We start from the raw sequence: 56,013 nt of genomic DNA on the forward strand, positions 1-56,013 counted from the left end.
GGCACGAAGCAGAACCACCGTGACACGCTGCGGACCCTCGGTCTCAAGCGCGTCAACGACGTGGTCGTCAAGGCGGACCGCCCCGAGGTGCGCGGCATGGTGCACACCGTGCGTCACCTCGTGACGGTTGAGGAGGTCGACTGAGATGGCGGAAGAGAAGCCGCTGAAGGTCCACAACCTCCGTCCGGCCCCGGGCGCCAAGACCACCAAGACCCGCGTCGGTCGTGGTGAGGCGTCGAAGGGTAAGACGGCTGGTCGTGGTACCAAGGGCACGAAGGCCCGTTACCAGGTTCCCGAGCGCTTCGAGGGTGGGCAGATGCCGCTGCACATGCGGCTGCCCAAGCTCAAGGGCTTCAAGAACCCGTTCCGCACCGAGTACCAGGTCGTCAACCTGGACAGGCTCGCCGCCCTCTACCCCGAGGGTGGCGAGGTCACCGTGGCCGACCTGGTCGCCAAGGGTGCCGTGCGCAAGAACAGCCTCGTCAAGGTGCTCGGCACCGGCGAGATCTCCGTCGCGCTGACGGTGACCGTGGACAAGGTCTCCGGCTCCGCCAAGGAGAAGATCACCGCCGCCGGCGGCACCGTCACCGAGCTCGTCTGAGCATGATGACGTAACACCAACCGGGGATGCCCAGCAACGGGCATCCCCGGTTGGTCGTTCGGTCGTTCCGTGGGCGGGCTTCTCGCCGGTAAGGTGAGCGGCACTGCCCGCTGGACGCAGCCACCCGTTGCAACCGGGCGCAGTAACACCGTCGTATCTGTCAATACCCAGACCGTCACCTCTCGCGCAGGACAGCGCGGGAGCCCGCAGGAGGTACCGTGCTCAGCGCGTTCACCCGGGCTTTCAAGACGCCCGACCTGCGCAAGAAGCTGCTGTTCACGCTGGGCATCGTGGTGCTCTACCGGCTGGGGGCACAGATCCCCGTCCCCGGGATCAGCTATCAGAACGTCCAGATCTGTCTGGACAACCGGGAGAACGGCGACGCCGGTCTGCTCGGCCTGGTGAACATGTTCAGCGGTGGCGCACTGTTGCAGGTGACCATCTTCGCCCTCGGGATCATGCCCTACATCACGGCGAGCATCATCCTGCAGTTGCTCGTCGTCGTGATCCCGCGCCTGGAGGCCCTGAAGAAGGAAGGCCAGGCCGGGCAGGCGAAGATCACCCAGTACACCCGCTATCTGACTGTCGCGCTGGCGGTGCTGCAGGCCACCGGTCTGGTGGCGACGGCGCGCAGCGGCACCCTCTTCCAGGGCTGCCCCGTGGGCGACCAGATCGTCCCGGACGACTCGGTGTTCGTGACCGTCACCATGGTCGTCACCATGACGGCCGGTACCGCCCTCATCATGTGGCTCGGCGAGCTCGTCACCGACCGCGGCATCGGCAACGGCATGTCGATCCTCATGTTCGTCTCCATCGCGGCCGGCTTCCCCGGCGCGCTGTGGGCCATCAAGACCCAGGGCGAGCTGGCCGACGGCTGGATCGAGTTCGGTGCCGTGGTGATCTGCGGCCTGGCGATGGTCGCGCTCGTCGTCTTCGTCGAGCAGGCGCAGCGCCGCATCCCGGTGCAGTACGCGAAGCGGATGATCGGCCGCCGTTCGTACGGTGGAACGTCCACTTACATCCCTTTGAAGGTGAACCAGGCGGGTGTGATTCCCGTCATCTTCGCCTCGTCGCTGCTCTACATTCCCGCCTTGATCGTTCAGTTCAGCGGGTCCACTGCGGGCTGGGCAGACTGGATTTCGAAGAATTTCCAGAGCCAGGATGCCCCGATTTACGTCCTTACGTACTTTGTGCTCATCGTCTTCTTCGCCTTCTTCTACGTCGCCATCTCCTTCAACCCCGAAGAAGTTGCAGACAACATGAAGAAGTATGGTGGCTTCATCCCGGGTATCCGGGCCGGTCGCCCCACGGCGGAGTATCTGAGCTACGTGCTGAACCGCATCACGTGGCCCGGGTCGATCTACCTCGGTTTGATCGCCCTGGTGCCCACGATCGCGCTGATCGCCTTCAATGCGCAGGCGAACTTCCCGTTCGGCGGAACCAGCATCCTCATCATCGTGGGTGTCGGCCTGGAGACCGTGAAGCAGATCGAGAGCCAGCTCCAGCAGCGCAACTACGAAGGGTTCCTCCGCTAATGCGTATCGTCCTCGTCGGGCCGCCTGGTGCGGGCAAGGGCACGCAGGCCGCGTTGCTCGCCAAGAATCTCGGCATCCCCCACATCTCCACCGGCGACCTGTTCCGCGCCAACATCAGCCAGGGCACGGAACTGGGCCGCCGCGCGCAGGAGTACATGCGTGCGGGTGAGCTGGTGCCGGACGAGGTCACCGTGAACATGGCCAAGGACCGGATGGAGCAGGAAGACGCCGTCGGCGGCTTCCTCCTCGACGGTTTCCCGCGCAACCTCGCGCAGGCCGAGGCGCTGGACGGCATCCTGCGGGACGCCGAGCTGGCCCTGGACGCGGTGCTGGACCTCGAGGTCCCCGAGGACGAGGTCGTCCGGCGCATCGCCGGTCGTCGCATGTGCCGCAACGACAGCAGCCACATCTTCCACGTCGACTACACGCCCCCGAAGGAGGCGGGTGTGTGCGACGCGTGCGGTGGCGAGCTGTACCAGCGCGACGACGACCGCGAGGACACCGTGCGCAAGCGGCTGGAGGTCTACCACACCGAGACCGAGCCGATCATCGACTACTACAAGGCGCAGGGGCTCGTGACCACGCTCTCCGCGCTGGGCGCCGTCGCCGACGTCACGCAGCGTGCGATGTCGGCGCTGCCGGCGAAGGCGTAACCACCGCGTCGTCTTCAGCGAAGGCCGCCGCCCCGGACCGGGGCGGCGGCCTTCGCGCTTCCCGGGGGCTGTTCCCCGCCCGTCGGCCGTCTCCGCCCGTCGGCCGTCTCCGTCAGCCGGGCAGCTCGGTGCGGGTCAGTGCGCGGACCGGCGTCTCGCCGGTGCGGCGGGCGTGGGCCAGCCGTTCGCGGACCTCGCGCAGCGTGCGCGGACGATAGCCGGGACCGCCGCAGCAGCTCTTGTGGAACCGGACACCGGCGTGGAGGAGGACCGCGAGGACGCGCCAGCCTTCGGTGTCCCGGCGCTTGGGCGGCGCGAAGGCCGAGCCCACGTGGACGAGGGGCCGGGCGCACCGGGGGCAGGGCCGCTCCCGCTCCGGTCCGAAGGGCTGCTTGTACGACGCCCGGCAGGGCAGGCAGGCCCAGGACGTCTTCCCGTGTGGCATGCGCGACAGCGTAGGTCCGCCTCGCGCGGGGGTTCGAGCGGATTTCGCAGGCCTTATGGTGGAGGGGGCGCCAGGAGGCGCCCCCTTTGTTCGGACGCAGAAAGGCGCCAGCCGTCATGGTGGAGATCAAGACCCCGGAGCAGATCGCCAAGATGCGGGCGGCGGGGCTGGTGGTCGCCGCCATGCACCGCGCCTGCGCCGAGGCCGCGGTGCCCGGCGCCACGACGAAGGACCTCGACGAGGCCGCCGCGAAGGTGCTCGCCGAGCACGGTGCCAAGCCGAACTTCCTCGGGTACGGCGGCTTCCCCGGCAACATCTGCACCTCGGTGAACGAGGTCGTCGTCCACGGCATCCCGGACCGGGAGACGGTCCTGAAGTCCGGCGACATCCTCTCCATCGACGCCGGCGCCATCGTGGACGGCTGGCACGGCGACGCCGCGATCACCGTCTTCGTCGGCGAGGGGCACGCGCCGGAGCTGCACGAGCTCAGCCGGGTGACCCACGAGTCGCTCTGGGCCGGCATCGCGGCCTTCCGCAAGGGCTCGCGGCTGATCGAGATCTCCCGCGCGGTCGAGAGCTACGTCAAGCGGCAGCCCCGCCCGTCGAGCGGCCGGTACGGGATCATCGAGGACTACGGCGGCCACGGCATCGGCAGCCAGATGCACATGGACCCCCACCTGCTGAACTACGTGGACCGTCGGCGGCTCGTCGGCCGGCACAACCCGAAGCTGGTGCCCGGCATGTGCCTCGCGATCGAGCCGATGCTCTCGCTGGGCACGCCGCGCACGCACGTCCTCGAGGACGAGTGGACCGTCAAGACGGACGACGGCTCCTGGTCGAGCCACTGGGAGCACTCGGTGGCGCTGACGGAGCAGGGCCCCATGGTGCTGACCGCGGTGGACGGGGGCAAGGCGAAGCTCGCCGAGTACGGCGTCACCGCCGCGCCCGACCCGCTGGGCTGAGCCCTGGCCCTGGCTCGGCTCTGGCCCGGCCCCGGCCGCCGGTCGCCCCGGTTGGCTTCGCGCCCGCCCGGTCGGGGGCTCCGCCCGAGGGCCTCGGGGTGCGGTCCGGTTGCCGCCGTGGGGGTGCTTCCCCTGACCCGCCCCTTCCCGAAACTCGGGGCTCCGCCTCCGAGGCCCCAGGAGGCGGGGCGCCCGGCGCCGGGGGCTGCGCTTTCCAGCCCTGCGCCTTCGCGCAGACCTCCCAGGCGCGGGGATTGAGCCGGGGCCTCGCCGGGCAGACTGGGGGAGTCGGGGGCGATTTCGCCTTGCCGGGGAGCGTGGCGTAGACTGATGCGTCGGTCCCCGTGTGCGCCTGTGCCCGGGGCCGGTCCAGGTAGCCGATCCCGGAAGGTGAAAGCCTCAAGCATGGCCAAAAAACAAGGGGCCATCGAAATCGAGGGCACCGTTGTCGAGTCTCTGCCGAACGCGATGTTCAAGGTGGAGCTGCAGAACGGTCACCAGGTCCTCGCGCACATCAGCGGCAAGATGCGGATGCACTACATCCGTATCCTTCCCGACGACCGGGTCGTGGTGGAGCTGTCTCCCTACGACCTGACGCGTGGACGGATCGTCTACCGCTACAAGTAGATCGAGCCCTCGCCTCGCTCCCGTGAGGTGATGGCGTGACCCGGAGAACCTCAATCCCATGAAGGTCAAGCCGAGCGTCAAGAAGATCTGCGACAAGTGCAAGGTGATCCGCCGTCACGGCCGGGTCATGGTCATCTGCGACAACCTGCGCCACAAGCAGCGCCAGGGCTGACGCAGCTCTCGACCCGCACTCGCACCTCTTCGCGCGACGCGAGCAAGACAAGTAGATACGCAGTCACCCGACCCCCCACGTCACGTGTGGGGACGACACCCCCGGTCCGGAGGCCGGGGACCCGGCTCGTAGGCCTCTCGTGAGCCTTACGGGAACGGTGCTGCGGAAGACCTCCGTGAACACTCAGGAGCCACATCCATGGCACGCCTCGAAGGCGTTGACCTCCCGCGCGACAAGCGTGTGGAGGTTGCCCTCACCTATGTCTTCGGTATCGGTCGCACCCGGTCCCAGGAGACCCTCGCCGCCACCGGCGTGAACCCCGACACCCGCGTTCGTGATCTGGCCGAGGACGAGCTGATCAGGATCCGCGAGTACGTCGAGGCCAACATCCAGACCGAGGGTGACCTCCGTCGCGAGATCCAGGCCGACATCCGCCGCAAGGTCGAGATCGGCAACTACCAGGGTCTGCGTCACCGCCGGGGCCTCCCGGTCCGCGGTCAGCGCACCAAGACCAACGCCCGCACCCGCAAGGGCCCGCGTCGCGCGATCGCTGGCAAGAAGAAGCCGGGCAAGAAGTAGTCCGCACCGGACGCTCCAAGCGGTCCGAGTAGCAGGACCGACCACCTCCACGGGAGTAAATCTTTATGCCTCCGAAGGGCCGTACGGCCGGCGCCAAGAAGGTGCGCCGCAAGGAGAAGAAGAACGTCGCCCACGGGCACGCTCACATCAAGAGCACGTTCAACAACACCATCGTTTCCATCACCGACCCCACCGGCAACGTGATCTCCTGGGCTTCGGCCGGGCACGTGGGCTTCAAGGGTTCGCGCAAGTCGACGCCGTTCGCCGCGCAGATGGCCGCCGAGTCGGCCGCCCGTCGCGCGCAGGAGCACGGCATGCGGAAGGTGGACGTCTTCGTGAAGGGTCCCGGCTCCGGCCGTGAGACCGCGATCCGCTCGCTCCAGGCCACCGGCCTGGAGGTCGGCTCGATCCAGGACGTCACCCCCACCCCGCACAACGGCTGCCGCCCGCCGAAGCGTCGCCGCGTCTGACCAGCGAAGTAGGAGATTAGAGACTATGGCGCGTTACACCGGGGCCGACTGCAAGCGTTGCCGTCGGGAGAAGCAGAAGCTCTTCCTCAAGGGAGCTAAGTGCGAGAGCGCGAAGTGCCCGATCGAGATCCGTCCTTACCCCCCGGGTGAGCACGGACGCGGGCGCACCAAGGACAGCGAGTACCTGCTGCAGAAGCGTGAGAAGCAGAAGTGCGCGCGGATCTACGGTGTCCTCGAGAAGCAGTTCCGGGGCTACTACAACGAGGCCAACAGGAAGTCCGGCAAGACCGGTGAGAACCTCCTGCGCATCCTCGAGACCCGGCTGGACAACGTGGTGTACCGGGCCGGCTTCGCCAAGTCCCGCGACCACGCCCGTCAGCTCGTCCGCCACGGCCACATCCTCGTGAACGGCCGCAAGACGGACATCCCGTCGGCTCGGGTCAGCCCGAACGACATCATCGAGGTCCGCGCGTCCTCCCGGAACATGACCCCGTTCCAGGTGGCCCAGGCCGAGGCGGGCGACAAGACCGTCCCGGCGTGGCTGGAGGTCATTCCCTCCCGGCTGCGGATCCTCGTGCACAGCCTGCCCGAGCGCCAGGTGATCGACACCCAGGTGCAGGAGCAGCTGATCGTCGAGCTGTACTCGAAGTAACAGCTCGGGTGACACGGGCGGCCCGGCGCGCAATCGCAGGGCCGCCCGTACCCTTGCAGTAGAGCCGTGCGGCCCGCAGGCCGTGCGGTAGTCCGGCATCAAATAGCGGTTGCCGAAGACTGGAGGCCCATCCTCATGCTGATCGCTCAGCGCCCTTCCCTGACCGAAGAGGTCGTCGACGAGTTCCGCTCCCGGTTCGTGATCGAGCCGCTGGAGCCGGGTTTCGGCTACACCCTCGGTAACTCCCTGCGTCGTACGCTCCTCTCCTCGATCCCCGGTGCGGCTGTCACGAGCATCCGGATCGACGGCGTCCTGCACGAGTTCACCACCGTGCCGGGCGTCAAGGAGGACGTCACCGACCTGATCCTCAACATCAAGCAGCTCGTCGTCTCCTCCGAGCACGACGAGCCGGTCGTGATGTACCTGCGCAAGCAGGGCCCGGGTCTGGTCACCGCCGCCGACATCGCGCCCCCGGCCGGCGTCGAGGTGCACAACCCCGACCTCGTCCTCGCCACGCTGAACGGCAAGGGCAAGCTGGAGATGGAGCTGACGGTCGAGCGCGGCCGCGGCTACGTCTCCGCCGTGCAGAACAAGCAGGCGGGCCAGGAGATCGGCCGCATCCCGGTCGACTCCATCTACAGCCCGGTGCTCAAGGTCACCTACAAGGTCGAGGCGACCCGTGTCGAGCAGCGCACCGACTTCGACAAGCTGATCGTCGACGTCGAGACCAAGGAGTCGATGCGTCCGCGTGACGCCGTCGCCTCCGCCGGCAAGACGCTGGTCGAGCTGTTCGGCCTGGCCCGCGAGCTCAACGTCGACGCCGAGGGCATCGACATGGGCCCGTCCCCGACCGACGCCGCCCTGGCCGCCGACCTGGCGCTGCCGATCGAGGAGCTGGAGCTGACCGTCCGCTCCTACAACTGCCTCAAGCGCGAGGGCATCCACTCGGTGGGCGAGCTGGTGGCCCGCTCCGAGGCGGACCTGCTGGACATCCGCAACTTCGGTGCGAAGTCCATCGACGAGGTCAAGGCCAAGCTGCACGGCATGGGCCTGGCGCTCAAGGACAGCCCCCCCGGGTTCGACCCGACCGCCGCCGCCGACGCCTACGGCGCGGACGACGACGCCGACCAGGGCTTCGTCGAGACCGAGCAGTACTGATCGTCCGCGGCCCGTCCCGTCCGCACGGGCGGGGCGGCCGCGGGTTCCGCCGGGCACAAGCCCGTGCGGACACTGACACCGGTACCTGATACGGCCGGTGCAGACACCAAGGAGAAACACGATGCCGAAGCCCACCAAGGGTGCCCGTCTGGGCGGCAGCGCCGCGCACCAGAAGGCCATGCTGGGGAACCTCGCCACGGCCCTCTTCGAGCACGGCCGCATCACCACGACCGAGGCCAAGGCCCGCCGCCTGCGTCCGGTCGCGGAGCGTCTGATCACCAAGGCGAAGAAGGGCGACCTGCACAACCGTCGCCAGGTCATGCGCACGATCCTGGACAAGTCCGTCGTGCACACCCTCTTCACCGAGATCGGCCCGCGCTACGAGAACCGTCCGGGTGGCTACACCCGGATCACCAAGATCGGTAACCGTCGCGGCGACAACGCGCCGATGGCGGTCATCGAGCTGGTCGAGGCGCTGACCGTGCAGCAGACGGCCGTCGGCGAGGCCGAGGCAGCCGCGAAGCGTGCCGCCAAGGACGCCGAGGGCGAGAAGGCCGCGGACCTCAAGAAGGCCGACGCCGACGAGGCTCCGGCCGAGGAGGCCGCCGAGGCTTCCGAGGAGTCCAAGGACGCCTGAGCACCGAACCGTGTGCTCGTGGGCCCGCTCCCGTGTGGGGGCGGGCCCGTCCGCGTACCGGGGCAGCCCGCGGGCCAGGGCGGCACCTCGGGGTGAGACGACACAGAGTAGTCAGGTGAGTGACGCAAGTGAGTGACGGCGTGGAGTCCGGCCTCGTCCGGGTACGGCTGGACCTGAGCTACGACGGCCGGGACTTCTCCGGCTGGGCCGTGCAGCGCGGCCGGCGGACGGTGCAGGGCGAGGTGCAGGAGGCGCTGCGCGTCGTCACCCGCTCCGCCGAGCCCTTCGAGCTGACCGTCGCCGGGCGGACGGACGCCGGTGTGCACGCCCGGGGCCAGGTCGCCCACGTGGACCTGCCCGCCGGGCTGTGGGCCGAGCACGGGGACAAGCTGCTGCGCCGCCTCGCCGGGCGGCTGCCGCACGACGTCCGGGTCCGGCGTGTGACACCGGCGCCGCCGCACTTCGACGCGCGCTTCTCCGCGATCTGGCGCCGCTACGCCTACCGCGTCACCGACCACCCCGGCGGCGTCGACCCGCTCCGGCGCGGGCACGTGCTCTGGCACAACTGGCCGCTCGATCTGGACGCCATGAACGCCGCGGCGGAGCGCCTGCTCGGGGAGCACGACTTCGCGGCGTACTGCAAGAAGCGCGACGGCGCGACGACGATCCGGCGGCTGCTGGACCTGCGGTGGGAGCGCCGGCCCGACGGCGTGCTGGAGGCCACCGTCAAGGCCGACGCCTTCTGCCACAACATGGTGCGCTCGCTGGTCGGCGCGATGCTCTTCGTCGGCGACGGGCACCGGCCCCCGGCCTGGCCGGGCGAGGTCCTGGCGGCGGGCGTACGGGACTCTGCCGTGCACGTCGTCCGCCCGCACGGGCTGACGCTGGAGGAGGTCGGCTACCCGGCGGACGAGGCGCTCGCCGCCCGCAACGCCGAGTCCCGCAACCTGCGCACCCTGCCCTGCCGTTAGGCGCGCTCTGGCGACAGGCCCTGCCGCCAGGCCCGCCCTGGGGGGCTGTCGTCAGGGCGCGGGCTGGGCGCTGGCCGCCGCGGCGGCCTGCTCGCGGCCGCGGGCCTTGAGGCGCTCCTTCGCGTGGGCGGCGAGGTCCCGGCTCGCGGCGAGGGCCGTCGTCTCCTCGCGGGTGACGTCCGTGCCGTCGACGTAGCCGGCGACGGTGAGGAACACATAGCGGCCGTAGGCCTCGGCGCTGGAGCGGCAGGCGGAGTAGCGGCAGAAGTCCTCGGGGACGTCGCCGCCGGTCAGCGGCGCGAGGTAGGGCTTGGCGGCCTTCGCCGCCTCGCCCGCCTCCGACTCCCCGTGGAGCACGGCGATCCCGACGGTCACGGAGATGCCGTCGCGCGTGAACGACGCCCGGTGCACCTCCGTGCAGTTCCAGTCCTTGAGCACCTTCTCCAGGTCGTCGGTCGCGGCGGCCGAGGCGCAGTCCTCGGTCGACTTCACCGCGGCCCGGCGGTAGGCGCGTCCGTCGAGCTCGGCCGTCGCGTCCGGGAAGAAGCCCTCCGCGCTGCGCGGCGCGGTGTCCTTCTCGGGGTCGGATATGAACTCGTACGGGTTGGGCGGCGGGGGAGCCTCGGTGAAGTCGGGCTCGGGCTGCGAGGGGCCGGAGGGCAGGTCCGTCGGGCTGGGCAGGGACGTCGTCGGCCCGTCGGAGGCGCTCCCCTCTCCGCTGCCCTGGACGACGGCCACCGCGACGACGGCCGCGATCGCGACCGTCGCCACCGCGCCGCCCCCGATCAGCAGCCAGCGGCGGCGGCGTGCGCGCGTGGCCGCGGTCTGTTCGGCGAGTGCGTTCCAGTCCGGCGTCGGTCCGCCGCCCGGGCCCCAGCCGGGCCCCCCTTGCCCAAAGCTCATGGCGGAATCCTAGACGCGCCGTTGAACGGCGTCCCCGGCGCGGGGCGAAGCCGGGGAGGGAGATTGACGGTTTCGAGATGTCTCCGTGATGGCCCCGTGTACAACCCTGATCGGCATGGGCCGGTCAAACTCCCCGACGGCTCTGCGGTGACCCGGCCGGAGCCGAACGAGAGAGGCAACATGGTCCACGCACTTCCCCGTCCGCTGGCCCGGGCGCTCGGCGGCCTGGCACTGGCCGGCCTGCTCACCGGCGGGCTCGCCGGCGGCGCCCGGGCCGCGGACGCGCCCCTGCCCGTCGCGATCACCGGCCCCGAGCAGGTCGCGCTGTCCCTGACCACCGAGGACGACCGCTCGGAGCCGCAGATCGACCTCGGGCTGAGCGCACCGGACGACGGCGAGCACGGCCCCGACGAGGACGGCATCACCTACCCGGTCTTCTCGGGCGGCTACACGCTCACGATCGACGCCTCGCAGCTCGCCGGAGTGGCCGACGTCAAGCTGGTGGACGGGGCCGACTGCACCACCGAGGGCCTCGTCTTCGTCTGCCCGGGGTACGAGATCTACCCCGGCGAGCGGCCCTACGACGTGCCGGACCTGCGGCTCGACGTCAACGACGGAAGCCAGGCCGGAGAGTCCGGCACCATCGAGGTGACCGGTGAGGCCGAGGGCGTCGACTTCACCGGGCTGTCCGTCGACGTCCTGGTCGGTCAGGCCGAGCTGCACATGCGCACGCTCGCCGAGCCGGAGGGCTTCGCGCCGGGCGACACCTACGAGGCGCCCCTGGGCTTCCGCAACGTGGGCGGCACCCCCGCTGCCGACGGCGTCGTCCTGCGCTTCTCCGGTTCGCGCGGGCTGTCGTTCCCCGGCTCGTACGGCAACTGCGCGTACGCCGACACCGGCTACCCGCTGATCGAGTCGCAGACCCTCGTGCTGTGCCGTTTCGAGGGGTCGTTCGCGGCCGGGGCGGCCTACGAAGTGAGCGAGCCCGTCGCCGTCAAGACGGCCGAGTTCGCCCACCTGGACTCGTTCTCCTACAGCTTCTCCGCGGTCACGCTGGAGGAGGCCGAGCAGGTCACGCCGGACCTGGACTTCACCCGGGGCACCGGGGCCGCGCTGGAGCTGACGGCCGTACCGGGCGCCGACCCCGGCCGGTACGCCCGCTGGGCCGACCTGGACTTCCCCACGGGCGGCACCTACGACTTCGCGCTCACCGCCGGCTCCGCCCGCGGTGCCAAGGGCGACACCGTGACCGTGGACGTCGACTTCGCCAACCACGGCCCCGCCTGGGTCGGCAACCTGCGCTCGGGCGGCGAGCCGTTCGCCTTCCACGTCGAGATCCCGCGCGGCGCCGGCGTCGTCAAGGCGCCCAGGAGCTGCAACCCGCTGTCGCAGTCCGGTGAGACCAGCACCTCCGCCTACCTGTGCTGGCTCTCGACGCCGGTCATGGAGGACGACCAGCGCTCGTTCCCGTTCGAACTGCGCGTCGACGAGGTCGTCGAGAACGCCAAGGGCAGGGTCTTCTTCGGCTACGTGCCTCCGCGCGACGCCGACGAGGGCAACAACGAGAGCTGGATCGTCCTCAACGGCCCCGACGACGGCTCCTGGGACTCCGGCTCGTCCGGCGGCTCCGGCGACGGCGGCGCTGACGGCGACGGCGACTCCGGCAAGGGGGACGGCGACGGCTCAGGGGACACCGGCGGCACCGGTTCGACCGGCTCCACCGGCGGCGCGGACGGCTCTGGCGACGGTGCCGGCAAGGACGCGGCCGAGGGTGATCTCGCACTCACCGGTGCCGGTGGCGTCCTGCTCCTCGTCGGCGGCTCGCTGGTCGTGCTCGGCGCCGGTGTCGCGGTCTACTGGGCCGCCCGCCGCCGCTCCGCGGTCTCGGCCGTCTGACCCTCCGGGCGACGTGTGACGCCGTCGGCGGGAAAAGGGTTGGCCTTTCCCCGCCGACGGCGTCCACAATCCGGACCCATGGGTCACGTCGAAGTCGCACACGTCGAGTACTACCTGCCGGACGGGCGGCTGCTGCTCGCGGACGCCTCGTTCCGCGTCGGCGAGGGCGCGGCCGTCGCGCTGGTCGGCGCGAACGGCGCCGGGAAGACGACGCTGCTGCGCATCGTCGCGGGTGAGCTGGAGCCGCACGGCGGCAGCGTGGGCGTCTCCGGGGGCCTCGGCGTGATGCCCCAGTTCGTCGGCTCGGTGCGGGATGAGCGCACCGTGCGTGACCTGCTCGTCTCCGTCGCCCCGCCGCGCGTCCGCAAGGCCGCCGAGGCGGTGGACGCCGCCGAGCTGGCGATCATGGAGAGGGACGACGAGGCCGCCCAGCTCGACTACGCGCAGGCCCTGAGTGACTGGGCCGAGGCCCGCGGCTACGAGGCCGAGACGCGGTGGGACATCTGCACGACGGCCGCGCTCGGCGTCCCCTACGAGAAGGCTCAGTGGCGGCAGGTGCGCACCCTCTCGGGCGGCGAGCAGAAGCGGCTCGTGCTGGAGGCGCTGCTGCGCGGCCCCGACGAGGTGCTGCTGCTGGACGAGCCGGACAACTACCTCGACGTCCCCGGCAAGCGCTGGCTGGAGGAGCGGCTGCGGGAGACCCGCAAGACGGTGCTGTTCATCTCGCACGACCGCGAGCTGCTGGCCCGCTCCGCGGAGAAGATCATCAGCGTGGAGCCCAGCCCGGCCGGCTCCGACGTGTGGGTGCACGGCGGCGGCTTCGGCACCTACCACGAGGCCCGGCGCGAGCGGTTCGCCCGCTTCGAGGAGCTGCGCCGCCGCTGGGACGAGAAGCACGCCCAGCTCAAGCAGCTCGTCAACACGCTCAAGAACAAGGCCGCCTTCAACGACGGTCTGGCCTCGCGCTACCAGGCCGCGCAGACGCGGCTGCGGAAGTTCGAGGAGGCCGGGCCGCCGCAGGAGCCGCCGCGCGAGCAGCAGATCACCATGCGGCTCCGCGGCGGGCGCACCGGGGTCCGGGCGGTGACCTGCGAGAACCTGGAGCTGACGGGGCTGATGAACCCGTTCGGCCTGGAGGTCTTCTACGGCGAGCGGGTCGCCGTCCTCGGCTCGAACGGCTCGGGCAAGTCGCACTTCCTGCGGCTGCTCGCCGGAGACCCCGAGCGGCCCGTCGCCCACACCGGTGCGTGGAAGCTCGGCGCCCGCGTCGTCCCCGGACACTTCGCCCAGACGCACGCCCACCCCGAGCTGGCCGGGCGGCCGCTGCGGGACATCCTGTGGACCGAGCACGCCCTCGACCGCGGCGCCGCGATGTCCGCCCTGCGCCGCTACGAGCTGGACCGTGCCTCCGAGCAGCCCTTCGACCGGCTCTCCGGCGGGCAGCAGGCCCGGTTCCAGATCCTGCTGCTGGAGCTGGCCGGGTCGACGGCGCTGCTCCTGGACGAGCCGACGGACAACCTGGACCTGGAGAGCGCGGAGGCCCTCCAGGCGGGTCTGGAGCAGTACCAGGGCACGGTGCTCGCGGTCACCCACGACCGCTGGTTCGCCCGCGCCTTCGATCGCTACCTCGTCTTCGGCGCCGACGGCCGCGTCCGCGAGACGGCGGAGCCGGTCTGGGACGAGACCCGGGTGGCCCGCGCGCGCTGAACGGGCGTGCGCCCGGCCCGCGCGCAGCGCGCTCTCGCGCGTGGCGCCCGACGACCCGGTCGTGGGACGATTGGCACCGACGCGGATTGAGGTGAGAGGAGCGGGCGGCATGTCTGTCATGGACGACCTCCGGCGAAACCCGGAATCCGACATCAGCACCGAGGGGTACGTCGTCGAGATCGTCGACGGAAGGGTGATCATGACCCCGCAGGGGCCCGACCAGGACGACACGGTCTTCGAGATCCGTAGCCAGGTGCGGGATCGTCATGGCAAGGACCTCAAGACCGCGTCGGATGTTCTCGTCGACTTTCCGGGTGGAACGTGGCTTGCCCCGGATGTGACCCTGCTGGCGCCCGATGCCGTCCGGCACGGGAACCGGTACGTCTGCACGGACGTGCTCGCGGTGATCGAGTTCGTGTCGCTCAAGGGCGATCCGAACGACTACATCACCAAGGTCGAGAAGTACGGCCGGTTCGGGATCACCTCGTACCTGATCGTGGATCCGTTCACGGCCACCTGCACGCTGCTGGAGGACCCGCAGCCGACGGGGTACGGGAAGCGGACGGAGATCCCTTTCGCGGAAACCGTCCGGCTTCCCCTCGCGGACGGGCGGGTGGTCGAACTCGACACGTCGTCCTTCCCGGTCATCCGCTGACGGGCTCGCTTTGACCCCCTCGGGGTGGTGCCGGTATTCTGCGAGATCGTTGTGTACCGGTCTGCCTCATTCTCACGTGAGGGGGGCCCTACACCGGCCCACCGGTCGATGACCAGCATCTGCACGCGGCCCGCGTCACCGTCGTGCGGTCCAAGGCTGTCGTGATCTGCCTGGTGGCCCTGTCAGGACTCACTCAGAAGAAGCGAAGGCATACGACCGTGCGTACGTACAGCCCCAAGCCCGGCGACATCAAGCGCCAGTGGCACGTCATCGACGCGCAGGACGTTGTCCTGGGCCGTCTGGCCTCCCAGGCCGCAACCCTCCTCCGGGGCAAGCACAAGCCCGTGTACGCACCGCACGTTGACGCTGGTGACTTCGTCATCATCATCAACGCCGAGAAGGTGCACCTCTCCGGCAACAAGCGGACCCAGAAGATGGCCTACCGCCACTCGGGCTACCCGGGCGGTCTCCGCTCCGTCCGCTACGAGGACCTGCTGGAGAAGAACCCGGAGAAGGCCATCGAGAAGGCCGTCAAGGGCATGCTCCCGAAGAACACGCTGGGCCGTCAGATGCTGTCGAAGCTGAAGGTCTACCGCGGCGCCGAGCACCCCCACGGTGCCCAGCAGCCCGTGCCGTTCGAGATCACCCAGATCAGCCAGTAATCCGGCCACTACCGGAACGAAGAGAACCGAGGAGCATCGTGGCCGAGACCACCGCTGAGACCCCTGTCGTCGACACCGAGGACATCGAGCACTACAGCACCGAGACGCCCGAGGGTGTCGAGGGCGAGTACTCGACCGAGTCGCTCGCCTCCCACTTCGGCGACCCGCAGCCGGGCGCCGGCACCGGGCGGCGCAAGAACGCCATCGCCCGCGTCCGCATCGTGCCGGGCACCGGCAAGTGGAAGATCAACGGTCGCACCCTGGAGGGGTACTTCCCCAACAAGGTGCACCAGCAGGAAGTCAACGAGCCCTTCAAGGTGCTCGAGCTGGACAGCCGGTACGACGTCGTCGCCCGCATCAGCGGCGGCGGCATCTCCGGCCAGGCCGGTGCGCTGCGCCTGGGCGTGGCCCGTGCCCTGAACGAGGCGGACGTGGAGAACAACCGCGGCCCGCTGAAGAAGGCCGGCTTCCTCACCCGTGACGCCCGCGCCGTCGAGCGCAAGAAGGCCGGTCTCAAGAAGGCCCGTAAGGGTACGCAGTACAGCAAGCGCTGACGCCTCGCGCTCCGCGCTCGGAACGCCCCGGCGGTACAGCAGTGCCGCCGGGGCGTTCGCCTTTCCGGACGGGTCGCATGTGCCAAAGGCACCTGTCCGTTCACGACATCGGGGAATACCTGGCGTAAAACGGGAAGAACCAGTGAAACCGGCCTATCGCCGCACTCTCCCGGCCACGCCTTTCACAGGGCACCGCGCGTCCCCGAGCGGCGGTGCCGGTTCGAAGCACTCGGAGGTACCACGGTGGGACGACTCTTCGGAACGGACGGCGTGCGCGGTGTCGCCAACGCGGATCTGACGGCCGAGATGGCCCTGGGGCTGTCGGTCGCGGCGGCGCACGTGCTCGGTGAGGCCGGATCGTTCGAGGGGCATCGTCCGGTGGCCGTGGTGGGCCGGGACCCGCGGGCCTCGGGCGAGTTCCTGGAGGCCGCGGTGGTGGCCGGGCTGGCCAGCGCCGGGGTGGACGTCCTCCGGGTGGGTGTCCTGCCCACCCCCGCCGTCGCGCACCTGACCGGCTCGCTCGGCGCCGACCTGGGCGTCATGCTCTCCGCCAGCCACAACCCCATGCCGGACAACGGCATCAAGTTCTTCGCCCGCGGCGGGCACAAGCTCCCCGACGACATCGAGGACCGCATCGAGGCCGTCTACCACGAGCACGAGGCCGGAGAGCCGTGGCAGCGGCCGACCGGCGCCGGGGTCGGCCGGGTACGCGACCACGGTGAGGGCCTCGACACCTACGTCGCCCACCTCATCGGCGTCCTGCCGCACCGGCTGGACGGATTGAAGGTCGTCATCGACGGCGCCCACGGCGCCGCCGCCCGCGTCTCGCCCGAGGCCTTCGCCCGCGCCGGCGCCGACGTCGTCACCATCGGCGCCGAGCCCGACGGGCTCAACATCAACGACGACTGCGGCTCCACCCACCTCGCCGGGCTGCGCGCCGCCGTCGTCGAGCACGGCGCCGACCTCGGCGTCGCCCACGACGGCGACGCCGACCGCTGCCTGGCCGTGGACGCCCAGGGCAACGAGGTCGACGGCGACCAGATCCTCGCCGTCCTCGCCCTCGGTATGCGCGAGGCGGGCGCCCTGCGCGGCGACACCGTCGTGGCCACCGTCATGTCCAACCTCGGCTTCAAGCTGGCCATGCAGCGCGAGGGCGTCCAGCTCGTCCAGACGGCGGTCGGCGACCGCTACGTGCTGGAGGAGCTCAAGCGCGGCGGCTTCTCGCTCGGCGGCGAGCAGTCCGGGCACGTCATCGCCCTCGACCACGCGACGACGGGCGACGGCACCCTCACCGGCCTGTTGCTCGCCTCCCGCGTCGCCGCCACCGGCAAGACGCTCGCCGAGCTGGCCGCCGTCATGGAGCGGCTGCCGCAGGTGCTGATCAACGTGCCCGACGTCGACAAGTCGCGGGTGGCGACGTCCGCCGAGCTGGCCACCGCCGTCCTGGACGCCGAGCGCGAGCTGGGCGAGACCGGGCGCGTGCTGCTGCGGCCCTCCGGCACCGAGCCGCTCGTGCGGGTCATGGTCGAGGCCGCCGACATCGAGCAGGCCCGCGCCGTCGCCGGCCGCCTGGCCGACGCGGTCAAGACGACCCTGGGCTGATCCCGCCCCGGCCGGTCCGGCGGCATGCTCCGGGCCGGCCTCAGCGCGCCCGTCGCAGCCGGGCGGCGCGTGCCCACCACCGCTTCGGCAGATGCGAGACGCGCGGCGGGGTGGCCTCGGCGTAGGCCGGGCTGACCCGCCGGGACGTGCTCCGGATCGTCACGAGGCCCAGCAGTGCCATCGCACCGCCGAAGCCCAGCTTCCCGTACGGGTTCACGTCCTGGGTCCGTTGCGGTGCCTGCACGCCGCGCGGGTCGTACAGCACCGTGACCGTCTGCCCGGCGGGGAACGTGCCTGGCCGCGCCGTGCGCTCAGGGCCCGGCAGGCGCTCGCCCGTCTCGGCGTCGTGGAACGCGTACAGGAAGGTGGCGTTCGGCTGGCCCTTCCACTCTGATGTGTCCCCGATACGGGAATCGACCTCGGCCACGGCGCGTTCGCCGGTGGCCCGGAGGACGAGGTGGCCCTTGGCGGGTTCCAGCCCCCACACGACGCAGGGCAGTGCGATGAGCGGCAGGACCACCAATCCGTAGCCGGTGCCCTCGCTGGCCGCGAGGCGCCGCATCGGGCCCCAGGCGAAGCCCACGAACAGGGCCGGCCAGACGAGCAGGCCCAGCCACGGCGGGACCTCGTCCCAGACGACGGTTATCGCGACGAGCAGGCCGATCCAGGAGACGTGGGCCCAGCCCGTGGCGCGTCGCTGTACGGACAGCGGCCTGCGCCGGAGCTCCTCGGCCTCCCGGGCCGGCTTCTCGTCGACGTCGACGTCGTCAGCCATGCGCAACTCCCCCCGGGATTCAGGACATCTCGTCCGTGCGGCGCGGTTCCCGACGGGACGTCAGAGCTTGCGCAGGGACAGGCGCTGGACCGTGTGGTCGGAGCCCTTGCGCAGCACGAGGGAGGCCCGGCCGCGGGTGGGGACGATGTTCTCCCGCAGGTTGGGGCAGTTGATGTTCCGCCAGGTGCCGCGCGCGTAGTCCAGCGCCTCCTCTTCCGACACCTGCGTGTACCTGCGGAAGTAGGAGAACGGGTTCTGGAAGGCCGTCTGCCGCAGCTTGCGGAAGCGCTCCAGGTACCAGCGCTCGATGTCCTCGGTGCGGGCGTCGACGTAGACGGAGAAGTCGAAGTAGTCGGCGACGGCGACGCGGGTGCGGCCGTCGGTGCCGGGCAGGGCGGGCTGGAGGACGTTGAGGCCCTCGACGATGAGGATGTCGGGGCGCCGCACCGTGAGCCGTTCGCCGGGGACGATGTCGTAGATCAGGTGGGAGTAGACGGGCGCGGTGACCTCGTCGCGCCCGGCCTTCACGTCGGCCACGAAGCGGGTCAGCGCGCGGCGGTCGTAGGACTCGGGGAAGCCCTTGCGCGCCATCAGCCCGCGGCGGTGCAGCTCGGCGTTGGGGAAGAGGAAGCCGTCGGTCGTCACCAGCTCCACCCGGGGGTGCTCGGGCCAGCGGGCCAGCAGCGCCCGCAGCAGCCGCGCGGTGGTGGACTTGCCGACGGCGACGCTCCCGGCGACCCCTATGACGAACGGCGTGCCCGGCTGGGCACCCTCGCCGAGGAAGGTGTTCAGCGCGCCGCGCAGGCCGTGCGTCGCGCCGACGTACAGGTTCAGCAGCCGGGAGAGCGGCAGGTAGATGTCGCGCACCTCGTCGAGGTCGACGACGTCGCCGAGGCCGCGCAGCTCCTCGACCTCGTCGGCCGTCAGCGGGAGCGGGGTGCGCTCGCGCAGGGCGCTCCACTCGGCGCGGCTGAGGTCGACGTACGGCGTGACGTCGGTGCGTCGCCGTCCGGGGCCGACGGGCGGCGGGGCGGGCGAATCCGCAGGTCTGAGGCCGGGGGAGGTTCCAGGTGGACGGGGCACGCGCCCATTGTGCGCCCGCCGGGCGCGCCCCCACACTCGGGGGGCGCGTACCGCCCCGTGCGCGCCGGATGTGACGCACACCCGGCGTCGAACCCCTGTACGCGCCTGGTGGGGCGGGGTTAGGTTCCGGGGATGTCCCGCTCCGACGGAGGCGTCTTCCGGAGGTTCCGGCGGCCTCGAACCGACCCGTACGCCCGGCGGGCGCGGTCCGTACGGCCCGGCCGGTTCGAGCTGCTCGTGGAGGAACTGCCCGAGGACGACCTCGGCTCCGACGCCCGTGAGGCGCTCGACCTGTACGTCACGGGCAGCAAGCCGGAGTGCGAGGAGGAGGAGTTCCTCGCCCTCCTGGACAGCGCCGACGACGACCCGGGCGAGGGCGCCCGGTACCGGCTGCCCGGCCCCCGCCGCCACCCGGGCGGCGGGCCGCGACCGGCGCTCCTCCGGCGCCGTCGCCGCTGAGCCGGCCGGTACCGCGTAGGCTGCCGTGCCATGTGCGGCATCGTGGGATATGTGGGAGGGCAGTCCGCCCTCGACGTGGTCATCGCAGGTCTGAAGCGGCTGGAGTACCGCGGCTATGACTCGGCCGGGGTGGCCGTTCTGGCCGACGGCGGGCTGGCCTCCGCCAAGAAGGCGGGCAAGCTCGCCAACCTCACCAAGGTGCTGGACGAGCGCCCGCTGCCGTCCGGCACCACCGGGCTCGGGCACACCCGCTGGGCCACCCACGGCGGCCCCACCGACGGCAACGCCCACCCCCACCTGGACAACGCGGGCCGGGTCGCCGTCGTCCACAACGGGATCATCGAGAACTTCGCCGCGCTGCGGGCCGAGCTGGCCGAGCGCGGCCACGAGCTGACCTCCGAGACGGACACCGAGGTCGTCTCCCACCTGCTGGCCGAGGCGTTCTCCTCGGTGGGCGACCTGGCCGAGTCGATGCGCCAGGTGTGCCGCAGGCTGGAGGGCGCGTTCACGCTGGTCGCCGTGCACGCCGACGAACCGGACACCGTCGTCGGCGCCCGGCGCAACTCGCCGCTGGTCGTCGGCGTCGGTGACGAGGAGGCCTTCCTCGCCTCCGACGTCGCCGCCTTCATCGAGCACACCCGTGAGGCCATCGAGCTGGGCCAGGACCAGGTCGTGGCGCTCACCCGGGACTCCGTCACGGTCACCGACTTCGACGGCGCCCCCGCCGAGGTGCGCCGCTACCACGTCGACTGGGACGCCTCCGCCGCCGAGAAGGGCGGCTACGACTACTTCATGCTGAAGGAGATCGCCGAGCAGCCCAAGGCCGTCGCGGACACGCTGCTGGGCCGCATCGACGCCCAGGGCACCCTGCACCTCGACGAGGTCCGCATCCCCGCCTCCGTGCTGCGCGAGGTCAACAAGGTCGTCGTCGTGGCCTGCGGCACCGCCTACCACGCGGGGATGATCGCCAAGTACGCCATCGAGCACTGGACCCGCGTCCCCTGCGAGACGGAGCTGGCCAGCGAGTTCCGCTACCGGGACCCGATCCTCGACCAGCGCACCCTCGTCATCGCCATCTCCCAGTCCGGCGAGACCATGGACACCCTGATGGCCCTGCGGCACGCCCGCGAGCAGGGCGCGAAGGTGCTGGCCATCTGCAACACCAACGGCTCGACGATCCCGCGCGAGTCCGACGCCGTCCTCTACACCCACGCCGGGCCCGAGGTCGCCGTCGCCTCCACCAAGGCCTTCCTGACCCAGCTCGTGGCCTGCTACCTCGTCGCGCTGTACCTGGGCCAGGTGCGCGGCACCAAGTGGGGCGACGAGATCCAGTCCGTCATCGGCGAACTGGCCCACATGGGCACCGAGGTGGACAAGGTGCTCGGCACGATGGAGCCGGTGCGCGAGCTGGCCCGCTCCCTCGCCGACAAGGACACCGTGCTGTTCCTGGGCCGCCACGTCGGCTTCCCGGTGGCGCTGGAGGGCGCGCTCAAGCTCAAGGAGCTGGCCTACATGCACGCCGAGGGTTTCGCGGCGGGCGAGTTGAAGCACGGGCCGATCGCGCTCATCGAGGAGGACCTGCCCGTCGTCGTCGTGGTGCCCTCGCCGCGTGGCCGCTCGGTGCTGCACGACAAGATCGTCTCCAACATCCAGGAGATCCGGGCCCGCGGCGCCCGCACGATCGTCATCGCCGAGGAGGGTGACGAGGCCGTCGCGCCCTACGCCGACCACCTCATCAGCGTGCCCGCGACGCCCACCCTGCTCCAGCCGCTCGTCGCGACCGTCCCGCTGCAGGTGTTCGCCTGCGAGCTGGCCACGGCCCGGGGCAACGAGGTCGACCAGCCGCGCAACCTCGCCAAGTCCGTGACGGTGGAGTGAGCGCGGCATGATCGTGGGGGTGGGCATCGACGTCGCCGAGATCGACCGTTTCGCGCGATCCCTGGAGCGGACGCCCGCGCTGGCGACCCGGCTCTTCCTCCCGGCGGAGCAGTTCCTGCCCAGCGGGGATCGGCGCGGTGTGGCCTCCCTGGCCGCCCGGTTCGCCGCCAAGGAGGCGCTGGCCAAGGCCCTCGGCGCGCCGCGCGGTCTGCGCTGGACGGACGCCGAGGTGGTGACGGCGGACAGCGGCGCGCCCTCGCTGGTGGTCCGGGGCACGGTGGCGGAGCGCGCCGCCGCCCTCGGCGTCCGGCGCTGGCACGTCTCCCTGAGCCACGACGCCGGCGTGGCCTCGGCGGTGGTCGTCGCCGAGGCCTGACGGGCGGGTGGACGCGGGTGCGACGGCCTAGGCTGGCGGCCATGCGGAACGCTTACCGGGTCGAGGCCGTACGGGATGCGGAGCGGGAACTGATGGCGCGGCTCCCCGCCGGCGCACTCATGCAGCGGGCGGCCGCGGGGCTCGCCGTCGCCGCGGCGGAGCTGCTGGGCCGCGCCTACGGCGCCCGGGTGGCGCTCCTCGTCGGCAGCGGGGACAACGGTGGTGACGCCCTGTACGCCGGGGCCCGGCTGGCGCGGCGCGGGGCCGCCGTGACCGGCGTGCTGCTCGCCCCCGACCGGGCGCACCCCGGCGGGCTCGCCGCGCTCCGGGCGGCCGGCGGGCGCGCCGTCGCCGCGTACGACGACGCGGAGGCCGGGCCCGGGCCCCGAGGAGAGCCCGGCGACGCGGCGCGCCCCGGGCGGGAGGCCGACGCCGCGCTCGCCGGCGCCCAGCTCGTCCTGGACGGCATCACCGGCATCGGCGGCCAGGGCGGCCTGCGGCCGGCGGCCGCCCGGCTGGTGCGCCGGATCACCGCGCCCGTCCTCGCCGTCGACCTGCCCAGCGGCGTCGACGCCGACACCGGCGCGGTGGAGGGCGAGGCGGTGCGGGCGGCCGCCACCGTCACTTTCGGGGCCTGGAAGCCGGGCCTGCTCATCGAACCGGCCCGCGGTCACGTGGGCGCCGCGCGGCTCGTGGACATCGGTCTGGCGCCCCATCTGCCGGACACGCCCGAAGCGCAGGCGCTCCAGCACGCCGACGTCGCCGCCCTGCTGCCCGTGCCCGGCGCCGACACGGACAAGTACCGCCGTGGCGTCGTCGGCGTCGCCGCCGGCTCGGCCCGGTACCCGGGCGCGGCCGTGCTGGCCGTCTCCGGGGCGCTGCGCGGCGGGGCCGGGGCCGTGCGCTACGTGGGCTCGGCCGTCGCCGAGGTCATCGCCCGGCACCCCGAGACGCTGGTCACCGGCGGGGCGCCGAAGGCGGCCGGGCGCGTGCAGTCCTGGGTCGTCGGCCCGGGGCTGGGCGCCGGGGAGGAGGCCGAGCGCGCGGCGCGGGAGGTGCTGGAGTCCGAGGTGCCGGTGCTGGTCGACGCCGACGGCCTGCGGCTCGCCGACCCCGACCGGGTGCGGGCGCGCCGGGCCCCGACGGTCCTCACCCCCCACGCGGGCGAGGCCGCCGCGCTCCTGGACACCTCCCGGGACGCCGTCGAGGCCGGGACGCTGCACGCCGTGCGGGCCCTCGCCGACCGCTACCGGGCCACCGTGCTGCTCAAGGGCGCCGCCACGCTCGTCGCCGAGCCCGGGGGCGGGCCCGTGCGCGTCAACCCGACCGGCACCGGCTGGCTCGCCACCGCGGGCAGCGGCGACGTGCTCTCCGGGCTGATCGGCGCCCTTCTCGCCGCCGGGCTGCCCGCCCGGGACGCCGCCTGCGCCGGCGCCTACCTGCACGGTGTCGCCGGGCGCCTGGCCGCCGTTCCGCCCGCCGCGTCCGACGTCGCCGCCGCCCTGCCCGCCGCCTGGCACGAGGTGCGCACGTCCGCGGCGCGGTGAGGCCTGAGACACTGGTGCGGTGAACAGCACCACCGCCGCTCGCCCTCCCCGTGTGCGCGCCGAGATCGATCTCGCCGCCCTGCGCTCCAACGTGCGTGCCCTGCGGGCCCGGGCGGCCGGCGGCGCCGGGCTGATGGCGGTGATGAAGGCGGACGCCTACGGGCACGGGATGGTGCCCTGCGCCCGCGCCGCGCGGGCGGCCGGGGCCGACTGGCTGGGCACCGCCACCCCCGAGGAGGCGCTGGGGCTGCGCGCGGCGGGCGACACCGGCCGCATCCTGTCCTGGCTGTGGACGCCGGGCGGGCCCTGGGCCCGGGCCATCGAGGCGGACGTCGACGTCTCGGCCAGCGCCGGGTGGGCGCTGGCGGAGATCGTGACCGCCGCCCGCGCCACGGGCCGCACCGCCCGGGTGCACCTCAAGGCCGACACCGGGCTCGGCCGCAACGGCTGCCAGCCCGCCGACTGGCCCGAGCTGGTGGCCGCCGCCCGGGCCGCCGAGGCCGAGGGCACCGTGCGTGTCACCGGGCTGTGGTCGCACTTCGCCTGCGCCGACGAACCGGGTCACCCCGCGAACGCCGCCCAGCTCGCGGCGTTCGAGGAGGCGCTGTCCGTCGCCGAGCGGGCCGGGCTGCGCCCCGAGGTCCGGCACCTGGCCAACTCGCCGGCCACCCTCACCCTGCCCGCGTCCCACTTCGACCTCGTGCGCCCCGGCGTCTCGGTGTACGGGCTCTCACCGTCCCCCGAGGTGGGCGCCGCCGAGGACTTCGGGCTCCGCCCGGTGATGCGGCTGAGCGCCGACCTCGCCGTCGTCAAGCGGGTGCCCGGCGACCAGGGCGTCTCCTACGGCCACACCTACCGGACGCCGGGCCCCACGACCCTCGCGCTCGTCCCGGCCGGCTACGCGGACGGCGTCCCCCGGCACGCGTCCAACGTGGGGCCCGTCCTCGTCGCGGGGAAGCTGCGCACCGTCGCCGGGCTGGTGGCGATGGACCAGTTCGTGGTGGACCTGGGCGGGGACACCGCCGAAGCGGGCGACGAGGCCGTGCTGTTCGGCCCCGGGGACGAGGGCGAACCGACCGCGGAGGACTGGGCCCGCGCGGTCGGCACGATCGGGTACGAGATCGTCACCCGGGTCGGCGCCCGGGTGCCCCGGTTCTACCTGCACGAGACCGCCGAGGGCTGACGCGCTCCACCCGCGCGAGGCCGCCGTGCGCCGGGCGGACCGCCTACCATCGGGGCCATGACGACGGCCATCACACAGTCCCGGATCACGGTCAGCACGCCCGAGCGCATGCGGGAGCTGGGCCGCGTGCTCGCCACCCTCGTGCGCGCCGGTGACCTGGTGCTGCTGACGGGCGAGCTGGGAGCCGGGAAGACGACGCTGACCCGCGGCCTGGGCGAGGGCCTCGGCGTGCGCGGAGCCGTCACCTCGCCCACCTTCGTCATCGCCCGCGTCCACCCCTCGCGCTCCGGCGGGCCGCCGCTCGTCCACGTGGACGCCTACCGGCTGGGCGGCGGCCTTGAGGAGATGGAGGACCTCGACCTCGACGTGACGCTGCCCGAGTCGGTGGTGGTCGTGGAGTGGGGCGAGGGCAAGGTCGAGGAGCTGACCGAGGACCGGCTGCACGTGGTGATCGAGCGCGGGCTCGGCGCCGGGCCGGACGCGGAGGCGCAGGTGGCGGCGGGCGAGGACGACGAGCGCGTGGTCACGGTGACCGGCGTGGGCGCGCGCTGGACGGACGTGGACCTCTCCACGCTCGGGTGATGCCGTAAAGCGGCGACGGCGGACGATGCCACGACGGAGTGACACGGGTGTGTCACTCCGTCGTGGCATGTCGGGCGTCACTCCGGGAGCCATGTCGGGACGACTTTCCGACAGGCTGTCGGCAACGTGTTGCGCCCGTCGCCGGGGCGTGGTTAGGTACGCCTAAGTCGTCGGGTGTGAGGAGGGGACCATGCCGGAACGCGAGACCACACCACGGACCGCCCCGCAGGCGCCGCCGTTCGGTGAGCTCCTGGCCTCCTGTGCCGCGGCGCGGGCCGTCTGCCGCCCGCCGCGCGAGGAGCCGCCCGCGGGCGCGCCCCGCGCCGCCGAAGACGACGTCCGCTGAGCCGTCTCCGCCGCCCCGCGGGCCGCCCGGGCGGGGCTACCGGACGACGACGACCGGGGTGTCGAGCGTCGCGAACTCCCACATCGCCGCGCCGTCGGCGCGGCCTTCCCTGATGCCGCCCGTCTTCTTCCCCGGGTCCGCCACGGGCTGCTGCCCGTCCTCCACCGGGGCGCTGAAGCCGATGCCCGTGCCCGCGAGGGTGGTGAAGCGGACGACGTGCTGCACCGGTACGCCGTCCGTGCCGGTCACCCGCTCGTCGCGCGACGTCACCGTGTAGACGCCGGCCACGGGGTCGAGCGTGCCGGGCGTGACCCCGTACGTGCGCAGGACCGCCCCGTCGGCGCCGACCAGCCACACCCGGTCCTCCGCGAGCGAGTAGACCACCCGCCGGCCCTCGCCCGACTCCGCCGGGAGGCCCGGGGCCTTCTGCTCCGGTTCGGCGCTGGGGGAGGGGGACGCGGACGGCTCGGCGCGTCCGCCCTTCGGGGCGTCACTCTGCGCGGCGGAGGCCTGGTAGGCGAAGAACCCGATGACGGCCATGGCCACCGCGGTCAACCCGGTCACGAACGTTCCCGCGCTGTTCCGTGCCACCGGGTTCACCCCTCGACGCCTTTTCGCTGCCTCGTGCCGCTTCGCGTCCGTTCGCGTTCGGTCTTTCGCCGAGTCCGCTTCGCCGACGCACGCGCACTGATCGTCAGGCTGACGGTAGCAGCCCGACCGTGCCCCATCAGGTCGGCCCGGACACCGCACCCCCGGGCGCGCCGTAGGCTTACACCGTGCTGTTGCTCGCTCTCGACACCGCGACCCCCGCCATCACCGTCGCCCTCCACGACGGCGAGGCCGTGCTCGCCTCCCGCGACCAGATCGACGCCCGCCGCCACGGTGAGCTCCTCCTGCCCGCCGTACACGCCACCCTGTCCGAGGCCGGCCGGACGCTGCACGACGTCACCGGGCTCGTCGTCGGCGTCGGCCCCGGCCCCTACACGGGGCTGCGGGTCGGCCTGGTGACGGCCGCCGGGTTCGGCGCCGCGCTCGGCATCCCCGTGCACGGCGTGTGCACCCTGGACGGCATCGCCCACGCCGCCGGGGCCGCGGGGATCGGCGGGCCGTTCGTCGTCGCGACCGACGCCCGCCGCAAGGAGGTCTACTGGGCGCGCTACGCCGACGCCAGGACCCGGGCGACGGAACTGAGCGTCGACCGGCCCGCCGACATCGCGGAGCAGGTCGCCGGCGTGCCGTCCGTCGGCGCGGGTGCCCTCCTCTACCCCGACACCTTCACCGGTGTCCGCGCGGACGGTCCCGAGCACCAGTCCGCCGCGGCCCTGGCCGCCCTCGCCGCCGAGAAGCTGGCCGCGGGCGAGCCGTTCCTGCCCCCGCTCCCGATGTACCTGCGCCGCCCCGACGCGAAGGTGCCCGCCGGGTACAAGGTGGTCACGCCGAGGTGAGCCCCGCGCCGGACGCCCCGCCCGCCCCCGACGCCGTCACCCTGCGGGAGATGCGCTGGTGGCACATCGAGCCGGTGCTGGCACTCGAACAGGAGCTGTTCCCCGAGGACGCCTGGTCGACGGGGATGTTCTGGTCCGAGCTGGCGCACGCCCGCGGCCCGGGCGCCACCCACCACTACACCGTCGCCGAGACCGCCGACGGCCGCCTCGTCGGCTACGCGGGGCTGGCCACCACCGTCGACGGCACCGGGGACGTCCAGACCATCGCCGTCGCCCCCGGCCGACAGGGCACCGGCCTGGGCGCCCGCCTCCTCGCCGACCTGCTGACCGCCGCCACGGCCTTCGAGTGCCACCAGGTGCTCCTGGAGGTGCGCGTGGACAACCTGCGCGCCCAGCGCCTCTACGAGCGGCACGGCTTCGTCCCGGTGGGCGTCCGGCGCGGGTACTACCAGCCCGGCGACGTGGACGCCCTGGTCATGCGGCGCGAGCACGGCGCCCCGACGACACCCACCGACCCCGGCGCTCCGAGCGCCCCCAGCGACCCGAGCTAGGAACGACTGCAGATGACCCCCGACGAGCCCCTTGTCCTCGGCATCGAGACCTCCTGCGACGAGACCGGTGTCGGCGTCGTCCGCGGCCACACCCTGCTGGCCGACGCCGTCGCCTCCAGCGTCGACGACCACGCCCGCTACGGCGGCGTCGTCCCCGAGATCGCCAGCCGGGCGCACCTGGAGGCCATGGTCCCGACCATCCAGCGGGCGCTGGACCAGGCCGGGGTCGCCGCCTCCGACCTCGACGGCATCGCCGTCACCGCGGGCCCGGGCCTCGCCGGCGCGCTGCTCGTCGGCGTCTCGGCGGCCAAGGCGTACGCCTACGCCCTCGGCAAGCCCCTCTACGGCGTCAACCACCTCGCCTCGCACATCTGCGTCGACCAGCTCGAGCACGGCGCCCTGCCGGAGCCCACGATGGCGCTCCTGGTCAGCGGCGGGCACTCCTCGCTGCTCCTCGCCCCGGACATCACGGCCGACGTCCGGCCGCTGGGCTCGACCATCGACGACGCGGCGGGGGAGGCCTTCGACAAGGTCGCCCGGGTCCTCGGCCTCGGCTTCCCCGGCGGCCCGGTCATCGACCGCTACGCCCGCGAGGGCGACCCGGGGGCCATCGCGTTCCCGCGCGGTCTCACCGGCCCACGGGACGCGCCCTACGACTTCTCCTTCTCCGGCCTCAAGACCGCCGTCGCCCGCTGGATCGAGGCCCGGCGGCGGGCGGGCGAGGAGGTGCCCGTCGCCGACGTCGCCGCCTCGTTCCAGGAGGCCGTCACCGACGTGCTGACCCGCAAGGCGATCCGGGCCTGCCGGGACGAGGGCGTCGGGCATCTGATGATCGGCGGCGGCGTCGCGGCCAACTCCCGGCTGCGGGCCATGGCCGAGGAGCGGTGCGCGGACGCCGGGATCACCCTGCGCGTCCCGAGGCCGAAGCTGTGCACGGACAACGGTGCGATGGTCGCGGCGCTGGGCGCGGAGATGGTGGCCCGGGGCCGGGACGCCTCCGGCTGGGACCTGCCGGCCGACTCCTCGCTCCCCGTCACCGAGCCCCATGTCCCGGCGTCCTCCGAGGCGCCCGGCCACTCCCACGCGCACGCGCATTCCCACACGCACGACCACGTGCACGAGCTGAGCAGGAAGAACCTCTACGAAGCATGACGGGCGAGACGGGCGTGACGGGCGAGACGGGCGAGACGGCCGTGACGAGGGGGAGTGACGGGACGACGGCGCTCATGTGGGAGGCGCGCGCGGCCGAGGGGCGGGGCGCCGAGCTGCTGGCCTGGGTCCGCGCCCAGAAGCTCGCCCCCGGGCCCGCGCGCCGCGAGACGTACACGGCCCCCGGCGACCGTGTCCTGGTCATCACCCACTGGTCCGAGGCCGGTGAGCCCGGTGAACTACCGGACCCGCCGGGTGAGTTGCTGCACCGGCCGGTGCACCGCTGGCGGTTCACCCGGGTGGAGTAGCCGGGTGGAGCAGCAGGGTCGTCCGCCGGCGCGCGGCGCGTCGGCCCGCCGTCCGTCAGCCGTGCTCCGAGGTGACGTGGAACAGCGCGCCCTCCGCGTCGCGCAGGGAGGCCACCCGTCCGAAGTGGGACATCGCGGGCGGCGTCACGATGCTGCCCCCGGCCGCGTCCGCCCGCGTCGCCACCTCGTCGACGTCGTCCACGCAGAAGTAGACGTGCCACTGCGGCCGGATCGTGGGGTCCGGTGCCTCTTCCACGGCCCCGCCCCACAGGTCGGCGACGTGGTGACCGTCCACGGACACCACCACGTGATCGGCCTCGAAGCGGACGCTCAGCCGGTCGGGCGCGTGGGTGTCCCAGGCGAACACGCTGCCGTAGAACATGGCCGCCCCGAAGGCGTCCCCCGTGCGGAGCTGGAGCCGGGCGGGCGCGCCCGGCTGCCGCCGCACCCACCAGCCGCGCACGGGCTCGCCCTCCCACACCCCGAAGCGGGCGTCCTGCCGGTCCGCCGCCCACAGCACCCGGCCCGTGCCGAAGGCCAGCGGCCCCACGGCCACCGTCCCGCCGCGCTCCTGGATGCGGCTCGCCATGACGTTGGCGTTCTCCGCGCGGAAGAACGCGGTCCACGACGGGGCGAAGCCGCCCTTCGCCTGTGAACTCATCCCCAGACCGGCCACGGGCTGCCCGTCCGCCAGGGCGAGCTGGTAGCCCTTCTCGTGGTCCCGGAAGCCGGGCCGGTACTCCCAGCCCAGCGCCCGCGCGTAGAACTCCTGAGCACCCTCCAGGTCACGCGTCATGAGAGCCACCCAGCACGGCGCGCCGTGCACGGACCCCGGAGTGTCGGGCACTCCGCTCACCTCACTCTGTGCCGCCGCCCTTGCATGTACCGCTTCCACCTTCCGACCGTGGGGCCGGGAACGCCACACGAGGGTGACCGCCCGCGCGGGCGGTCACCCTCGTGGGCCCGGGACGGCGACCGCCCGGGGCCCTACACGGGGTGGCCGAGCAGCATGGACGGCGCCCCCGCCACCCGGGTGAGGAACACCGTCGCCGAGTGCGGCCCCGAGGGCTTCACCTTGCGCCGCAGCTCCTCCGGCTCCACCGCCGAGCCCCGCTTCTTGACGGTGAGAACGCCGACCCGCCGCTCCCGCAGCAGCGCCCGCAGCCGTTTGACGTTGAATGGCAGCACGTCCGTCACCTCGTAGGCCCGCGCGTACGGGGTCGGCGCGTGGACGTCGGACGTCACGTAGGCGATCCCGGCGCTCAGCAGCCGCCCGGCCACGTCCCGGGCGACGTCCGCGACGAGGTGCGCGCGGATCACCGCCCCGTCCGGCTCGTACAGGTAGCGGCCGACGGGCCCCGGCTCCGGGTCGGGCAGTCCGGCGCCGAGCAGCGAGTGCTCGCCGGCCCGGCCGTCCCCGCCGGGCAGGAGGGTGGCCCGGAAGCCGGCCGGTGCCGTGCCCTCGCCGAACCACAGCACCGCCTCCTTCACCTCACCGGCGACCGAGATCCACTCCGCCTCCGCGTCCTCGGGCAGCGCCTCGTGCGGGACGCCCGGCGCGATCTTCAGGGCGGCGTGCGGCACCCTGCGGGCCGTCTCCAGCGCCCAGGACAGGGGCGGCGAGTACGCCTCCGGGTCGAACACCCGGCCCCGGCCGCCGCGCCGCGCCGGGTCCACGAACACGGCGTCGTAGCCCTCGACGTCGACCGTCGTGACGTCGGCCCGGCGCACGGTGACGCGGTCGGCCAGCCCGAGCGCCGCCACGTTGGCCTCGATGACGGCGCAGGTCAGCGGGGAACGGTCGACGGCCAGCACCTCCACCCCGGCGCGGGCCAGCTCGACGGCGTCGCCGCCGATGCCGCAGCACAGGTCGGCGAGCCGCCGCACGCCGCGTCCGGCCAGCCGCCGCGCCCGGTAGGCGGCCACCGAGGAGCGGGTCGCCTGCTCGACGCCGTCCGGGGTGAAGAACATGCGCGCGGCGTCCTCGGCGCCGAACTTGACCACGGCCCGCTGCCGCAGCCGCGCCTGGCCGAGCGCGGCGGAGACCAGCGAGGGCGGATGGCTGCGGCGGAGCCGGGTCGCGAGCGTCAGCTCGTCGGCCGGGTCGTGGTCGCGCAGCCGGTGCAGCAGTTCGGCGCCCTCCTCGGTCAGGAGGGCCCGGAACGCGTCCACGGCCTCTGCCTCGGCGCCGGTGCCACTGCCGGAGTCGGCGCCGGTGTCGGCGGTCTTGGCGGTGTCGTTCGGTGTGTCGGGTGATGCGGGTACGGCCACACGGCCCATTTTCGCCTGCTCGCCGGAGTGCCGCCGCCCTTCGGGCGCGGTGGGTTGGCACTATCCGGCGTTATGTCGATCATCAGACAAGTCACACAAAATGATCGAGAGTCTCCACGGCCCTGGCGGCATCTCCGACGCGGCGTCGGAGCCGGAGCCCTCGCCGCGCTCGCGGTCTCCTGTGCCGCCGTCGCCGGAACCGGACACCTCCCCACCGGCGAGGACGGCGGCGGCTCGCTCCTGGACAAGCCGCTCGCCGCAGCCGTCGAGGGTCTGCCGCTCGGAGCCGCCCAGCGCGTCGGCGCCGAGTACGCCGCCGCTTCCCTCACCGCCTACGCCGGCGGACTCGCCCGCGCGGAGACCCGCCGCGTCGCGGCGGCCGCGCGCTGGGGACTGGCCGAGCCGCCCCTGCTCGCGCCCCCGCCGCCGGCCGCGAAGCCGGAACTCACCAGCACCCCCGGCCTCGTCTCCGGCAAGGGGCTCCCACCTGTCTTCGTCCGGGTGCCCACCGACCAGAAGGTCGTCTTCCTCACGATCGACGACGGCTGGCACAAGGACCCGCGCTTCACCCGGATGCTCCGCGAACTGCGCATCCCCTACAGCGCCTTCCTCTCCGACTACGTGGCCGCCGAGGACTACGACTACTTCCGCCGCATGCGGCGCGACGGAGCGGGCGTCCACAACCACACCCTCAACCACAAGGAACTGCCCAAGCTGTCCTACAAGCGGCAGCGCGAGGAGATCTGCGGCATGCAGAAGGTACTGAAGGAGGAGTTCGGCGCGCCCTCGCGGCTGTTCCGTCCGCCTTACGGCGCCTACGACCGTGACACCCTGCGCGCCGCCGCCTCCTGCGGCGTCGAGGCCGTGCCCCTGTGGGCGGAGGAGGCCTGGGCCCAGCGCTTCGACTGGGCCCGCCTCGACCGCGAGTTCCACCCCGGCGACATCATCCTCACCCACTTCCGCGGCCCCGAGCAGTGGGGCGGCACGATGAACGACATGCTGCGCCGCACCCTGAAGACGGCCACCGAACAGGGCTTCGCCCTGGCCCGCCTGGAGGACTACGTCTGACGGCGGCCGCCGGCGCGCCTCTCCGGCCCGCGGGCTGCGCTGGGGAGGGCCGCGCCGAGGCGCGGGGCCGGCGAGCGGCCGCCGGTGCCGGGGCCGGATGGGGGTTCCCCGCCCGTTCTCGGCGGGGTGCGGGTGGGTCTTGGCCGCGGTTCGCCGCGCCTCCGCGGGGCGCGCGGCGGCGACGCGCCGCAGGGAATTGGCACTCAGCTTGACCGAGTGCTAACCGAGGCATAGTCTCACCGTTGGCACTCTCCGCCGGGGAGTGCCAGGCGCGACGGGAAGGTCCGGCACCCGCGACGACGGATCGACCAGGTCGCCACCTCTAGACATAAGACCCCGTGAGATCTCCGAAGGGGGAGGTCGGATCGTGACGACCGCCAGCTCCAAGGTTGCCATCAAGCCGCTTGAGGACCGCATCGTGGTCCAGCCGCTCGACGCCGAGCAGACCACGGCCTCGGGCCTGGTCATTCCGGACACCGCCAAGGAGAAGCCCCAGGAGGGCACCGTCCTGGCCGTGGGCCCGGGCCGCTTCGAGGACGGAAACCGCCTGCCGCTCGACGTCAAGGTCGGCGACATCGTCCTGTACAGCAAGTACGGCGGCACCGAGGTGAAGTACAACAACGAGGAGTACCTCGTCCTCTCGGCTCGCGACGTGCTCGCGATCATCGAGAAGTAAGGCACCCCGCACGTCCGCGTGCTGATCCGCGCCCTGGTTCCCCGTCACAGACAGCCGGGGCAGCCAGGGCGCGGTTCGCTTGTCATACGCCCAAGAAGCCCTGAGAGGACCTCTCTACGCCATGGCGAAGATCCTGAAGTTCGACGAGGACGCCCGTCGCGCCCTGGAGCGCGGCGTCAACAAGCTGGCCGACACCGTCAAGGTGACGATCGGCCCCAAGGGCCGCAACGTCGTCATCGACAAGAAGTTCGGTGCGCCGACCATCACCAACGACGGCGTCACCATCGCCCGCGAGGTCGAGGTCGAGGACCCGTACGAGAACCTCGGTGCCCAGCTCGTGAAGGAGGTGGCGACCAAGACCAACGACATCGCGGGTGACGGCACCACCACCGCCACCGTGCTGGCCCAGGCCCTCGTGCGCGAGGGGCTGCGCAACGTCGCCGCCGGTGCCTCCCCGGCCGCCCTGAAGAAGGGCATCGACGCCGCCGTCCAGGCCGTGTCCGCGGACCTGGTCTCCTCCGCCAGCCCGATCGACTCCAAGGCCGACATCGCCTCCGTCGCCGCGCTGTCCGCCCAGGACAAGCAGGTCGGTGAGCTGATCGCCGAGGCCATGGACAAGGTCGGCAAGGACGGTGTCATCACCGTCGAGGAGTCGCAGACCTTCGGTCTGGAGCTGGACTTCACCGAGGGCATGGCCTTCGACAAGGGCTACCTGTCGCCCTACATGGTCACCGACCAGGAGCGCATGGAGGCCGTCCTCGACGACCCCTACATCCTGATCACCCAGGGCAAGATCTCGGCCATCGCCGACCTGCTGCCGCTGCTGGAGAAGATCATGCAGGCCGGCGGCTCGCGCCCGCTGCTGATCATCGCCGAGGACGTCGAGGGCGAGGCCCTGTCCACCCTCGTCGTCAACAAGATCCGCGGCACCTTCAACGCCGTCGCCGTCAAGGCGCCCGGCTTCGGTGACCGCCGCAAGGCGATGCTGGGCGACATGGCCACCCTCACCGGCGGCACCGTCGTCGCCGAGGAGGTCGGCCTCAAGCTCGACCAGGTCGGCCTGGACGTGCTGGGCTCCGCCCGCCGCGTCACCGTCACCAAGGACGACACCACCATCGTCGACGGTGCCGGCAAGAGCGAGGACGTCGAGGGCCGCGTCGGCCAGATCAAGGCCGAGATCGAGTCCACCGACTCCGACTGGGACCGCGAGAAGCTCCAGGAGCGCCTCGCCAAGCTGGCCGGCGGCGTGTGCGTCATCCGCGTCGGCGCCGCCACCGAGGTCGAGCTGAAGGAGAAGAAGCACCGTCTGGAGGACGCCATCTCCGCGACCCGCGCCGCGGTCGAGGAGGGCATCGTCTCCGGTGGCGGCTCCGCGCTCGTCCACTCCTCGAAGGTGCTGGCCGACAACCTGGGCAAGACCGACGACGAGGCCACCGGTGTCGCCGTCGTCCGCCGCGCCGTCGTCGAGCCGCTGCGCTGGATCGCCGAGAACGCGGGCCTGGAGGGCTACGTCATCACCTCCAAGGTCGCCGAGCTGGACAAGGGCCAGGGCTTCAACGCCTCCACCGGCGAGTACGGCGACCTGGTCAAGGCCGGCGTCATCGACCCGGTCAAGGTGACCCGCTCCGCGCTGGAGAACGCCGCCTCGATCGCCTCCCTGCTGCTGACGACCGAGACCCTGGTCGTCGAGAAGCCGGCCGAGGAGGACGAGGCCGCCGCGGGCCACGGCCACGGCCACGCCCACTGAGCCACCCGCTCACCGCGCCGGCGCGCGCTCGCGCCGTCCGGCTCACGACAGGCCCCCACCCGCTGCCCGGGTGGGGGCCTGTCGGCTCTCCGCACCCCGTGCCGGACCGCGCGGCGTGTGCGCGCCGCTCCCGGGCCGCACCTAGCCGGGCGTCTCCACGAGCCCGAGCTCGGCGAGCAGCCGCGCGTTGTCCCAGTTGAACCAGCTTTCCGCGATCTTGCCGTCGCGGAACCGGAGCGTCACCTGGCCGGTGAGGCTGAACTCCTTGCCGGTGGGCGCCAGGCCCATGAACTCGCCGACGTGCCGTCCGGCGGCGGTGAACCGCAGACAGACGAGGTCGCCGTCGGCGGCGGTGCTCTCCACGGTGAAACGGGGCTCGAACGGGACGATCTCCCGGTTCAGGTTCTGCCGGAGCTGCTGGAGCCCTTGCAGGTCGCCCTCCGGGTTGGCCGGATCGTGCTCGACGTAGTCCTCGTGGAAGTAGTCCTCCAGGGAGGCGAAGTCGCGCCGGTTCAGCAGCTCCTCGAAGAGCTGACGCGCCGTCCCCTTGTTCAGCTGCTCGTCGCGCACGACGTCGAGGTCCGTGAACTGCGGCATCTCGTCGCAGAGCGCGACCATCTCCTGGAAGATCCGGTCCGTCTCGGGCAGGTTCGAGTTCCGCATGGCCTCCTCGTAGGAGGGGAACTCGACGATCTCCACGAGGTGTGTGGAACTGGAGCGGTCCTTGCCCACCATCGCGTGAGTGGCGGTCCGCTTGCCCCGGGTCGCCTCGACCCAGGAGTCCAAGAGCCTGTTCATGTCATCGACGCGGTTGGTCTTGCAGTCGATGAGCTGGACGAATGTCATGACGGCCCCCTATTGGCCGATCATCGAAACAGTCGGACCATTCCAGGCTATGTCTGTCCCGGCCGGGTTTCCTGCGCAACCGCGGGGACGGGGAGCCCGGTTCCGCGGCCCTCGCACACCGGCTTCGCGCGTCGGCTCGCGCACCGCCCTCGCGCGAGCCTCCGTCACGCCCGCGCCGGACCGGAGCGGGCGGCCCTACTTCGGCCCGTACCTGCGCCCCGACGTGGACGACACCCGGCCCATGAGGCCGCGCGGCACCAGCTTGCTCGCGCCGAGCAGCGTCTTGTAGCGCGCGTCCGGGACCGAGAGCGTGCGGCCCCGGGCCAGGTCCCGCAGGGCGGCGTCCACCACGCGGTCGGCCTCCAGCCACATCCACCCCGGCACGTTCGACGTCGACATCCCGGCCCGCTCGTGGAACTCGGTGCGCACGAACCCCGGGCACAGGGCCATCAGCCGCACCCCCGAGCCCGCCAGGTCCTGCGCGGCGCCCTGGGTGAACTGCACGACCCACGCCTTGCTGGCCCCGTAGGTGCCGCGCGGCACGAAGGCGGCGACCGAGGCCACGTTCACCACGCCGCCGCGCCCGCGCCCGCGCATCGCCTCGGCCGCGGCCGACGTCAGCCGCAGCACCGCCTCGACGTGCAGGCGCAGCATGCGCAGCTCGTCCTCCTCCGGCACCTCCAGGTAGCGGCCCTTGGCGCCGAATCCGGCGTTGTTGACGAGCAGGTCCACGGGGTGACGCCGGTCCGAGAGCCGCTCGGCGACGGCGGTGACGCCCTCCTCGGTGCTGAGGTCCGCCCGCAGGGTGGAGGCCTCGACGCCGTGCCGGTCGTGCAGCTCGGTCGCCTGCCGGGCCAGCCGCTCGCCGTCCCGGGCGACCAGGACCACGTCGTGCCCGTCCCGCGCGAGCCGCCGTGCGAACGCGGCGCCGAGCCCGGCCGTCGCTCCTGTGATGAGTGCAGTCGTCATACCGCGAACCGTAAACGGCCGGGGCCGTCAACGCCCCGGCGGGCTCCCGCCTATCGGCCCCGCTCCCGCCCGGGTGCCGGTGAACGGTTTCGACCAGGCCTGGGCCCGCCCGTAGGAGGGCACGCCACCGAGGTCCGCCGCCAACGGGGTGTCGTCCAGGACGCCGCGCGCCACCTCGACCGCCTGGTGGACGGCCGCGCGGAAGAGCAGTGAGCCCGTGCTCACCCGGGCCACTCCCCAGGCGGCGAGCTCGGACACGCTCGGTCCGCCCGGTGTGAACAGCAGGTTCAGCGGAGCCGCACACGCCCCCGTCACCGCGCGCACGGCCTGCTCCTCCCGCAGCCCGGGGACGAAGAGGCCGTGCGCCCCCGCCTCCTGGTAGGCGCGGAGCCGGTCTTCCGTCTCGCGCTCGTGGCCGGGCAGCCAGTACGTGTCGGTACGGGCGTTCACGAAGAGCGACGGTGCCGCGCGGAGCACGGCCCGCAGCACCGCGCACTGGTGGGAGACGTCGGTGAGCGTGCCGTCCGGGCGGCCGTCCTCGATGTTCACGCCCGCGATCCCGGCGCGTTCGAGCAGCGCGGCCAGGGCGGCCACGTCCTCCGGGTCCGTGCCGAAGCCGTTCTCGATGTCGACGGTCACCGGGACGGGCAGCCGGGCCAGGCTCCCGGCGAGCCGCAGCGTCTCCTCCCGCGCGGCCCCCGCGGCGTCCGGCAGGCCGGCGGCACCGGCCACGCCGAGGCTCGTCGTCCCGAGGGCGGCGAACCCGGCGGCCACGAGCGCGGCGGCGGAGGCGTGGTCCCACGCGTTGGGCAGCACCAGGGGCCTTCCCGGGCGGTGCAGGGCGCGGAACTCCTCGAACCGGCTCACCGGTCGAGCGCCTTGCGCCGCACGGACTCGGGCAGCGCGTCACCGGCGGCGAGCAGCTCGGGGAGGAGCGCCCGCTCGGTGGTCATCGCCCGGAACATGAACGAGACGGTCACCTTGTGGTCGGGGCGGTGCACGACGTCGAACGCGTCCCCCGCGCGGATCTCGCCCTCCTCGATCACGCGCAGGTACGGGCCGGGGCGCCCGGCCTGGGTGAAGCGCCTGACCCAGCCCCGCTCGTCGAGGTGCCCGGCGAACGTCCGGCAGGGCACGCGTACCGAGGCCACCTCCAGCAGCAGGCCGTCGCCGATGCGCCAGCGCTCGCCGACCAGCGCCTCGTTCACGTCGTAGCCGGACGTCGTCAGGTTCTCCCCGAACACGCCTGAGGGCAGGTCGCGGCCCAGCTCGCGGCCCCAGGCGTCCAGGTCCTCCCGGGCGAAGGCGTACACCGCCTGGTCGTCGCCGCCGTGGTAGCGCAGGTCCCCGATGGCGTCCCCGGCGAGCCCGCCGCCGCCCGTCCCCCGCGGACCCGGCGCCGCGACCCGCACGGGGCCCGGCACCGGCACCTTGCCGATCCCCGTCAGCCCGCCCGGGGCGGAGGTGTGGTCGGACGTGAGCAGGGAGCCGAGATTCACCGAGAGTACGTGCATGCGGCCACAGTAGATCGCGCGTCTGTCACCGGCCGAGCCGCTGTCCGGTGGGCGACGTCAAAGGCGGCCTTATGGTTGAGTCATGCTCGAAGCCCGCCACCTGAGGGTGCTGCGTGCCGTCGCCACGACGGGCTCCTACTCCGCCGCCGCCCGGGAGCTGGGCTGCACCCAGCCCGCGGTGAGCCAGCAGATGCGCTCGCTGGAGCAGTCGGTGGGCACCCCGCTGCTCTACCGGGCCGGACGCGAGACCCGGCTGACCGAGGCGGGGGAGGCCCTCGTCCGGCACGGCGCCACCGTCCTCGCCTCGCTCACCGCCGCCGAGGAGGAGGTCGCGGCCATCGCCGGGCTGCGCGCCGGACGCGTGCGGCTCGTCTCGTTCCCCAGCGCCAGTTCGACGCTGGTGCCCGGCGCCGTCGCGGCGCTGCGTGCCGGGCACCCGGGCACCCGGGTGTCGCTCGTCGAGGCCGAGCCGCCGCGCTCCGTCGACCTGCTGCGGGCGGGGGAGTGCGACGTCGCCCTGGCCTTCCGCTACCCGGACACCGCCGCGCCGGACGCCGCCGAGTGGGCCGACCTCGTCGTCCGGCCGCTGCTCACGGACCGGCTCGTGGGTCTCGTGCCCGACGGCCACCCCCTGGCCGGTGCGCCGTCCGTCCCCTTCGCCCAGTTGGCGGGGGAGCCCTGGATCGCCGGGTGCCCGCGCTGCCGGCGCCATCTGGAGGAGGTCTGCGAGGCGGCGGGCTTCACGCCGCGCATCGACTTCGCGACGGACGACTACCCCGCCGTGGTGGGCCTGGTGGGCGCCGGGCTCGGCGTCGCCGTGCTGCCGGAGCTGGCCGTGGAGTCGGTACGGCCGCGGGGCGCCCGCACGGTCGCCGTCACGCCCGAGGTGCGGCGGGAGGTCGTGGCCCTCACCCTCCCCGATCTCGCCCGCGTCCCCGCGGTGGCCGCCACGCTGGAGCACCTCGCCGCGGCCGCGGCCCGCGGTCCGGCCGAGCCTCCCGCCCCCGGCTGACGCCCCCGGCCCGCCCGGGGCGACGCGCCCGGCTGACCCGGACGGGGGACGGCCCCGGACGGGGGCCGAGACCCGGAACACGCCGAACGGTCGACGCGACACGCCCGCCGGGCCGGAAAGCACAGCGGGGCCCACCCTCGCAGATACGTTTCTGCGAAGGTGTGCCCCGCCGCGGTTCGGGGCCGGTGCTAGGTGCCGGCCGCCGCCTCGGTCTGCTCGGGAGCCTGCGCGGACGGTGCCGGACGGTTCGTCGAGACCAAGCGGTGCCGGGCCCGTCCCATCAGCTCCTCGCGTTCGTCCTCCGTGAGTCCTCCCCAGACGCCGTACGGCTCCCGCACGGACAGTGCGTGGGCGGCGCACTGCGCGCGGACCGGGCAGCGCATGCACACCTCCTTCGCCGCCGTCTCACGCGCGCTGCGGGCCGCTCCGCGTTCCCCTTCCGGGTGGAAGAAGAGGGAGCTGTCGACGCCGCGGCAGGCGGCCAGGAGCTGCCAGTCCCACAGATCGGCGTTGGGGCCCGGAAGGCGGGAGAAATCTGCCATTGCTCGTCCTCTCGGAGCGTTGCTGTGGCTGCTGGACGGGCGGGTCGGCGTGGTCTCCGGCGGCCGGTGGGCCGGGCGCCCGCCGGAACCGCCGCCGGGCGTCCCGCGCCCCGTGGGCCGGGTGGGAGGACGGTCCGCCGACCGTCCATCCATCGGTAGTCGTGTGAGTAGCTGTAAATATGACTCTTTGCGAATTTAGCCACGGACGCCACAAAGTGGAAGCAAAAGCGTCCAAATAGGGCACAGTGGTCCAAGGCGCGCTGCACGACGGGGTGCGCCCCGAGGGCGCTCCGGTCCGGTGCTGCGTGCGTCCTTCTGGGTGTTCACGCCCACACGTAGAGTGCTGGATGCGGGTGGAGTAGCCCGTAACTCTTTCGGGTGACCGTCGTTGAGAGTGCGGAGGCGGTTGGCAGAACAGCGAAAACCCCGGCACGCCCGCCGGGGGAGACGCCCCGCAGGGAGGGGCGGAAGGCGATCAACCGCACAGGTGACGATTCGTAACAGCCTGGAGGCACAAGGTGATGCGCATCAGCAGCGGAGGGCGGCCATGACTTCCGTCCTCGTTTGCGACGACTCTCCGCTCGCCCGGGAAGCGCTGCGCCGTGCGGTCGCGACCGTTCCCGGCGTCGAGCGCGTGACGACGGCGGCCAACGGCGAGGAAGTCCTCCGCCGCTGGGGCGCCGACCGCTCCGACCTCGTCCTGATGGACGTCAGGATGCCCGGCCTGGGCGGTGTGGAGACGGTCCGCCGGCTGCTCTCCGCCGACCCCGGCGCGCGCATCATCATGCTCACCGTCGCGGAGGATCTCGACGGTGTGGCCCTCGCCGTCGCCGCCGGCGCCCGTGGCTACCTGCACAAGGACGCCTCGCGCGCCGAGCTGCGGGCCACGGTGACCCAGGCCCTCGCCGACCCGACGTGGCGGCTCGCCCCGCGGCGGCTGCGCTCCGCGGAGATGGGCGCCGCACCGACCCTGACCGCCCGGGAGATCCAGGTCCTCGAGGGCATGAGCCACGGACGGTCCAACGCCGAGATCGGCCGTGAACTGTTCCTCTCCGAGGACACCGTCAAGACCCACGCCCGGCGCCTGTTCAAGAAGCTGGGCGCCTCCGACCGGGCCCACGCCGTCGCCCTGGGCTTCCGCTGGGGCCTCGTCCGCTGACCGTCCGCCGCACCGTGGTCCGGGGGCGCGGCCACCCGCTCCTGCGGGTCCGCCCCGCCCCCGCCGGTCCCCGTCCTCCCGCCCGGGCTCCGCACCAACGCGCGCGATGCCGCATCCTTGGTAGGTGACTCCTCTCCGGCCGGTGCCGGAGACGGGCCGGCGGCAGCCGGCCGGCACGGTGCGAAGCAACCCGAAAGGGGGAGGGCAGGCGGGATGGCCACGGGCGCACTCCGATATAACGCTTCAGGGCACAACCAGGGCCGCGGTGCGGCGGACGCCTCGGGCTCGGTGCACCATGGACCGATGCGCGACGACACCACACCGGGCAGCGCCGTCGGGCCCCCGGACCGTGGTCCGGGCATCGGAGCCGTCGTGCGGCGCGCCGTCGAGGGGGACGAACAGGCCACCCACGACCTCCTGGCCCACGTCCACCCCCTCGCCCTGCGCTACTGCCGCACGAGGCTGAGCAGACTTCCCGGGGACGCCCGGCACTTCGTGGACGACCTCGCGCAGGAGGTCTGCCTCGCCGTGCTGTGCGCCCTGCCGCGCTACCGGGACACCGGCAAGCCCTTCGAGGCGTTCGTCGTCGCCATCGCCCAGCACAAGGTCGCCGACCTCCAGCGCGCCGCCATGCGCCACCCGGGATCGACGGCCGTGCCCTCGGACGAGATGCCCGAGCAGCCCGACGACAGCCTGGGGCCCGAGGAGCGCGCCCTGCTGAGCAGCGACACCGAGTGGGCCAAGAAGCTCCTCGCCAACCTCCCGGAGCACCAGCGCGAGCTCATCCTGCTGCGTGTCGCCGTCGGCCTCACCGCCGAGGAGACGGGCCAGGTGCTCGGCATGTCCCCGGGAGCCGTCCGCGTCGCACAGCACCGCGCCCTGTCCCGGCTGCGGGCCCTCGCCGGGCAGTGATCCGGGCGGTCGGGTGACCAGCGTCATCCGGCCGTGCTTTCACATGAACACGGGGTCCCCCGATTGGCCGTTAGCATGGGGGCACGTGCACGGGCAAGACCACCAGGGAAGGTGTCATGACTGACAACGTCGACGGAGTGCCTGAGAAGTTCGCGCGGCTCGGGCTGACCTACGACGACGTCCTGCTGCTGCCCGGTGAGTCGGACATGGCCCCCCAGGACATCGACACCGCCTCGCACGTCTCCCGCAACGTCCGGGTGAACATCCCGCTGCTGTCCGCCGCCATGGACAAGGTCACCGAGGCGCGCATGGCCATCGCCATGGCGCGGCAGGGCGGCGTCGGCGTCCTCCACCGGAACCTGTCCATCGAGGAGCAGGCCGCCCAGGTCGACCGGGTCAAGCGCTCCGAGTCCGGCATGGTCACCGACCCCATCACCATTCGGCCCGACGCCACCCTGCGCGAGGCCGACGAGCTGTGCGGCCGGTTCCGCATCAGCGGCGTCCCCGTGACCGACGCGGCGGGCAAGCTGCTCGGCATCGTCACCAACCGCGACATGGCCTTCGAGCTGGACCGCACCCGCGAGGTGCGCGACGTCATGACGCCCATGCCGCTGGTCACCGGGAAGGTCGGCATCGCGCGCTCCGACGCCATGGAGCTGCTGCGCCGCCACAAGATCGAGAAGCTCCCCCTGGTGGACGACGAGGGCCGCATCAAGGGCCTCATCACCGTCAAGGACTTCGTCAAGGCCGAGAAGTACCCCAACGCCGCCAAGGACGCCGAGGGCCGCCTGCTCGTCGGCGCCGCCGTCGGCGTCGCGGGTGACGCCTACGAGCGCGCCCAGGCCCTCATCGAGAACGGCGTCGACTTCGTCGTCGTCGACACCGCGCACGGCCACTCCCGGCTCGTCGGGGACATGGTCGCCAAGATCAAGTCCAACCACGCCGGAGTGGACGTCATCGGCGGCAACGTCGCCACCCGCGACGGCGCCAAGGCCCTCGTGGACGCGGGCTGCGACGGCATCAAGGTCGGCGTCGGCCCCGGCTCCATCTGCACCACCCGCGTCGTCGCCGGCATCGGCGTCCCGCAGGTCACCGCCATCTACGAGGCCGCGCTCGCCGCCCGCGAGGCCGGCATCCCCGTCATCGGCGACGGCGGCCTCCAGTACAGCGGCGACATCGCCAAGGCCCTCGTGGCCGGCGCCGACACCGTCATGCTCGGCAGCCTGCTCGCCGGCTGCGAGGAGTCCCCGGGCGAGCTGCTGTTCATCAACGGCAAGCAGTTCAAGTCCTACCGCGGCATGGGCTCGCTCGGCGCCATGCAGTCCCGTGGCGACCAGCGCTCCTTCTCCAAGGACCGCTACTTCCAGGAGAACGTCGGCGGCGACGACAAGCTGATCCCCGAGGGCATCGAGGGCCAGGTGCCCTACCGCGGCCCCCTCGCCGCCGTCGTCCACCAGCTCGTCGGCGGGCTGCGCCAGTCCATGTTCTACGTCGGCGGGCGCACCGTCCCCGAGCTCAAGGAGCACGGCCGGTTCGTGCGGATCACCGCCGCCGGGCTCAAGGAGAGCCACCCGCACGACATCCAGATGACCGTCGAGGCCCCCAACTACTCCCGGGGCTGACGCTACGCTGGGGCGTGACCCGACGAAGGGGGTCGCGTTCGAGTACCCGGTCCGCGACGGGCTGTTGTCCGTCCTGGCCGTCCACGTCGCCGACTTCGCTCAGGTCCTGGTCGAGGACTGACGCCCGCCGGGTGAGACGCGATGCGGCCCCCACGCCCCCGTGCGGGATACTGGGGGCCGCACAGCCGTAGGGAAGGGCAGCAGCAGTGACAGAGATCGAGATCGGGCGCGGCAAGCGCGGGCGCCAGGCATACGCGTTCGACGACATCGCCGTCGTGCCGAGCCGCCGCACGCGAGACCCGAAGGAGGTCTCCATCGCCTGGCAGATCGACGCCTACCGCTTCGAGCTGCCCTTCCTCTCCGCGCCCATGGACTCCGTCGTCTCCCCGCGGACGGCGATCCGCATCGGCGAGCAGGGCGGCCTCGGCGTCCTCAACCTCGAGGGCCTGTGGACGCGCTACGAGGACCCGGAGCCGCTGCTCGCCGAGATCGCCGAACTCCCCGAGGAGGCCGCGGGCCGCCGCCTCCAGGAGATCTACGCCGAGCCGATCAAGGAGGAGCTGATCGGCCGCCGGATCAAGGAGGTGCGGGACGCCGGCGTCATCACCGCCGCCGCGCTCTCCCCGCAGCGCACCGCGCAGTTCTCCAAGGCCGTCGTCGACGCCGGGGTCGACATCTTCGTCATCCGCGGCACCACCGTCTCCGCCGAGCACGTCTCCTCGGCCGCCGAGCCGCTGAACCTCAAGCAGTTCATCTACGAACTCGACGTCCCGGTCATCGTCGGCGGCTGCGCCACCTACACCGCAGCCCTCCACCTCATGCGCACCGGCGCGGCCGGCGTCCTCGTCGGCTTCGGCGGCGGCGCCGCCCACACCACGCGCAACGTGCTCGGCATCCAGGTCCCGATGGCCACCGCCGTCGCGGACGTCGCCGCCGCCCGCCGCGACTACCTCGACGAGTCCGGCGGCCGGTACGTCCACGTCATCGCCGACGGCGGCGTCGGCTGGTCCGGCGACCTGCCCAAGGCCATCGCCTGCGGCGCCGACGCCGTCATGATGGGCTCCCCCCTCGCCCGCGCCACCGACGCCCCGGGCCGCGGCCACCACTGGGGCATGGAGGCCGTGCACGAGGACGTGCCGCGGGGCAAGAAGGTCCACCTCGGCACCGTCGGCACCACCGAGGAGATCCTCACCGGTCCCTCCCACACCCCCGACGGCTCGATGAACTTCTTCGGCGCCCTCCGCCGCGCGATGGCCACCACCGGCTACTCCGACCTCAAGGAGTTCCAGCGCGTCGAGGTCACCATCGCCCGCAGCCGCTGACGCACCGGAGCCCGCCCGTCCGCACCGCCGACGGGCGGGCTCCCCGGGTGCGTTCCCGCACGGGGCCGACCGCTCTGACACGGGCGCCCTCGGTGCGACCGTCCACGCCGCACCGAGGGCGCCCGCGGTGTTCCCGCTCTGCCGCCGCCGTTCCCCCGGGCCGCACCGGGCGGCTTCGGTGAGTGGTGGCAGCCGCGTACCGGTGGTCAGGGCCGCCTGGGGGCTCCGATCATCGGCGTCCGCACCGGCGCGGCGAGGCCGACGAAGACCACCATCTGGCGGCCGCCGGGGTTGGTCTGCAACGGGACCGTCTCCCAGTTGTTCGCCAGCCAGACGTTCCCCGACGGGTCGATCTGCAAGCCCGTCACCCGGGTGAGGCCGTCGCTGGTGTAGCCGGTGCCGGCCGGGGAGATCGGCTGCCCGGTGCGGTGTCCGGGCGGGCAGGCCGCCCGGCGTGCCCCGCAGAGCTGGGCCATGCGCTGGCCGCCGAAGTTGGCCACCCAGACCGTGTCGTCGCCGTCCACGGCGATGCCCCAGGGGAGGAACAGGCCGCCGTCTGAGAAGGGCCGCTCCGGGGTGCTGCCGTCGGGGCGGATGAGCGTGACGGACGCCTCGTCGGCGCCGCGCTGCGGGTCCACGCCCTCGGTGGGCGGGCCGTCCATGGCGGTGCCCTCGCAGGGCGGGTCGACCAGGCCGGAGTTGGCGACCCACACGTTGCCCAGGCTGTCCGAGGCGATGCCCATCGGCGCCTTGATACCGCCGCCGTCGACCGTCCGCAGCGGACGGCCGTCGGGGGCCATCAGCAGCACGTTGTCGGTGCGGTTGCCCGTGGCCCAGGCCCGTCCCCGGGTGTCGACGGTGATGCCGAAGGGCTTGACGAACGAACCGTCCTCGGGCGCGATGCGCCGGGCCCGCCACGGCTGCCCGTCGGGGATGCGGGTGACGCTGCGTCCGCCGCAGTTGGCGACCCAGACGTTGCCCGCGCGGTCCGAGGCCATGCCCTGCGGCTGGTCGATTCCGCCCTGCTGCCAGCCGTCGACCGGCGACAGCGGCGTCCCGTCCGCCCGGAACTGCGAGACGCTGTGGTTCAGCCGGTCCTGGTCGTCGTCGCAGCCGCGGCCCTGGAAACCGAAGTTGCCCGCCCAGACGTCGCCGCGGGTGTCCAGGACCGCGCCGAACCCGGCGCCATAGAGTCCGCCGCCCCGGTAGGGGGAGCCCTGCGCGCTCTCGCCCGTCGGGGTCAGCTTCGAGAGCTGCTCGCCGCCGCAGGCCGGGACCCGGGGGTCGCGGATGACGTGGTAGTTGTTCACGATCCAGGCGTTGCCCTCGGCGTCGAAGGCGACGTTGCCGGGACCGTCCAGCTCGTGCCCGTTGCCGTCGTAGCGCAGCGCCAGTGTCCACGCGTCCGGGGCCGCGCCGAGTGCGGGGGTGTACGGCTGCCGCGTGCGGGACAGGGCGAAGAGTCCGGCCACCTCGGCCCCGGGGTGGTGCGCGATGTCCAGGGCGGCCTGGAAGGTGTCCCGGGGGAGTTGCCCGCCGGTCGGCCGGGCCAGGCGGAAGAGCTCGCCGCAGGTCTCGCCCGCCACGCACCCGGCGAGGAGGTTCGCCAGCGAGTTGAAGGTCCGCAGGGTCGAGGTCTCCGAGCCGTTCGGCGGTGCGGCGAGCACCGGCGAGACCCGCCCGGTCTTGACGTCGGCGAGGTTGTGCGAAGTACCCGCCGCGTTCTGCAGGCCCGGATACGTCCCGGCGATGTCGGAACCCTCCGCGAACTGTGCCATGGCGTACGCCGTCGCCACCGTCGTCCGCTCGTTGACGATGGTCGGGGTGGGTTGCGGCTCCGGCAGCAGCACCGACGTCAGCCGGACGGGACGGTGGCCCTCGCCGCCCGCACGCTGCGGTCCCTCGCCCCGGCCGTTGCCGGGCCAGGCGTCCGCGACGAGGTACAGGACCGCGTCATCGTCCTTCGGACGCCGGTACCGCACGGTGAACCGGCCCTCGGCGTCACTCTCCGCCCGCCCGAGCGCCCGCGCCTCGCCGCCGGGGCGATGGCCGGCCCGGTACAGGGTCACCCGGGCGAAGGCCACCGGGGAGTCCCCGGTGCTCACCGTCCCCCGTTGCAGCAGCTTCCCTGGGTGGTCCCGCCCGGCCGCCGCCGGTGGGGCCGAGGCGGCGGTGGCCGGCAGTGTGGCCAGCAGGGCTCCGAGCAGCGCGACAGCACATCGGCGCATGGGCGAGCGATCCTCTCCGTCCCGGAACGGCTCTCCGGGGCGCTCGTCGCCCGGACGGTGCGGGACGTGGCGAGGCTGTCACGCGGCCCGTGCGTGCCCCCGGCGATCCGCTGCGAACCGCCCGCGCGCTCACCGGTTCGGCGGGTGGTGGGGCGGAGGCCCGGCCACGGCCAGGCGCGGTGGGGTCAGACGAGGGCCTTCGCCAGGCGGCGGAGGCCCTCCTCGATCTCGTCGGGGGAGTGGGTGGTGAAGGACAGCCGCAGAGCGCTCGGGTCGGGCGTGCCGGTGAAGAACGGGGCGCCGGGCACGTAGGCGACCTCGTACTCGATGGCGGTGTGGAGGAGTTCGGCGGCGTCGTACCCCTCGGGGAGCGTCGCCCAGACGAACATGCCGCCCGCGGGCCGGTTCCACCGGCTGCCCGCCGGGAGCGCGCCGGGCAGTCCGTCGAGGAGGGCGTCGCGGCGGGCCCGGTAGGCGTCGCGGACGGCCAGGACATGGGTGTCCAGGTCGCTGTCGCGCAGGTAGCGGGCGGCCACGGCCTGGTCGACGGTGGAGGTGTGGAGGTCGGCGGCCTGCTTGGCGATGACGCAGGGCTGGCGCAGCGGCGCCGGGGCGCGCAGGTAGCCCAGGCGCAGCCCGGGGGCCATGAGCTTGGAGAAGGAGCCGAGGAGGATGACGCGGTCGGACGCGGCCGGGGAGGCGGCGATCCAGGGCACGGGCTCGCCGTCGTAGCGGAGTTCGCCGTAGGGGTCGTCCTCGACGATCCAGAAGCCGTGCCGGGCGGCGGTCTCGGCGACGGCGGCGCGACGCGCGGCCGGGAGTGTGCGTCCGGTGGGGTTGGAGAAGGTGGGGACGAGGTAGAGCAGCCTGGCCGGCTCGCGGGCCGCGATCTCCTCCAGCGCCTCGGGGATGATGCCGTCGTCGTCGGTGGGGACGGGGACGACCCGGGTCTCGGCGAAGTCGAAGGTCTGGAGCGCCGCCACGTAGCAGGGGTCCTCGACGAGGACGACGTCGCCGGGTTCGAGGGCGGCGGTGGTGATGACGTTCAGGGCCTGCTGGGAACCGGTGGTGACCACGAGCTCGTCGGCCCCGGTGGGCAGCGCGCGGGCGGTGAGGCGCTCGGCTATGACCTCCCGCAGGTCGGCGTCGCCCTCGGAGGTGGAGTACTGGAGGACGCGGCGGGGCTGTTCGGCGAGGACGCGGTCGAAGGCGGCCCGGAGCCCGTCGACGTCGAACAGCTCCGGGGCCGGCAGCCCTCCGGCGAAGGAGATGACCTCGGGGCGTGCGGTGAGCGCGAGGAGGTCCCGGACGGGGGAGGAGGCGACGTTGGAGAGCCGGGAGGCGACCGCGGGCGGCGGGACGGCAGGCGACATGCCGACAGCATATGGAGACGGGCTGTGCTGTCCAGCCTGTTGAATGCTCAATTCCCCTGGTTCTGGCACGGGTTGCCCCACGCTCACGGTCCGAATGCCCGGTTCGGGGCCCTCAGAGGCGGTGGGCCGTGCCGGTGGGCGTGGTGCCGCGGGTGTCGAGGAGGAGCTGGGCCTTGGCGGCGAGCCCGGCCAGGTCGTAGGTGCGGTGCGGCTGGAGCAGGAGGGTGAGGTCGGCGGCCCCCGCGGTGTCGTAGAGGCTGTCGGCGCGGGGGATGGGGCGGCCGGCGACGTGCCACTGGTGGACGTGCGGGTCGTGGTAGCTGAGCTGGGCGCCGAGTTCGAGGAGGCGGGTGGCGATCTCGCGGGCGGGGGAGCCCGTCGGGTCGGGGAGATCGGGCTTGTAGGTGACGCCGAGGAGGAGGACGCGGGCGCCGCGGGCCGACTTGCCGTGCTCGTTCAGCAGCGTCGTGGCCCGCTGGACGACGTACCGGGGCATGCGTTCGTTGACCTCGCGGGCCAGCTCGACGAGGCGCAGGGGGTGGCCGAGGGTGCGGCCCTGGCGAGCCAGGTAGTTGGGGTCGATCGGGGCGGTGTGGCCGCCGACGCCGGGGCCGGGCCGGAAGGGGGCGAAGCCGAAGGGCTTCGTCTCGGCGCAGCGGATGACGTCCCACAGGTCGACGTCCAGGTCGTGGCAGAGGATCGCCATCTCGTTGGCGAGGGCGATGTTGAGGTGGCGGTAGTTGACCTCCAGGAGGTGGGTCGTCTCGGCCTCGCGCAGCCCCCGCGCGCGGACGACCTTGTCGGTGAGGCGGCCGTAGACGGCGGCGGCGGCCTCGGTGCAGGCGGGGGTGTAGCCGCCGATGACGCGGGGGACGGCCGCGTAGCGGAAGGCGCGGTTGCCCGGGTCCAGGCGGGCCGGGCAGGCGGCGAGGTGGAAGTCCTGCCCCGCGCGGAGCCCGGAGCCCTCTTCCAGCAGGGCGCGGATCTCCGTCTCGGTTGTGCCCGGGTAGACGGCCGACTCGACGACGACCGTGGTGCGGGGGCGCAGGTGCGCGGCGAGCGTCGTGGCGGCGGCGCGGACCGCGCCCAGGTCGAGCGCGCCGTCGCCGCCCAGCGGTGTCGGGGCGCACAGGAGGGCGGTGCGGACGCGGCCGAGGGCGGCCGGGTCGCCGGTGGGCCGGAAGCCGGTGGAGAGCATGCGGCGGATGTCGGCGGCGGTGAGGACGCCGGGGTGCGGTGGGCGGCCCGCGGCCAGGTCGGCGACGACGGCGGGGTCGGGGTCGTAGCCGAGCGTTCCGATGGACGCCGCCGTGGCCGCCCGGGCCGCGGGGAGGCCGAGATGACCGAGGCCGAGAACGGCGAGATCTGCGGGCATGGCGACGAGTCCCTTCCCCTGGCGTGTGTCCCCTGCGGTCTGCATGACTCTGCATGATGAGCCGTTACGTCAGGTTAAGCGCATATATGACAGATATGGTGGATTGCGCGGGCTGTGGACAGTGCGAGGGTCAGCGTCGGCGTCATGGGGGAACATCGACGTGTAGGCCCCGGGACGGTGCGACACCACGGGAGGCAGCGGTGAGGACAGCGACGCTTGGGCCGGCCGAGAGGGCGGAGTCCCTCGCCCGGATGGCCGAACGAGAGCTGGACGTTCTGGTGGTGGGCGGCGGCATCGTCGGAGCGGGCGCGGCCCTGGACGCCGCCACGCGCGGGCTCTCCACCGGCATCATCGAGGCGAGGGACTGGGCCTCGGGCACGTCCAGCCGGTCCAGCAAGCTCATCCACGGCGGCCTGAGATACCTGGAGATGCTGGACTTCGCGCTGGTCAGAGAGGCACTGAAGGAGCGGGGGCTGCTGCTGGAGCGGATCGCGCCCCATCTGGTGAAGCCCGTGCCGTTCCTCTACCCGTTGCAGCACAAGGGCTGGGAGCGCTGGTACGCGGGATCGGGCGTGGCCCTGTACGACGCGATGTCGGTGTCGTCCGGGCGCGGCCGCGGGCTGCCCCTCCACCGGCACCTCAGCCGGCGCCGGGCGCTGCGGGCCGCCCCGTGCCTGCGCAAGGACGCGCTGGTGGGCGCGCTGCAGTACTACGACGCCCAGGTGGACGACGCGCGGTACGTGACGGAGCTCGTGCGGACGGCGGCGTCCTACGGCGCCCTCGCCGCGAACCGGGCCCGCGTCGTCGGCTTCCTGCGCGAGGGGGAACGCGTCGTCGGAGCCCGGGTCAGGGACGCCGAGCAGGGTGGGGAGTTCGAGGTACGGGCCCAGCAGGTCATCAACGCCACCGGGGTGTGGACGGACGACACCCAGGGCCTGATCGCCGAGCGGGGCCAGTTCCACGTGCGGGCGTCCAAAGGCATCCACCTGGTCGTTCCGCGGGACCGGGTGAACTCCGCGACGGGGCTGATCCTGCGCACCGAGAAGAGCGTGCTGTTCGTCATCCCCTGGGGGCGGCACTGGATCGTCGGCACGACGGACACCCGCTGGGAGCTGGACAAGGCGCACCCGGCCGCGTCCAGCGCCGACATCGACTACCTGCTGGAGCGCGTCAACACCGTGCTGTCGACGCCGCTCACGCGGGACGACGTCGAGGGCGTGTACGCCGGTCTGCGGCCGCTGCTCGCGGGCGAGTCGGAGGCGACGAGCAAGCTGTCGCGGGAACACACCGTCGCCCACCCGGTGCCGGGCATGGTGGTCATCGCGGGTGGCAAGTACACGACGTACCGGGTGATGGCCAAGGACGCGGTGGACGAGGCCGTGCGCGGGCTGGACCACCGGGTGGCCGACTGCTGCACCGAGGACGTCCCGCTCGCCGGCGCCGAGGGCTACCACGCGCGCTGGAACGCCCGGGCCCGGATGGCCGCCCGGGCCGGGCTGCACGTGGCCCGGGTCGAGCATCTGCTGAACAGATACGGAACGCTGGCGGAAGAGATCCTCGACCTGATCGCGGCGGACCCCCGGCTGGGCGAACCGCTGCCCGCCGCCGACGACTACCTCAAGGCCGAGGTCGTGTACGCCTGTTCACACGAGGGCGCCCGGCACCTGGACGACGTGCTCACGCGCCGCACGCGCATCTCCATCGAGACCTTCGACCGGGGCACGCGCAGCGCGCGGGAGTGCGCGGAGCTGATGGCCGAGGTCCTGGGCTGGGACGCGGAGCACGTGGAGCGCGAAGTCCGGCACTACGAGAAGCGGGTGGAGGCCGAACGGGAGTCCCAGCTCCAGCCCGACGACCAGACGGCGGACGCGGCGCGGCTCGGCGCCCCGGAGATCGTGGGCGGCTGACGGGCGGCCCCACGGCGCCCACGGCCGGGTCCCGCGTCGGCCCACGGGCCGGGCCCCTTGCGCCGGCCCGTGCTCGGCCCTCGCAGCGTGCCGCGTCGGTCTCACTCCGGCCGTCGGTCACCACCACCCTTTCCCGTCGGGGCTGTTCCGTTCCCTCCCCGGGCATGGGGGACAATGAGGCGACTTGCTGGGCGGGCGATCGCGAGGGGAAGCATGGGCGAGGACGACGGCAGGACGGCCAGGGCCGACGCCGCCACCGAGGGCACGGCCGCGGGCGCCGCCACCCGTGGGGAGGGCTCCGGGCGTAACGACGCCGTCGACCCCCGGCAGGTTGCCCGGGGCGTGGAGCCCGAGGCCGGGGGCACCGCGGCCAAGGGCACGGCCGACGGCGCTGACGGCGAGTCGGCGGCGGCCTCCACCCGTACCCCGGCCGACCCGGGCCGGGCGAGCGAGGCGCCGGACTCCGGACGTGCCGAGGACGCCGAGCACGCCGGGGAAAGCGAGGAGGCGGCGGGCTCTGACGACGCCTCGGACGCCTCGGACGCCGTGACGTCCGTCGAGCCGGAGGCCGTGGCAGCGAAGCCGGCCGAGGCCGACGACGCCGAGCCCGAGGCCGACGACGCCGAGGCCCCGCGGGCCCGGGAGCCGGAGACGGCCGAGCCGGTCACCGCCGCGCCGGGGCGGGAAACGGGCCGGCTGCTCGCGGGCCGCTACCGCCTCGGCGGGGTGCAGGGCCGCGGCGGCATGGGCACCGTGTGGCGGGCGCGGGACGAGATCCTGGGCCGCACCGTCGCGGTGAAGGAGCTGCGGTTCCCCTCCGACATCGACGAGGACGAGAAGCGGCGTCTCATCACCCGCACCCTGCGCGAGGCGAAGGCCATCGCCCGCATCCGCAGCGGCAGCGCGGTCACCGTCTTCGACGTCGTCGAGGAGGACGACCGCCCGTGGATCGTGATGGAGCTGGTCGAGGGCCGCTCCCTGGCCGACGTCATCCGTGAGGAGGGCCCGGTGACGCCGCGTCGGGCCGCCGAGATCGGCCTCGCCATCCTCGGCGTGCTCCGCGCCGCGCACCGGGAGGGCATCGTCCACCGGGACGTGAAGCCGTCCAACGTGCTCATCGAGCAGGACACCGGCCGCGTCGTGCTGACGGACTTCGGCATCGCCAAGGTCGAGGGCGACCCGTCGGTGACGTCCACCGGCATGCTCGTCGGCGCGCCCTCCTACATCTCCCCCGAGCGGGCGCGCGGCGGGCGCCCCGGCCCGCCGGCCGACATGTGGTCGCTGGGCGGCCTCCTCTACGCGGCCGTCGAGGGCACGCCGCCCTACGACAAGGGCTCGGCGATCGCCACGCTCACCGCCGTCATGACCGATCCGCTGGAACCGCCGCACAACGCCGGTGAGCTGGAGGAGGTCATCTACGGGCTGCTGCTGAAGGACCCGGCCAAGCGGCTGGACGAGGCCGGGGCCCGCGGGCTGCTCCAGGCCGTGCTGGACGCCCCCGAGGAGCCCGCACCCGCGGGGCCGGGCGGGACGCGGACGGTCGCGCTGCCCGCGGCCAGGCCGACGAAGGGCGAGCGGGCCTCCGGTGCCGCCGCCTCCCGTGCCGCGGCCTCCGACGCCCCCGCCGCCACCGGCCGCGAGAAGACCGGCGCCGTCCCGGCCGGGCAGGGCGAGTCGAAGCGCCAGCCGCTGGCCGCGTTCGTCACCACGGCCGGCCGGTCGGGGGAGGGCGCGGGTGACGGTGGCTCACGGCGGCGGCCGCCCGGTGCCGTCATCGCGGCGATCGTCGTCGTGCTGGTCGGAGTGCTCGGCGCGGTGCTGGCCTTCACGCTCAACAGCGGCGACGGTGACGACCCGTCCGGCAAGGACGACGCGTCGTCGAGCGGCGTCACCTCAGGCGGCGACGGCGACGACGGTGGCAGCTCCGGTGACGGCGGCACCGACGGCGACAGCGGAGCCCGGGGCAACACCGGGGACGACGGCGCGAACGGCGCCGAGGACACGGGCGGCACCGGCGAGCCGGGCGGCGCTGGAGAGGACCAGGGCGGCAACGGCGGAGAGCCCGGTGACGGGCTGCCCGACGGCTACATCATGGTCACCGACGACCGCTTCCACTTTTCCATGGCCATGCCCGAGGGCTGGAGCCGTGTCGACATAGCCGGCCGCAACTCCGGCGGGATATACGCGGCCGAGAAGGGCGGCGTTCCCAGCGTCCAGGTCGACTACACCAGCACCCCGACGGACAGCGCCATGTCGGCGTGGGAGCTGCTGGAGAAGGCGGTCAAGGGCAACTTCCGCGACTACTCGCTCATCGGCATCGAGCCCGTCGAGTGGCGCGACTACCCGACGGTCGCCGACTGGACGTACGAGCACACCCGCGACGGCCAGCGGCTGCGCTCGCTCAACCGCGGCTTCCGCGTGGACGCCGGGCGCGGGCACGCCATCCTCGTCACCTGCCGGGCCGACGCCTGGGACGGCGAGGAGTGCCGGACGCTGCGCGAGACGGCGTTCGCGACCTTCAAGCCCGAGGAGGAGTAGGGGGAACGGGGCGCGTACGGGGGGTGGACGGGGAGTGGACGAGCGTGGGACGCGAGGGCCCGAGTGTGCGCCGGTTGCGCGGTCGCATGCTCCCCCGAGTGCGCCGAGGTGTCCCGCGGCGCCCCGACAGCACGTATCGTGAAAGGCCGGAGACCGTAAGCATCCGCAATCGGGCCGCCACGGAACGCTTCTGACGGTCTCGGCGCGGTGTGGTTCGCCTGGTGGGGAGGCGTCGTGGACGAGTTCGCGGGTCGGCTGCTGGCCGACCGATACCGCCTGCCCCGGCCGTCGCCGGAGGACCACGAGCTGCGCGAGGTTGTCGCCTACGACACGGCCAGCGGTCAGGACGTCCTCGTCCGCCAGGTGCCGCTGCCGGAGGTGGTGGACGCGGAGGTGCTCGGGGAGCCGGGCCCCGGAGGCTGGCCGCAGTCGCGGGCGACGCGGGAGCCGGGCGACCCGGCGGTGCGCCGCGCCGTGGACGCGGCCCTGGCCGCGGCCCGCATACCCGACCACCCCCGGCTGGACCAGGTCTTCGACGTCTTCGTCGAGGACGACGGGCTGTGGATCGTCAGCGAACGCGTCGAGGGCCGGACACTCGCCGCCGTCATCGCGGACGGCCCCCTGACCCCGCACCGGGCCGCCGAGATCGCGGCCGACCTGCTGGCGGGCCTCAGCGCCGTGCACACCTACGGCTGGACGCACCGGAACATCACCGCACGGTCCGTGCTCGTCTGCGACGACGGGCGCGCCCTGCTCACCGGCCTCGCCTCCGGAGCGGCGGAGGAGGCCCTGTGCGGCTACGATCCGCTGCCGACGGAAGGCCCGATGGCGCCGGACGCCGACGAGTCGTCGCCGGAACCGCGTTCCGAACCGCACTCCGCCGCGCCCGAACCGCCCGGCCGCGGCCCCGGCGTCGAGCCCGAGGGGCGATCGCGGCCGGAGCCGGAGCCGGAGCCCGAGCCCGAGCGTCGAGGTACGCAGTACGGGCCCTGGGGCGGTGACAAGCCCGGCCCCGCCGCCCAGCGTTCCCCACTCCCGCCGCTGCCTCCCGAGTACACGTACGCCGACGCCGGGCAGGGCGCGGCCCGTGACGACGCGTACGCCGAGCACGACGCGTACGCCGAGCACGACGCGTACGCCGAGCACGACGCGTACGGCGTGCCGTACGGGGGCGCCGACGCCGCGCCGGACGTCTGGGGCGAACCGGAGCCGGCGCCCTGGTCCGAGCCGGCGACGCCGGGCCGCTACCGGGGCCCGGAGACGGCGCTGGCCGCCGAGCGGGCCCGGCAGGCCCGGATGACCACCGTCGGCCCGGTGACCGAGCGCTGGGCGCCGGAGCAGGCCGGGCCCGTCCACGAGAACTGGCGGCTGGCGCCGCCCGTCGGCCCGGCGGCGGACCTGTGGGCCGTCGGTGCCCTGCTCTACCGTGCGGTGCAGGGTCACGCCCCCTATCCCGAGGACAGCGCGCCGGAACTCGTGCAGATGGTGTGCGCGGAGCCGCCCGCGTTCGCCGAGGAGTGCGGCCCGCTGCGTCCCGTCATCGAGTCGCTGCTGCGTCAGGACCCGACGGAGCGGCCGCAGTTCGAGGAGCTGAGTGGCTGGCTGCGTTCGCTCATCCGGTCGGCGCCCGAGCCGGACGCCGGGCGGAACCTCGTCACGGCGCACCCCTCGCTCACCGCCGGGCGCCGGGGTGATCCGCGTCGGCTGCCCATCCTGCGGTTGCGCGGGGAGCTGGTGCGGCGCAGACGGACGGAGAAGCGGCCGGTGCCGGTGCCGAGGTCGCGCGACCGGGGCGGCCGGTCCCGGCGG

56 protein-coding genes (2 of these 56 cut by a window edge) are annotated in these 56,013 nt (G+C 73.2%); 41 read left to right on the plus strand and 15 right to left on the minus strand.

The annotated features are described in order from the left end of the window. The 4 genes from rpmD to O7609_RS15200 form a co-directional block, all read left to right on the plus strand. Window positions 1-144, plus strand: partial view of a 50S ribosomal protein L30 gene (gene rpmD / locus O7609_RS15185; protein ID WP_219091103.1) — the 3' portion only. 39 nt of this gene lie to the left of the window's left edge; 144 of the gene's 183 nt are visible here — the last part of the coding sequence; its start codon lies off the left edge, out of view; the stop codon is at window positions 142-144. Between the two features lies 1 nt (window position 145). Continuing rightward, a complete protein-coding gene (gene rplO / locus O7609_RS15190) occupies window positions 146-601 on the plus strand; it encodes a 50S ribosomal protein L15 (RefSeq protein WP_269736431.1) in 456 nt (151 codons plus the stop codon). A 218-nt stretch (window positions 602-819) separates the two neighbouring features. Further along, complete coding sequence (gene secY, locus O7609_RS15195) at window positions 820-2,136, plus strand: preprotein translocase subunit SecY (RefSeq protein ID WP_269736430.1); 1,317 nt, start codon at window positions 820-822, stop codon at window positions 2,134-2,136. Further along, complete coding sequence (locus O7609_RS15200; protein WP_269736429.1) at window positions 2,136-2,789, plus strand: adenylate kinase; 654 nt, start codon at window positions 2,136-2,138, stop codon at window positions 2,787-2,789. The genes secY and O7609_RS15200 overlap by 1 nt, the downstream gene beginning before the upstream one ends. 112 nt (window positions 2,790-2,901) lie before the next feature. Here the strand turns inward: O7609_RS15200 and O7609_RS15205 are convergent, their stop codons facing one another. Next, window positions 2,902-3,234 (minus strand): deoxyxylulose-5-phosphate synthase, encoded by a 333-nt coding sequence (locus O7609_RS15205; protein ID WP_269736428.1) that lies wholly within the window; start codon window positions 3,232-3,234, stop codon window positions 2,902-2,904. Window positions 3,235-3,350: 116 nt separating this feature from the next. Between O7609_RS15205 and map the strand changes: the two genes are divergently transcribed. The 9 genes from map (at window position 3,351) to truA (ending at window position 9,462) form a co-directional block, all read left to right on the plus strand. Then, the gene (map, locus tag O7609_RS15210) at window positions 3,351-4,196 is read left to right on the plus strand and encodes a type I methionyl aminopeptidase (RefSeq protein ID WP_269743713.1); all 846 of its coding nucleotides are present in this window, start codon (window positions 3,351-3,353) and stop codon (window positions 4,194-4,196) included. Window positions 4,197-4,601: 405 nt separating this feature from the next. Further along, window positions 4,602-4,823: a translation initiation factor IF-1 gene (gene infA, locus O7609_RS15215; protein WP_003948620.1), complete on the plus strand. Its 222-nt coding sequence runs from the start codon at window positions 4,602-4,604 to the stop codon at window positions 4,821-4,823. Between the two features lie 58 nt (window positions 4,824-4,881). Continuing rightward, window positions 4,882-4,995, plus strand: a complete 114-nt coding sequence (gene rpmJ, locus O7609_RS15220; protein ID WP_003956441.1) for a 50S ribosomal protein L36 — start codon at window positions 4,882-4,884, stop codon at window positions 4,993-4,995. Window positions 4,996-5,193: 198 nt separating this feature from the next. Further along, window positions 5,194-5,574, plus strand: a complete 381-nt coding sequence (gene rpsM / locus O7609_RS15225) for a 30S ribosomal protein S13 (protein WP_269736426.1) — start codon at window positions 5,194-5,196, stop codon at window positions 5,572-5,574. A gap of 65 nt (window positions 5,575-5,639) precedes the next feature. Further along, complete coding sequence (gene rpsK, locus O7609_RS15230; RefSeq protein WP_004571845.1) at window positions 5,640-6,044, plus strand: 30S ribosomal protein S11; 405 nt, start codon at window positions 5,640-5,642, stop codon at window positions 6,042-6,044. A gap of 25 nt (window positions 6,045-6,069) precedes the next feature. Then, complete coding sequence (gene rpsD, locus O7609_RS15235; protein WP_269736425.1) at window positions 6,070-6,696, plus strand: 30S ribosomal protein S4; 627 nt, start codon at window positions 6,070-6,072, stop codon at window positions 6,694-6,696. Between the two features lie 135 nt (window positions 6,697-6,831). Next, window positions 6,832-7,854 carry a DNA-directed RNA polymerase subunit alpha gene (locus tag O7609_RS15240; protein WP_191209723.1) on the plus strand — a complete coding sequence of 341 codons (1,023 nt, stop codon included), beginning with the start codon at window positions 6,832-6,834 and terminating at the stop codon, window positions 7,852-7,854. Window positions 7,855-7,975: 121 nt separating this feature from the next. Continuing rightward, on the plus strand, window positions 7,976-8,491 hold the full coding sequence (gene rplQ / locus O7609_RS15245) for a 50S ribosomal protein L17 (RefSeq protein WP_219091111.1): 516 nt from the start codon (window positions 7,976-7,978) through the stop codon (window positions 8,489-8,491). A 128-nt stretch (window positions 8,492-8,619) separates the two neighbouring features. Next, the gene (gene truA / locus O7609_RS15250; protein WP_269744360.1) at window positions 8,620-9,462 is read left to right on the plus strand and encodes a tRNA pseudouridine(38-40) synthase TruA; all 843 of its coding nucleotides are present in this window, start codon (window positions 8,620-8,622) and stop codon (window positions 9,460-9,462) included. A 51-nt stretch (window positions 9,463-9,513) separates the two neighbouring features. Here the strand turns inward: truA and O7609_RS15255 are convergent, their stop codons facing one another. Next, window positions 9,514-10,365, minus strand: a complete 852-nt coding sequence (locus O7609_RS15255; RefSeq protein WP_269736424.1) for a hypothetical protein — start codon at window positions 10,363-10,365, stop codon at window positions 9,514-9,516. 180 nt (window positions 10,366-10,545) lie between these two features. Here O7609_RS15255 and O7609_RS15260 point away from each other — a divergent pair, with 180 nt between their 5' ends. The 6 genes from O7609_RS15260 to glmM all read left to right on the plus strand — a co-directional run bounded on the left by O7609_RS15260 (window position 10,546) and on the right by glmM (window position 17,441). After that, a complete protein-coding gene (locus O7609_RS15260; RefSeq protein ID WP_269736423.1) occupies window positions 10,546-12,261 on the plus strand; it encodes a hypothetical protein in 1,716 nt (571 codons plus the stop codon). A 78-nt stretch (window positions 12,262-12,339) separates the two neighbouring features. Then, a complete protein-coding gene (locus tag O7609_RS15265; protein WP_269736422.1) occupies window positions 12,340-13,968 on the plus strand; it encodes an ATP-binding cassette domain-containing protein in 1,629 nt (542 codons plus the stop codon). Window positions 13,969-14,008: 40 nt separating this feature from the next. After that, the gene (locus O7609_RS15270) at window positions 14,009-14,623 is read left to right on the plus strand and encodes a Uma2 family endonuclease (RefSeq protein WP_269736421.1); all 615 of its coding nucleotides are present in this window, start codon (window positions 14,009-14,011) and stop codon (window positions 14,621-14,623) included. A 218-nt stretch (window positions 14,624-14,841) separates the two neighbouring features. Continuing rightward, on the plus strand, window positions 14,842-15,285 hold the full coding sequence (gene rplM, locus O7609_RS15275) for a 50S ribosomal protein L13 (protein WP_219091116.1): 444 nt from the start codon (window positions 14,842-14,844) through the stop codon (window positions 15,283-15,285). A 38-nt stretch (window positions 15,286-15,323) separates the two neighbouring features. Continuing rightward, complete coding sequence (rpsI, locus tag O7609_RS15280) at window positions 15,324-15,839, plus strand: 30S ribosomal protein S9 (RefSeq protein ID WP_269736420.1); 516 nt, start codon at window positions 15,324-15,326, stop codon at window positions 15,837-15,839. 243 nt (window positions 15,840-16,082) lie between these two features. Next, window positions 16,083-17,441 (plus strand): phosphoglucosamine mutase, encoded by a 1,359-nt coding sequence (gene glmM / locus O7609_RS15285; RefSeq protein WP_269736419.1) that lies wholly within the window; start codon window positions 16,083-16,085, stop codon window positions 17,439-17,441. A 40-nt stretch (window positions 17,442-17,481) separates the two neighbouring features. On the opposite strand, the gene O7609_RS15290 is transcribed toward glmM, so the two are convergent. Together O7609_RS15290 and coaA are read right to left on the minus strand one after the other, a co-directional pair. After that, window positions 17,482-18,216, minus strand: a complete 735-nt coding sequence (locus tag O7609_RS15290; protein ID WP_269736418.1) for a hypothetical protein — start codon at window positions 18,214-18,216, stop codon at window positions 17,482-17,484. A 60-nt stretch (window positions 18,217-18,276) separates the two neighbouring features. Continuing rightward, on the minus strand, window positions 18,277-19,299 hold the full coding sequence (gene coaA / locus O7609_RS15295; protein ID WP_269736417.1) for a type I pantothenate kinase: 1,023 nt from the start codon (window positions 19,297-19,299) through the stop codon (window positions 18,277-18,279). 132 nt (window positions 19,300-19,431) lie between these two features. On the opposite strand from coaA, the gene O7609_RS15300 reads away from it, so the two are divergent. The 7 genes from O7609_RS15300 to O7609_RS15330 all read left to right on the plus strand — a co-directional run bounded on the left by O7609_RS15300 (window position 19,432) and on the right by O7609_RS15330 (window position 25,670). After that, window positions 19,432-19,758, plus strand: coding sequence for a hypothetical protein (locus O7609_RS15300; RefSeq protein ID WP_269736416.1), 327 nt, complete (start codon window positions 19,432-19,434; stop codon window positions 19,756-19,758). A 30-nt stretch (window positions 19,759-19,788) separates the two neighbouring features. Continuing rightward, window positions 19,789-21,636 (plus strand): glutamine--fructose-6-phosphate transaminase (isomerizing), encoded by a 1,848-nt coding sequence (glmS, locus tag O7609_RS15305; protein WP_269736415.1) that lies wholly within the window; start codon window positions 19,789-19,791, stop codon window positions 21,634-21,636. A 7-nt stretch (window positions 21,637-21,643) separates the two neighbouring features. Continuing rightward, the gene (locus tag O7609_RS15310; RefSeq protein WP_269736414.1) at window positions 21,644-22,012 is read left to right on the plus strand and encodes a holo-ACP synthase; all 369 of its coding nucleotides are present in this window, start codon (window positions 21,644-21,646) and stop codon (window positions 22,010-22,012) included. 41 nt (window positions 22,013-22,053) lie between these two features. After that, a complete protein-coding gene (locus tag O7609_RS15315) occupies window positions 22,054-23,559 on the plus strand; it encodes an NAD(P)H-hydrate dehydratase (RefSeq protein ID WP_269743714.1) in 1,506 nt (501 codons plus the stop codon). A gap of 19 nt (window positions 23,560-23,578) precedes the next feature. Continuing rightward, window positions 23,579-24,742 (plus strand): alanine racemase, encoded by a 1,164-nt coding sequence (gene alr, locus O7609_RS15320; RefSeq protein WP_269736412.1) that lies wholly within the window; start codon window positions 23,579-23,581, stop codon window positions 24,740-24,742. Between the two features lie 57 nt (window positions 24,743-24,799). Next, the gene (gene tsaE / locus O7609_RS15325; protein WP_269736411.1) at window positions 24,800-25,324 is read left to right on the plus strand and encodes a tRNA (adenosine(37)-N6)-threonylcarbamoyltransferase complex ATPase subunit type 1 TsaE; all 525 of its coding nucleotides are present in this window, start codon (window positions 24,800-24,802) and stop codon (window positions 25,322-25,324) included. 190 nt (window positions 25,325-25,514) lie between these two features. Beyond that, entirely contained in the window at window positions 25,515-25,670 is a 156-nt protein-coding gene (locus O7609_RS15330; RefSeq protein WP_269736410.1) for a hypothetical protein, read from the plus strand. Between the two features lie 36 nt (window positions 25,671-25,706). Here O7609_RS15330 and O7609_RS15335 read toward each other — a convergent pair whose 3' ends face one another. Continuing rightward, the gene (locus O7609_RS15335) at window positions 25,707-26,234 is read right to left on the minus strand and encodes a hypothetical protein (protein ID WP_269736409.1); all 528 of its coding nucleotides are present in this window, start codon (window positions 26,232-26,234) and stop codon (window positions 25,707-25,709) included. 212 nt (window positions 26,235-26,446) lie between these two features. Between O7609_RS15335 and tsaB the strand changes: the two genes are divergently transcribed. From tsaB to O7609_RS15355, 4 genes are read left to right on the plus strand one after another with little or no spacing between them, the layout of a single operon-like run. Beyond that, window positions 26,447-27,115, plus strand: coding sequence for a tRNA (adenosine(37)-N6)-threonylcarbamoyltransferase complex dimerization subunit type 1 TsaB (gene tsaB, locus O7609_RS15340; protein WP_269743715.1), 669 nt, complete (start codon window positions 26,447-26,449; stop codon window positions 27,113-27,115). A gap of 50 nt (window positions 27,116-27,165) precedes the next feature. Then, on the plus strand, window positions 27,166-27,666 hold the full coding sequence (rimI, locus tag O7609_RS15345) for a ribosomal protein S18-alanine N-acetyltransferase (RefSeq protein ID WP_269737247.1): 501 nt from the start codon (window positions 27,166-27,168) through the stop codon (window positions 27,664-27,666). 12 nt (window positions 27,667-27,678) lie between these two features. Further along, on the plus strand, window positions 27,679-28,818 hold the full coding sequence (gene tsaD, locus O7609_RS15350; protein ID WP_269736407.1) for a tRNA (adenosine(37)-N6)-threonylcarbamoyltransferase complex transferase subunit TsaD: 1,140 nt from the start codon (window positions 27,679-27,681) through the stop codon (window positions 28,816-28,818). Beyond that, window positions 28,815-29,123 (plus strand): hypothetical protein, encoded by a 309-nt coding sequence (locus tag O7609_RS15355; RefSeq protein WP_332328080.1) that lies wholly within the window; start codon window positions 28,815-28,817, stop codon window positions 29,121-29,123. The genes tsaD and O7609_RS15355 overlap by 4 nt, the downstream gene beginning before the upstream one ends. Before the next feature lie 55 nt (window positions 29,124-29,178). Here O7609_RS15355 and O7609_RS15360 read toward each other — a convergent pair whose 3' ends face one another. Next, the gene (locus tag O7609_RS15360) at window positions 29,179-29,919 is read right to left on the minus strand and encodes a VOC family protein (protein WP_269743716.1); all 741 of its coding nucleotides are present in this window, start codon (window positions 29,917-29,919) and stop codon (window positions 29,179-29,181) included. A gap of 191 nt (window positions 29,920-30,110) precedes the next feature. Beyond that, window positions 30,111-31,295: a class I SAM-dependent methyltransferase gene (locus O7609_RS15365; protein ID WP_269744361.1), complete on the minus strand. Its 1,185-nt coding sequence runs from the start codon at window positions 31,293-31,295 to the stop codon at window positions 30,111-30,113. 180 nt (window positions 31,296-31,475) lie between these two features. Between O7609_RS15365 and O7609_RS15370 the strand changes: the two genes are divergently transcribed. The 3 genes from O7609_RS15370 (at window position 31,476) to groL (ending at window position 34,885) form a co-directional block, all read left to right on the plus strand. Then, window positions 31,476-32,462: a polysaccharide deacetylase family protein gene (locus tag O7609_RS15370; RefSeq protein WP_443072253.1), complete on the plus strand. Its 987-nt coding sequence runs from the start codon at window positions 31,476-31,478 to the stop codon at window positions 32,460-32,462. 367 nt (window positions 32,463-32,829) lie between these two features. After that, a complete protein-coding gene (groES, locus tag O7609_RS15375) occupies window positions 32,830-33,138 on the plus strand; it encodes a co-chaperone GroES (protein ID WP_077059501.1) in 309 nt (102 codons plus the stop codon). 121 nt (window positions 33,139-33,259) lie between these two features. Continuing rightward, complete coding sequence (groL, locus tag O7609_RS15380) at window positions 33,260-34,885, plus strand: chaperonin GroEL (protein ID WP_269736404.1); 1,626 nt, start codon at window positions 33,260-33,262, stop codon at window positions 34,883-34,885. 141 nt (window positions 34,886-35,026) lie between these two features. On the opposite strand, the gene O7609_RS15385 is transcribed toward groL, so the two are convergent. The 4 genes from O7609_RS15385 to O7609_RS15400 form a co-directional block, all read right to left on the minus strand. Then, complete coding sequence (locus O7609_RS15385; RefSeq protein ID WP_269736403.1) at window positions 35,027-35,731, minus strand: ester cyclase; 705 nt, start codon at window positions 35,729-35,731, stop codon at window positions 35,027-35,029. Between the two features lie 195 nt (window positions 35,732-35,926). Next, a complete protein-coding gene (locus tag O7609_RS15390) occupies window positions 35,927-36,700 on the minus strand; it encodes an SDR family NAD(P)-dependent oxidoreductase (RefSeq protein ID WP_269736402.1) in 774 nt (257 codons plus the stop codon). 27 nt (window positions 36,701-36,727) lie between these two features. Next, complete coding sequence (locus O7609_RS15395; RefSeq protein WP_269743718.1) at window positions 36,728-37,567, minus strand: isocitrate lyase/PEP mutase family protein; 840 nt, start codon at window positions 37,565-37,567, stop codon at window positions 36,728-36,730. Next, window positions 37,564-38,214, minus strand: a complete 651-nt coding sequence (locus O7609_RS15400; RefSeq protein ID WP_269736400.1) for an MOSC domain-containing protein — start codon at window positions 38,212-38,214, stop codon at window positions 37,564-37,566. Before O7609_RS15400 ends, O7609_RS15395 begins: the two co-directional genes overlap by 4 nt. A gap of 82 nt (window positions 38,215-38,296) precedes the next feature. Between O7609_RS15400 and O7609_RS15405 the strand changes: the two genes are divergently transcribed. After that, the gene (locus O7609_RS15405; RefSeq protein ID WP_269736399.1) at window positions 38,297-39,226 is read left to right on the plus strand and encodes a LysR family transcriptional regulator; all 930 of its coding nucleotides are present in this window, start codon (window positions 38,297-38,299) and stop codon (window positions 39,224-39,226) included. Between the two features lie 188 nt (window positions 39,227-39,414). Here the strand turns inward: O7609_RS15405 and O7609_RS15410 are convergent, their stop codons facing one another. Next, window positions 39,415-39,768: a WhiB family transcriptional regulator gene (locus tag O7609_RS15410; RefSeq protein WP_269736398.1), complete on the minus strand. Its 354-nt coding sequence runs from the start codon at window positions 39,766-39,768 to the stop codon at window positions 39,415-39,417. Window positions 39,769-40,315: 547 nt separating this feature from the next. Between O7609_RS15410 and O7609_RS15415 the strand changes: the two genes are divergently transcribed. The 4 genes from O7609_RS15415 to O7609_RS15430 all read left to right on the plus strand — a co-directional run bounded on the left by O7609_RS15415 (window position 40,316) and on the right by O7609_RS15430 (window position 44,783). Next, entirely contained in the window at window positions 40,316-40,927 is a 612-nt protein-coding gene (locus O7609_RS15415; RefSeq protein ID WP_028426699.1) for a response regulator transcription factor, read from the plus strand. Between the two features lie 303 nt (window positions 40,928-41,230). Continuing rightward, a complete protein-coding gene (locus tag O7609_RS15420; protein WP_332328079.1) occupies window positions 41,231-41,839 on the plus strand; it encodes a sigma-70 family RNA polymerase sigma factor in 609 nt (202 codons plus the stop codon). A gap of 116 nt (window positions 41,840-41,955) precedes the next feature. Beyond that, window positions 41,956-43,461: an IMP dehydrogenase gene (gene guaB / locus O7609_RS15425; protein ID WP_269736396.1), complete on the plus strand. Its 1,506-nt coding sequence runs from the start codon at window positions 41,956-41,958 to the stop codon at window positions 43,459-43,461. A gap of 206 nt (window positions 43,462-43,667) precedes the next feature. Then, window positions 43,668-44,783, plus strand: coding sequence for a GuaB3 family IMP dehydrogenase-related protein (locus tag O7609_RS15430; protein WP_269736395.1), 1,116 nt, complete (start codon window positions 43,668-43,670; stop codon window positions 44,781-44,783). A 206-nt stretch (window positions 44,784-44,989) separates the two neighbouring features. On the opposite strand, the gene O7609_RS15435 is transcribed toward O7609_RS15430, so the two are convergent. The 3 genes from O7609_RS15435 to O7609_RS15445 form a co-directional block, all read right to left on the minus strand. Beyond that, window positions 44,990-47,011 carry an NHL repeat-containing protein gene (locus O7609_RS15435; RefSeq protein WP_269736394.1) on the minus strand — a complete coding sequence of 674 codons (2,022 nt, stop codon included), beginning with the start codon at window positions 47,009-47,011 and terminating at the stop codon, window positions 44,990-44,992. 185 nt (window positions 47,012-47,196) lie between these two features. Further along, complete coding sequence (locus O7609_RS15440; protein ID WP_269736393.1) at window positions 47,197-48,384, minus strand: aminotransferase-like domain-containing protein; 1,188 nt, start codon at window positions 48,382-48,384, stop codon at window positions 47,197-47,199. A 112-nt stretch (window positions 48,385-48,496) separates the two neighbouring features. After that, window positions 48,497-49,759, minus strand: a complete 1,263-nt coding sequence (locus O7609_RS15445; RefSeq protein WP_269736392.1) for a nucleotide sugar dehydrogenase — start codon at window positions 49,757-49,759, stop codon at window positions 48,497-48,499. 200 nt (window positions 49,760-49,959) lie between these two features. Here O7609_RS15445 and O7609_RS15450 point away from each other — a divergent pair, with 200 nt between their 5' ends. The 3 genes from O7609_RS15450 to O7609_RS15460 all read left to right on the plus strand — a co-directional run. Further along, window positions 49,960-51,666 carry a glycerol-3-phosphate dehydrogenase/oxidase gene (locus O7609_RS15450; protein ID WP_269736391.1) on the plus strand — a complete coding sequence of 569 codons (1,707 nt, stop codon included), beginning with the start codon at window positions 49,960-49,962 and terminating at the stop codon, window positions 51,664-51,666. 213 nt (window positions 51,667-51,879) lie between these two features. Continuing rightward, window positions 51,880-54,204: a protein kinase domain-containing protein gene (locus O7609_RS15455; RefSeq protein ID WP_269743719.1), complete on the plus strand. Its 2,325-nt coding sequence runs from the start codon at window positions 51,880-51,882 to the stop codon at window positions 54,202-54,204. 234 nt (window positions 54,205-54,438) lie between these two features. Next, window positions 54,439-56,013: the 5' portion of a serine/threonine protein kinase gene (locus O7609_RS15460; protein ID WP_269736389.1), read on the plus strand. It continues 747 nt past the right edge of the window; only the first 1,575 of its 2,322 coding nucleotides appear in the window; the start codon lies at window positions 54,439-54,441; the stop codon falls past the right edge of the window.

The sequence above is a fragment of the Streptomyces sp. WMMC1477 genome (genome assembly GCF_027460245.1).
Taxonomy (GTDB): domain Bacteria; phylum Actinomycetota; class Actinomycetes; order Streptomycetales; family Streptomycetaceae; genus Streptomyces.

Coding starts and splice junctions, on each gene's coding strand:
- O7609_RS15355 (WP_332328080.1), top strand. CDS start 28,815: ATGACGGGCGAGACGGGCGTGACGGGCGAGACGGGCGAGACGGCCGTG.
- O7609_RS15440 (WP_269736393.1), bottom strand. CDS start 48,384: ATGTCGCCTGCCGTCCCGCCGCCCGCGGTCGCCTCCCGGCTCTCCAAC.
- infA (WP_003948620.1), top strand. CDS start 4,602: ATGGCCAAAAAACAAGGGGCCATCGAAATCGAGGGCACCGTTGTCGAG.
- groL (WP_269736404.1), top strand. CDS start 33,260: ATGGCGAAGATCCTGAAGTTCGACGAGGACGCCCGTCGCGCCCTGGAG.
- rpsM (WP_269736426.1), top strand. CDS start 5,194: ATGGCACGCCTCGAAGGCGTTGACCTCCCGCGCGACAAGCGTGTGGAG.
- O7609_RS15240 (WP_191209723.1), top strand. CDS start 6,832: ATGCTGATCGCTCAGCGCCCTTCCCTGACCGAAGAGGTCGTCGACGAG.
- rimI (WP_269737247.1), top strand. CDS start 27,166: ATGCGCTGGTGGCACATCGAGCCGGTGCTGGCACTCGAACAGGAGCTG.
- tsaE (WP_269736411.1), top strand. CDS start 24,800: ATGACGACGGCCATCACACAGTCCCGGATCACGGTCAGCACGCCCGAG.
- O7609_RS15415 (WP_028426699.1), top strand. CDS start 40,316: ATGACTTCCGTCCTCGTTTGCGACGACTCTCCGCTCGCCCGGGAAGCG.
- O7609_RS15360 (WP_269743716.1), bottom strand. CDS start 29,919: ATGACGCGTGACCTGGAGGGTGCTCAGGAGTTCTACGCGCGGGCGCTG.
- O7609_RS15445 (WP_269736392.1), bottom strand. CDS start 49,759: ATGCCCGCAGATCTCGCCGTTCTCGGCCTCGGTCATCTCGGCCTCCCC.
- O7609_RS15385 (WP_269736403.1), bottom strand. CDS start 35,731: ATGACATTCGTCCAGCTCATCGACTGCAAGACCAACCGCGTCGATGAC.
- rplO (WP_269736431.1), top strand. CDS start 146: ATGGCGGAAGAGAAGCCGCTGAAGGTCCACAACCTCCGTCCGGCCCCG.
- O7609_RS15435 (WP_269736394.1), bottom strand. CDS start 47,011: ATGCGCCGATGTGCTGTCGCGCTGCTCGGAGCCCTGCTGGCCACACTG.
- rplQ (WP_219091111.1), top strand. CDS start 7,976: ATGCCGAAGCCCACCAAGGGTGCCCGTCTGGGCGGCAGCGCCGCGCAC.
- glmS (WP_269736415.1), top strand. CDS start 19,789: ATGTGCGGCATCGTGGGATATGTGGGAGGGCAGTCCGCCCTCGACGTG.
- O7609_RS15420 (WP_332328079.1), top strand. CDS start 41,231: ATGCGCGACGACACCACACCGGGCAGCGCCGTCGGGCCCCCGGACCGT.
- rpsK (WP_004571845.1), top strand. CDS start 5,640: ATGCCTCCGAAGGGCCGTACGGCCGGCGCCAAGAAGGTGCGCCGCAAG.
- rpmJ (WP_003956441.1), top strand. CDS start 4,882: ATGAAGGTCAAGCCGAGCGTCAAGAAGATCTGCGACAAGTGCAAGGTG.
- O7609_RS15205 (WP_269736428.1), bottom strand. CDS start 3,234: ATGCCACACGGGAAGACGTCCTGGGCCTGCCTGCCCTGCCGGGCGTCG.
- tsaD (WP_269736407.1), top strand. CDS start 27,679: ATGACCCCCGACGAGCCCCTTGTCCTCGGCATCGAGACCTCCTGCGAC.
- O7609_RS15260 (WP_269736423.1), top strand. CDS start 10,546: ATGGTCCACGCACTTCCCCGTCCGCTGGCCCGGGCGCTCGGCGGCCTG.
- map (WP_269743713.1), top strand. CDS start 3,351: ATGGTGGAGATCAAGACCCCGGAGCAGATCGCCAAGATGCGGGCGGCG.
- O7609_RS15410 (WP_269736398.1), bottom strand. CDS start 39,768: ATGGCAGATTTCTCCCGCCTTCCGGGCCCCAACGCCGATCTGTGGGAC.
- O7609_RS15315 (WP_269743714.1), top strand. CDS start 22,054: ATGCGGAACGCTTACCGGGTCGAGGCCGTACGGGATGCGGAGCGGGAA.
- O7609_RS15390 (WP_269736402.1), bottom strand. CDS start 36,700: ATGACGACTGCACTCATCACAGGAGCGACGGCCGGGCTCGGCGCCGCG.
- O7609_RS15455 (WP_269743719.1), top strand. CDS start 51,880: ATGGGCGAGGACGACGGCAGGACGGCCAGGGCCGACGCCGCCACCGAG.
- guaB (WP_269736396.1), top strand. CDS start 41,956: ATGACTGACAACGTCGACGGAGTGCCTGAGAAGTTCGCGCGGCTCGGG.
- O7609_RS15330 (WP_269736410.1), top strand. CDS start 25,515: ATGCCGGAACGCGAGACCACACCACGGACCGCCCCGCAGGCGCCGCCG.
- O7609_RS15310 (WP_269736414.1), top strand. CDS start 21,644: ATGATCGTGGGGGTGGGCATCGACGTCGCCGAGATCGACCGTTTCGCG.
- O7609_RS15200 (WP_269736429.1), top strand. CDS start 2,136: ATGCGTATCGTCCTCGTCGGGCCGCCTGGTGCGGGCAAGGGCACGCAG.
- O7609_RS15265 (WP_269736422.1), top strand. CDS start 12,340: ATGGGTCACGTCGAAGTCGCACACGTCGAGTACTACCTGCCGGACGGG.
- rpsD (WP_269736425.1), top strand. CDS start 6,070: ATGGCGCGTTACACCGGGGCCGACTGCAAGCGTTGCCGTCGGGAGAAG.
- O7609_RS15405 (WP_269736399.1), top strand. CDS start 38,297: ATGCTCGAAGCCCGCCACCTGAGGGTGCTGCGTGCCGTCGCCACGACG.
- O7609_RS15290 (WP_269736418.1), bottom strand. CDS start 18,216: ATGGCTGACGACGTCGACGTCGACGAGAAGCCGGCCCGGGAGGCCGAG.
- O7609_RS15300 (WP_269736416.1), top strand. CDS start 19,432: ATGTCCCGCTCCGACGGAGGCGTCTTCCGGAGGTTCCGGCGGCCTCGA.
- O7609_RS15255 (WP_269736424.1), bottom strand. CDS start 10,365: ATGAGCTTTGGGCAAGGGGGGCCCGGCTGGGGCCCGGGCGGCGGACCG.
- O7609_RS15400 (WP_269736400.1), bottom strand. CDS start 38,214: ATGCACGTACTCTCGGTGAATCTCGGCTCCCTGCTCACGTCCGACCAC.